The sequence below is a fragment of the Psychrobacillus sp. FSL K6-1415 genome (genome assembly GCF_038003185.1).
Classification (GTDB): domain Bacteria; phylum Bacillota; class Bacilli; order Bacillales_A; family Planococcaceae; genus Psychrobacillus; species Psychrobacillus psychrodurans.
This window is the reverse complement of record NZ_JBBOOQ010000001.1, coordinates 2,768,019-2,825,689: the sequence shown is the minus strand read 5'-3', so window position 1 is coordinate 2,825,689 and position 57,671 is coordinate 2,768,019. Positions and strand designations below refer to the sequence as shown.

The 57,671-nt window shown below is 35.5% G+C and carries 55 protein-coding genes and 1 other annotated feature (2 of these 56 cut by a window edge); of the genes, 38 read left to right on the top strand and 17 right to left on the bottom strand.

The window, feature by feature from the left end:
• From MKY60_RS13360 to MKY60_RS13315, 10 genes are all read left to right on the top strand, one after another.
• Positions 1-1,063: the 3' end of a DNA translocase FtsK gene (locus tag MKY60_RS13360; protein WP_445677990.1), read on the top strand. It extends 1,244 nt beyond the left edge of the window; 1,063 of the gene's 2,307 nt are visible here — the last part of the coding sequence; its start codon lies off the left edge, out of view; it ends in the stop codon at positions 1,061-1,063.
• 366 nt (positions 1,064-1,429) lie between these two features.
• A complete protein-coding gene (murC, locus tag MKY60_RS13355; protein WP_340930162.1) occupies positions 1,430-2,731 on the top strand; it encodes a UDP-N-acetylmuramate--L-alanine ligase in 1,302 nt (433 codons plus the stop codon).
• Positions 2,732-2,873: 142 nt separating this feature from the next.
• Positions 2,874-3,338, top strand: coding sequence for a DUF948 domain-containing protein (locus tag MKY60_RS13350; RefSeq protein ID WP_090564341.1), 465 nt, complete (start codon positions 2,874-2,876; stop codon positions 3,336-3,338).
• Between the two features lie 14 nt (positions 3,339-3,352).
• Complete coding sequence (locus MKY60_RS13345; RefSeq protein WP_241596983.1) at positions 3,353-3,925, top strand: YtxH domain-containing protein; 573 nt, start codon at positions 3,353-3,355, stop codon at positions 3,923-3,925.
• A gap of 120 nt (positions 3,926-4,045) precedes the next feature.
• Positions 4,046-4,492, top strand: coding sequence for an NUDIX hydrolase (locus MKY60_RS13340; RefSeq protein ID WP_340930161.1), 447 nt, complete (start codon positions 4,046-4,048; stop codon positions 4,490-4,492).
• A gap of 106 nt (positions 4,493-4,598) precedes the next feature.
• On the top strand, positions 4,599-4,868 hold the full coding sequence (locus tag MKY60_RS13335; protein ID WP_241596977.1) for a hypothetical protein: 270 nt from the start codon (positions 4,599-4,601) through the stop codon (positions 4,866-4,868).
• A 258-nt stretch (positions 4,869-5,126) separates the two neighbouring features.
• The gene (locus tag MKY60_RS13330; protein ID WP_418939827.1) at positions 5,127-5,777 is read left to right on the top strand and encodes an HAD family hydrolase; all 651 of its coding nucleotides are present in this window, start codon (positions 5,127-5,129) and stop codon (positions 5,775-5,777) included.
• The gene (locus tag MKY60_RS13325; RefSeq protein ID WP_090564330.1) at positions 5,770-6,387 is read left to right on the top strand and encodes an NUDIX hydrolase; all 618 of its coding nucleotides are present in this window, start codon (positions 5,770-5,772) and stop codon (positions 6,385-6,387) included. Before MKY60_RS13330 ends, MKY60_RS13325 begins: the two co-directional genes overlap by 8 nt.
• Positions 6,388-6,425: 38 nt before the next feature.
• Complete coding sequence (locus MKY60_RS13320) at positions 6,426-6,701, top strand: histidine kinase (RefSeq protein WP_093496215.1); 276 nt, start codon at positions 6,426-6,428, stop codon at positions 6,699-6,701.
• Positions 6,702-6,724: 23 nt separating this feature from the next.
• On the top strand, positions 6,725-7,366 hold the full coding sequence (locus MKY60_RS13315) for a uridine kinase family protein (RefSeq protein WP_340930160.1): 642 nt from the start codon (positions 6,725-6,727) through the stop codon (positions 7,364-7,366).
• 433 nt (positions 7,367-7,799) lie between these two features.
• Here the strand turns inward: MKY60_RS13315 and pilM are convergent, their stop codons facing one another.
• Positions 7,800-9,935 (bottom strand): pilus assembly protein PilM, encoded by a 2,136-nt coding sequence (pilM, locus tag MKY60_RS13310; RefSeq protein WP_340930159.1) that lies wholly within the window; start codon positions 9,933-9,935, stop codon positions 7,800-7,802.
• A 164-nt stretch (positions 9,936-10,099) separates the two neighbouring features.
• Here pilM and MKY60_RS13305 point away from each other — a divergent pair, with 164 nt between their 5' ends.
• Together MKY60_RS13305 and ccpA are read left to right on the top strand one after the other, a co-directional pair.
• Positions 10,100-11,185: a bifunctional 3-deoxy-7-phosphoheptulonate synthase/chorismate mutase gene (locus MKY60_RS13305; protein ID WP_093496219.1), complete on the top strand. Its 1,086-nt coding sequence runs from the start codon at positions 10,100-10,102 to the stop codon at positions 11,183-11,185.
• Between the two features lie 135 nt (positions 11,186-11,320).
• A complete protein-coding gene (ccpA, locus tag MKY60_RS13300) occupies positions 11,321-12,319 on the top strand; it encodes a catabolite control protein A (RefSeq protein WP_090564510.1) in 999 nt (332 codons plus the stop codon).
• A gap of 379 nt (positions 12,320-12,698) precedes the next feature.
• On the opposite strand, the gene MKY60_RS13295 is transcribed toward ccpA, so the two are convergent.
• The 7 genes from MKY60_RS13295 to MKY60_RS13265 form a co-directional block, all read right to left on the bottom strand.
• Positions 12,699-13,919, bottom strand: a complete 1,221-nt coding sequence (locus tag MKY60_RS13295; RefSeq protein ID WP_340930158.1) for a hypothetical protein — start codon at positions 13,917-13,919, stop codon at positions 12,699-12,701.
• 13 nt (positions 13,920-13,932) lie between these two features.
• Entirely contained in the window at positions 13,933-14,766 is an 834-nt protein-coding gene (locus MKY60_RS13290; RefSeq protein WP_241596959.1) for a hypothetical protein, read from the bottom strand.
• The gene (locus MKY60_RS13285; protein WP_241596957.1) at positions 14,763-15,452 is read right to left on the bottom strand and encodes an ATP-binding cassette domain-containing protein; all 690 of its coding nucleotides are present in this window, start codon (positions 15,450-15,452) and stop codon (positions 14,763-14,765) included. The genes MKY60_RS13290 and MKY60_RS13285 overlap by 4 nt, the downstream gene beginning before the upstream one ends.
• Before the next feature lie 2 nt (positions 15,453-15,454).
• Positions 15,455-15,838, bottom strand: a complete 384-nt coding sequence (locus MKY60_RS13280; RefSeq protein ID WP_241596954.1) for a GntR family transcriptional regulator — start codon at positions 15,836-15,838, stop codon at positions 15,455-15,457.
• A 731-nt stretch (positions 15,839-16,569) separates the two neighbouring features.
• Positions 16,570-17,742: an acetoin utilization protein AcuC gene (locus MKY60_RS13275; protein ID WP_241597171.1), complete on the bottom strand. Its 1,173-nt coding sequence runs from the start codon at positions 17,740-17,742 to the stop codon at positions 16,570-16,572.
• Positions 17,739-18,386: an acetoin utilization AcuB family protein gene (locus tag MKY60_RS13270; RefSeq protein WP_093496221.1), complete on the bottom strand. Its 648-nt coding sequence runs from the start codon at positions 18,384-18,386 to the stop codon at positions 17,739-17,741. Before MKY60_RS13270 ends, MKY60_RS13275 begins: the two co-directional genes overlap by 4 nt.
• Before the next feature lie 38 nt (positions 18,387-18,424).
• Positions 18,425-19,057 (bottom strand): GNAT family N-acetyltransferase, encoded by a 633-nt coding sequence (locus MKY60_RS13265; protein ID WP_340930157.1) that lies wholly within the window; start codon positions 19,055-19,057, stop codon positions 18,425-18,427.
• A 173-nt stretch (positions 19,058-19,230) separates the two neighbouring features.
• Here MKY60_RS13265 and acsA point away from each other — a divergent pair, with 173 nt between their 5' ends.
• On the top strand, positions 19,231-20,949 hold the full coding sequence (gene acsA / locus MKY60_RS13260) for an acetate--CoA ligase (RefSeq protein WP_340930156.1): 1,719 nt from the start codon (positions 19,231-19,233) through the stop codon (positions 20,947-20,949).
• Between the two features lie 336 nt (positions 20,950-21,285).
• Positions 21,286-21,438 (top strand): DUF4181 domain-containing protein, encoded by a 153-nt coding sequence (locus MKY60_RS21195; protein WP_445677989.1) that lies wholly within the window; start codon positions 21,286-21,288, stop codon positions 21,436-21,438.
• Between the two features lie 160 nt (positions 21,439-21,598).
• Here the strand turns inward: MKY60_RS21195 and MKY60_RS13255 are convergent, their stop codons facing one another.
• Positions 21,599-21,976: an SET domain-containing protein gene (locus MKY60_RS13255; protein ID WP_090564311.1), complete on the bottom strand. Its 378-nt coding sequence runs from the start codon at positions 21,974-21,976 to the stop codon at positions 21,599-21,601.
• 713 nt (positions 21,977-22,689) lie between these two features.
• Positions 22,690-25,617 (bottom strand): transglycosylase domain-containing protein, encoded by a 2,928-nt coding sequence (locus tag MKY60_RS13250; RefSeq protein ID WP_340930155.1) that lies wholly within the window; start codon positions 25,615-25,617, stop codon positions 22,690-22,692.
• Between the two features lie 99 nt (positions 25,618-25,716).
• Positions 25,717-25,912 (top strand) — a binding site (T-box leader).
• Positions 25,913-25,959: 47 nt separating this feature from the next.
• On the opposite strand from MKY60_RS13250, the gene tyrS reads away from it, so the two are divergent.
• Entirely contained in the window at positions 25,960-27,222 is a 1,263-nt protein-coding gene (gene tyrS / locus MKY60_RS13245; protein ID WP_340930154.1) for a tyrosine--tRNA ligase, read from the top strand.
• Positions 27,223-27,272: 50 nt separating this feature from the next.
• Here tyrS and MKY60_RS13240 read toward each other — a convergent pair whose 3' ends face one another.
• Positions 27,273-27,437 carry a hypothetical protein gene (locus tag MKY60_RS13240; protein ID WP_241596939.1) on the bottom strand — a complete coding sequence of 55 codons (165 nt, stop codon included), beginning with the start codon at positions 27,435-27,437 and terminating at the stop codon, positions 27,273-27,275.
• A 201-nt stretch (positions 27,438-27,638) separates the two neighbouring features.
• On the opposite strand from MKY60_RS13240, the gene MKY60_RS13235 reads away from it, so the two are divergent.
• Positions 27,639-27,887 (top strand): hypothetical protein, encoded by a 249-nt coding sequence (locus tag MKY60_RS13235; protein WP_241596937.1) that lies wholly within the window; start codon positions 27,639-27,641, stop codon positions 27,885-27,887.
• A gap of 503 nt (positions 27,888-28,390) precedes the next feature.
• Here the strand turns inward: MKY60_RS13235 and rpsD are convergent.
• Positions 28,391-28,993 (bottom strand): 30S ribosomal protein S4, encoded by a 603-nt coding sequence (rpsD, locus tag MKY60_RS13230; RefSeq protein WP_090564303.1) that lies wholly within the window; start codon positions 28,991-28,993, stop codon positions 28,391-28,393.
• Positions 28,994-29,355: 362 nt separating this feature from the next.
• Between rpsD and MKY60_RS13225 the strand changes: the two genes are divergently transcribed.
• The 4 genes from MKY60_RS13225 to MKY60_RS13210 all read left to right on the top strand — a co-directional run bounded on the left by MKY60_RS13225 (position 29,356) and on the right by MKY60_RS13210 (position 36,159).
• On the top strand, positions 29,356-31,221 hold the full coding sequence (locus tag MKY60_RS13225) for a sensor domain-containing diguanylate cyclase (protein ID WP_340930153.1): 1,866 nt from the start codon (positions 29,356-29,358) through the stop codon (positions 31,219-31,221).
• A 70-nt stretch (positions 31,222-31,291) separates the two neighbouring features.
• On the top strand, positions 31,292-32,479 hold the full coding sequence (gene megL, locus MKY60_RS13220) for a methionine gamma-lyase (protein ID WP_090564298.1): 1,188 nt from the start codon (positions 31,292-31,294) through the stop codon (positions 32,477-32,479).
• Positions 32,480-32,764: 285 nt separating this feature from the next.
• Positions 32,765-33,205 (top strand): GNAT family N-acetyltransferase, encoded by a 441-nt coding sequence (locus MKY60_RS13215; protein ID WP_340930152.1) that lies wholly within the window; start codon positions 32,765-32,767, stop codon positions 33,203-33,205.
• A gap of 932 nt (positions 33,206-34,137) precedes the next feature.
• Positions 34,138-36,159 (top strand): right-handed parallel beta-helix repeat-containing protein, encoded by a 2,022-nt coding sequence (locus MKY60_RS13210; protein ID WP_340930150.1) that lies wholly within the window; start codon positions 34,138-34,140, stop codon positions 36,157-36,159.
• A gap of 427 nt (positions 36,160-36,586) precedes the next feature.
• Here the strand turns inward: MKY60_RS13210 and MKY60_RS13205 are convergent, their stop codons facing one another.
• Together MKY60_RS13205 and hisJ are read right to left on the bottom strand one after the other, a co-directional pair.
• On the bottom strand, positions 36,587-37,066 hold the full coding sequence (locus tag MKY60_RS13205) for a GAF domain-containing protein (protein WP_093496084.1): 480 nt from the start codon (positions 37,064-37,066) through the stop codon (positions 36,587-36,589).
• A gap of 16 nt (positions 37,067-37,082) precedes the next feature.
• Positions 37,083-37,880: a histidinol-phosphatase HisJ gene (gene hisJ / locus MKY60_RS13200; protein ID WP_090564291.1), complete on the bottom strand. Its 798-nt coding sequence runs from the start codon at positions 37,878-37,880 to the stop codon at positions 37,083-37,085.
• A gap of 151 nt (positions 37,881-38,031) precedes the next feature.
• Here hisJ and ezrA point away from each other — a divergent pair, with 151 nt between their 5' ends.
• The 6 genes from ezrA to rarD all read left to right on the top strand — a co-directional run bounded on the left by ezrA (position 38,032) and on the right by rarD (position 45,336).
• Positions 38,032-39,732 (top strand): septation ring formation regulator EzrA, encoded by a 1,701-nt coding sequence (gene ezrA, locus MKY60_RS13195; protein ID WP_090564289.1) that lies wholly within the window; start codon positions 38,032-38,034, stop codon positions 39,730-39,732.
• A 118-nt stretch (positions 39,733-39,850) separates the two neighbouring features.
• Positions 39,851-40,984, top strand: coding sequence for a cysteine desulfurase family protein (locus tag MKY60_RS13190; RefSeq protein WP_340930148.1), 1,134 nt, complete (start codon positions 39,851-39,853; stop codon positions 40,982-40,984).
• A 5-nt stretch (positions 40,985-40,989) separates the two neighbouring features.
• Complete coding sequence (gene thiI / locus MKY60_RS13185) at positions 40,990-42,192, top strand: tRNA uracil 4-sulfurtransferase ThiI (RefSeq protein WP_340930146.1); 1,203 nt, start codon at positions 40,990-40,992, stop codon at positions 42,190-42,192.
• 82 nt (positions 42,193-42,274) lie between these two features.
• Positions 42,275-42,478, top strand: a complete 204-nt coding sequence (locus MKY60_RS13180) for an alpha/beta-type small acid-soluble spore protein (RefSeq protein ID WP_090564282.1) — start codon at positions 42,275-42,277, stop codon at positions 42,476-42,478.
• Positions 42,479-42,735: 257 nt separating this feature from the next.
• The gene (gene mbcS, locus MKY60_RS13175) at positions 42,736-44,313 is read left to right on the top strand and encodes an acyl-CoA synthetase MbcS (protein ID WP_340930145.1); all 1,578 of its coding nucleotides are present in this window, start codon (positions 42,736-42,738) and stop codon (positions 44,311-44,313) included.
• A gap of 114 nt (positions 44,314-44,427) precedes the next feature.
• A complete protein-coding gene (gene rarD / locus MKY60_RS13170; protein ID WP_340930144.1) occupies positions 44,428-45,336 on the top strand; it encodes an EamA family transporter RarD in 909 nt (302 codons plus the stop codon).
• 33 nt (positions 45,337-45,369) lie between these two features.
• Here rarD and MKY60_RS13165 read toward each other — a convergent pair whose 3' ends face one another.
• On the bottom strand, positions 45,370-46,170 hold the full coding sequence (locus tag MKY60_RS13165; protein ID WP_340930143.1) for an NAD kinase: 801 nt from the start codon (positions 46,168-46,170) through the stop codon (positions 45,370-45,372).
• Positions 46,171-46,274: 104 nt separating this feature from the next.
• Between MKY60_RS13165 and sppA the strand changes: the two genes are divergently transcribed.
• The 6 genes from sppA to MKY60_RS13135 all read left to right on the top strand — a co-directional run bounded on the left by sppA (position 46,275) and on the right by MKY60_RS13135 (position 51,612).
• Positions 46,275-47,288: a signal peptide peptidase SppA gene (sppA, locus tag MKY60_RS13160; protein ID WP_340930142.1), complete on the top strand. Its 1,014-nt coding sequence runs from the start codon at positions 46,275-46,277 to the stop codon at positions 47,286-47,288.
• 12 nt (positions 47,289-47,300) lie between these two features.
• Entirely contained in the window at positions 47,301-47,879 is a 579-nt protein-coding gene (locus MKY60_RS13155) for an RDD family protein (RefSeq protein ID WP_340930141.1), read from the top strand.
• A 34-nt stretch (positions 47,880-47,913) separates the two neighbouring features.
• A complete protein-coding gene (tpx, locus tag MKY60_RS13150; RefSeq protein WP_340930140.1) occupies positions 47,914-48,420 on the top strand; it encodes a thiol peroxidase in 507 nt (168 codons plus the stop codon).
• A gap of 49 nt (positions 48,421-48,469) precedes the next feature.
• The gene (locus tag MKY60_RS13145; protein WP_269921603.1) at positions 48,470-49,414 is read left to right on the top strand and encodes a class I SAM-dependent methyltransferase; all 945 of its coding nucleotides are present in this window, start codon (positions 48,470-48,472) and stop codon (positions 49,412-49,414) included.
• A gap of 62 nt (positions 49,415-49,476) precedes the next feature.
• Positions 49,477-50,667: an acetate kinase gene (locus tag MKY60_RS13140; protein WP_340930139.1), complete on the top strand. Its 1,191-nt coding sequence runs from the start codon at positions 49,477-49,479 to the stop codon at positions 50,665-50,667.
• A gap of 411 nt (positions 50,668-51,078) precedes the next feature.
• Positions 51,079-51,612, top strand: coding sequence for a hypothetical protein (locus tag MKY60_RS13135; protein ID WP_340930138.1), 534 nt, complete (start codon positions 51,079-51,081; stop codon positions 51,610-51,612).
• A 128-nt stretch (positions 51,613-51,740) separates the two neighbouring features.
• Here the strand turns inward: MKY60_RS13135 and MKY60_RS13130 are convergent, their stop codons facing one another.
• On the bottom strand, positions 51,741-52,196 hold the full coding sequence (locus MKY60_RS13130) for a universal stress protein (RefSeq protein ID WP_090564266.1): 456 nt from the start codon (positions 52,194-52,196) through the stop codon (positions 51,741-51,743).
• Between the two features lie 226 nt (positions 52,197-52,422).
• Between MKY60_RS13130 and ald the strand changes: the two genes are divergently transcribed.
• The 4 genes from ald (at position 52,423) to MKY60_RS13110 (ending at position 55,135) form a co-directional block, all read left to right on the top strand.
• On the top strand, positions 52,423-53,538 hold the full coding sequence (gene ald / locus MKY60_RS13125) for an alanine dehydrogenase (RefSeq protein ID WP_090564264.1): 1,116 nt from the start codon (positions 52,423-52,425) through the stop codon (positions 53,536-53,538).
• Positions 53,539-53,605: 67 nt separating this feature from the next.
• Positions 53,606-53,962 (top strand): fluoride efflux transporter CrcB, encoded by a 357-nt coding sequence (gene crcB, locus MKY60_RS13120; protein WP_090564262.1) that lies wholly within the window; start codon positions 53,606-53,608, stop codon positions 53,960-53,962.
• Positions 53,959-54,300, top strand: coding sequence for a fluoride efflux transporter FluC (locus MKY60_RS13115; protein WP_090564260.1), 342 nt, complete (start codon positions 53,959-53,961; stop codon positions 54,298-54,300). The genes crcB and MKY60_RS13115 overlap by 4 nt, the downstream gene beginning before the upstream one ends.
• A gap of 154 nt (positions 54,301-54,454) precedes the next feature.
• The gene (locus tag MKY60_RS13110; RefSeq protein WP_340931097.1) at positions 54,455-55,135 is read left to right on the top strand and encodes a YqjF family protein; all 681 of its coding nucleotides are present in this window, start codon (positions 54,455-54,457) and stop codon (positions 55,133-55,135) included.
• Positions 55,136-55,214: 79 nt separating this feature from the next.
• Here the strand turns inward: MKY60_RS13110 and MKY60_RS13105 are convergent, their stop codons facing one another.
• Complete coding sequence (locus tag MKY60_RS13105; RefSeq protein ID WP_340930136.1) at positions 55,215-56,306, bottom strand: M24 family metallopeptidase; 1,092 nt, start codon at positions 56,304-56,306, stop codon at positions 55,215-55,217.
• A gap of 125 nt (positions 56,307-56,431) precedes the next feature.
• Here MKY60_RS13105 and MKY60_RS13100 point away from each other — a divergent pair, with 125 nt between their 5' ends.
• Positions 56,432-57,121, top strand: coding sequence for a metal-dependent hydrolase (locus MKY60_RS13100; protein ID WP_340930135.1), 690 nt, complete (start codon positions 56,432-56,434; stop codon positions 57,119-57,121).
• Positions 57,122-57,176: 55 nt separating this feature from the next.
• Positions 57,177-57,671, top strand: partial view of a DRTGG domain-containing protein gene (locus MKY60_RS13095; RefSeq protein ID WP_241596902.1) — the beginning only. It continues 813 nt past the right edge of the window; the window shows 495 of its 1,308 coding nt (coding positions 1-495); its start codon is at positions 57,177-57,179; its stop codon lies beyond the right edge, outside the window.

The window sequence follows — 57,671 nt, the reverse complement described above, 5'->3', positions numbered from 1 at the left end:
TACAGATATATTTTTACATTCAGAGTCCCCGTTAGAAGCAGCCTTGGGATTGGATTTAACAGGTAAACCAGTAACTCTGGATTTACGTAAAATGCCTCATGGACTTATTGCAGGAGCAACAGGGTCTGGGAAATCTGTATTTATTAACTCATTATTAGTAAGTCTATTGTATAAAGCAACGCCAGATGAAGTAAAATTATTACTAATCGATCCTAAAATGGTGGAGCTCGCACCGTTCAATCACATTCCACATCTTGTCAGTCCAGTGATTACGGATGTAAAAGCCGCAACTGCTGCGTTAAAATGGGCAGTGGAAGAAATGGAACGACGCTATCAATTGTTTGCACATATTGGGGTACGCGACATTACTAGATATAATACACTTGCGACAGAAAAGCGACAGTTTGCACAAAAGCTCCCATATATCGTCATTGTTATAGATGAGCTCGCTGATTTAATGATGATGGCACCAACGGAAGTAGAAGATGCTATTTGCCGAATTGCACAAAAAGCAAGAGCATGTGGGATACATTTAGTATTAGCTACACAACGTCCTTCTGTAGACGTTATTACTGGGTTGATCAAAGCTAATATACCTACTCGAATTGCATTCTCTGTATCATCACAAATCGATTCGCGTACAATTTTAGACCAGCAAGGTGCGGAACGTTTACTTGGAAAAGGAGATATGCTTTATCAAGGGAATGGCATGTCTAGCCCAGTACGTATCCAGGGAACCTATGTCTCTGATGATGAAATTGAGAGTGTTATTGAATATGCTAGAAGTCAAGGCAATCCTGATTATATGTTTGAACAAGAGGAACTTCTACAAAAAGAAATCACTTCAGAGCAAGATGATTTATTCGAAGAGGCTTGTCGTTTTATCGTAGAACAAGGTACTGCTTCCACTTCGTTATTACAACGTAAGTTTCACCTTGGATATAACCGAGCAGCACGCTTGATAGATGCTATGTATGAGAATGGATATATTACAGAGCAAAAAGGAAGTAAAGCAAGAGATGTATTGTTAACGAGTGATACTTTAGATGAAATTTTTAGTTAATAATGTTATCTCGAATAATATTTCCACTTCAAGGTATGTCAATTTACAAAGTGAAAGTAAGAGTCCAACTGACTATAAAAGTCCGATATAGAGCATAAACAAAATGCACCACACCGTGTGGTTCCTTCAATGTTTATTGCATACAGCGTATAACGGGTCAACAGAATGTTGGTCACTTAGGGTATTGACAGGACGCGGCGTTTTTTGCTTAATTTCAATCAGTGGGGTTAAAGAACACCCCACTAACAGAAGTTTCACTTTTTTAAAGGTTTATACGAATAAGTGGTATAATAATGAATACGTCTAAATAGGCGCATGTAGTATTTAATGTATATAAGTGGGGCTAATCCCAGGAGGTTTCTACGTATGACAAAGTACCATTTTACAGGCATTAAGGGGTCTGGAATGAGTCCATTAGCGCAAATCTTACACGATACAGGCTATGAAGTTCAAGGTTCTGATATTGAAAAGTATTTTTTTACTGAAAAACCATTACATGATCGAAATATAGAAATATTATTATTCGATGAATCGAATATTAATGAGGGTATGACTATTATTGCTGGAAATGCGTTTCCCGATAGCCATCCCGAACTAGTCAAAGCTAGAGAGCTTGGCTTAGAGATAATTCGTTATCATGACTTCTTAGGGAATTATATGAGTCAGTTTACCTCTGTAGCAGTTACAGGAGCTCATGGAAAAACATCTACTACTGGTTTGTTATCTCATGTATTAAGTGGATACGAACCTACATCCTTTTTAATCGGGGATGGTACCGGAAAAGGTATGTTAAATGCCTCTAACTTTGTGTTCGAGGCTTGTGAATATCGCCGTCATTTTTTAGCGTACAATCCGGACTATGCAATAATGACCAATGTTGATTTTGATCATCCAGATTATTTCCATGATATTGATGACGTATTCCAGGCATTTCAGTCAATGGCGATGCAGGTGAAAAAAGGTATTTTTGCTTGTGGGGACGACAAATACTTACAACAGATAAAATCGGAAGTTCCTGTCGTTTATTATGGTTTTGGAGAACATAATGATTTTGCTGCACGCAATATCGAAATTACACCAAAAGGTACATCTTTTGATGTATTTGTACGCAACGAATTTTATGATCGTTTCTCCATTCCGTTGTTCGGTGACCACACTATATTAAATGCTCTAGCAGTTATCTCTCTTTGCCATTATGAAGGAGTTCCTGCAGATACTATCCAAAAAGGTTTAGAAACCTTTGAAGGGGTCAAAAGAAGGTTTACGGAGACGATAGTGGGTAATGATATTATCATTGATGATTATGCTCATCATCCTACAGAAATAAAAGCAACTATTCAATCTGCTAGACAAAAGTATCCAACTCATCAAATAATTGCGATTTTCCAACCACATACTTTTACAAGAACTCAAAAGTTTTTACAAGAATTCAGTGAGGCATTGAGTTTGGCGGATCGGGTCTATTTATGTGATATTTTTGGATCTGCGAGAGAGAATGTAGGGAATTTAACAATTTCAACCCTAGGAGATATTATCGAAGGAAGCCATATTCTAACAGAAGAAAATGTTGAGGATTTGCAGACAAAGGAGCATTCAGTTTTCTTATTTATGGGAGCTGGAGACGTTCAAAAATATCAACAAGCTTTTGAAGCAAAGTTAAATAAATAATAAAAAAGCTTAATCTATTTGGATTAAGCTTTTTTTTGAAGGATATTTAAAAGAAAAGTAGTATAGTATAGGTAGGAAGTTTAATTTGATTTGATTAGGGTAAAATTGTATTAAGACATATAAGTTTTTAGGAGGATGTACAATGGAAAATCTTTTATACATAGCCGCTATTATAGCCGCGGTTGCATTTCTAATACTTTGTATTAGTTTAGCAATGACATTATTTTCAGTTAAGAAAACACTTAATAATGTAGCGGGCACATTAGATGGTTTAGAAACAAATCTACAAAATATGACAAAGGAAACAGCTGAACTTCTTCATAAAACAAATGATTTAGCAGAAGATATACAAGCTAAATCAGAGAAGTTAAATACAGTAGTCGATGCAGTTAAAAATGTAGGAACTTCCGTAAATGGATTTAATCATTCTATTCAACGTTTAACAACTTCCGTAACCTCTGAAGTTGAGAAAAATGAAGAAAAAATTGCCCAGGTTGTCCAATGGAGTAACGTTCTATTAGGTGTTCGCGACAAATGGAGAGAACGTAAAGCGTTAGAACGTGCTGGATATTATACTTATGAAAACGACAACCATAAACCACTATAATCGGAGGGATTTACATGACAAATCAAAAACAAACTAAACCTAATTACAATGAAGCAACTTATAATCATGAATATTATGCAAACCAATCATCTTATAATCAGCAAGGTCAATCGCATTATCCACCGGTACCATATTACAACAGTGATTCACGAGAGAATATTTACCGTGAAGAAGAAGTAAATGGTAAAGATTTTATCATCGGTGTGTTAATAGGTGGGATTATTGGTGCAACCACTGCATTATTACTAGCACCAAAAACAGGAACAGAGCTTCGTGGAAACCTTTCTACACAGGCTAGTCAGCTTAAAGAGAAAACGATGGACTTTTCAACAACTGCAAAAGAAAAAACAACTCAACTTTCTAAGCAAATTCAAGAGCAATCTGGACAATTAGTTGATAAAGTAAAAGCCATTAAACCAACTGCCTCTTCACCACTAGATGACGGTACCGCTTCGTCTGAAGGAGAAGAACCAATGGAATTTATGGAAACAATTTCTCATACAACAGAGGAATTAACGGAACAAGAAGAAAATGCAACAGCAATTGCAGAGGCTATCAAAGAAGCGGTTGCTGAAGAAAAAAAGTAATTCAATAGAAAATAAAAAAGCATTGCGTAAGCAGTGCTTTTTTGTTTTCTAAAAATTAAAGAGGTAATTTCTTCATAAAATAGAATTTATGTATGAGACAATCATTATAGGGGGGAAGTTATGGGTTATATTGAGGATTTACGAAAAAGTGTCGGCAATCATCCTTTAATCTTAGTGGGAGTTGCAGTTGCAGTAATGAATGAAAGAGGAGAATTGCTGTTACAAAAGCGTAGTGATGGTATATGGGGTGTTCCCGGAGGATTTATGGAATTAGGAGAATCTACAGAAGAGACTGGTAGAAGAGAGGTTTTGGAAGAAACTGGAATAGAAATTGGTAAACTTGAATTTGTGGGTGTTTTTTCTGGGAAACAGTATTTTGTTAAATTACCAAATGGAGATGAATTCTACCCCATTACAATCGCTTACGTTACTAAAGAAATTAGTGGTGGTGTTCTTAAGGCTGATGGTCAAGAGACAATAGAGGCTAAGTTTTTTACCATAAATGAGTTACCAGAGGGACTTAATCCTCTTATTAAAAATCTTCTCAGGAAATACCTTTCTTTATAAAGTAGTCAGGCAGAAGGCAACGGCACAAGTAAAATACTTTCACGAAAAAATGCTTTTTGCATAAAATAAAGTGAAAATGATATTAATTTACTGGGGGGTTATTGAATTGAACAAAAACAATTTCAATTTTGAACAAGATAATTCGGACCTCCAATCAGACAGTCAAGCCGCTAAAATCGCTGTCATTGCAGGAGCGATAAGTACGTTTGGCGATGCACTTGCCACTTTGTCTGCGATTCTTGCTATAGAAGAAGAACGACAAGAAAAAAATGGTTCTAGTGATAATAGAAATATACAGAAACAGATTGATAATCTAACTTATGAAATCCAAAAAATAAAAAACCAGATAAGTAATCAGAATCGATACTATCTATAGTAGTAATCCAATTTGTTTTAACCTTTTGGTAGTACGCTGATTGGATATTATACAGTACTAGGGAATTTCACAGCGCTTACATACTTCAATTATTGCATGTATAAGTATGTAAGCACAAAATGTATTCTTACAAAGTAGACCAATCATCTGATTTTACATAGTATTCAAATAATAAAAGAAAGTTTATTGAAAGTATAGTAAAATTTGTTTATAAGGTTCAATCGAAATCACGAATCCTTTTACTAAGATAGGAGACTAATCATGAGAGCCATTATATTTGATTTTGATGGGACATTGGCTAATACTTTGCCCATTTGTTTTTGTGCTTTTAAAAATGTGTTTACAGAATATGATAATAAGGATCTTAGCTCTGAAGAAATAAAGGATATGTTTGGTCCATCCGAAACAGGTATTATTAGAAACAATTTATCGAATCCTAAAAAGGAAATGGCAATCGAATATTATTATGAAAAGTATTCTGAACATCATAAAAGTTTAGTAGAGGTTGATCCTGAAATTTTAGAGTTGTTAAGGTACTTGAAAGAGATGGATATAAAAATAGGGATTTTTACTGGCAAGGCAAAAAGAAGCTTAGATATCTCTTTAAAAGCATTAGAAATGGATGGTATGTTTGACGTTATAATAACAGGTGATGATGTTACAAATCCGAAGCCTGATTCAGAGGGATTACTAAAGGCTTTATCTCTATTAGAAGTTAATAATTCGGATGCAATATATATTGGAGATAGTGATGCAGATGTGATTGCGGGAGTACAAGCTAATGTATTTACAATTGGTGTGCAATGGTTACCAGAGTACCAAACAGCTACATTTAAGGAAACACCAAATTTACTTATAAAAAGTGTAAAGGAATTTAAAAGTTTCTTCAAGGTAGTGACCAATGAGTAAAAAGTGGTTAGAGTGGGCAAAAAGAATACAAGCTTTATCACAGTCTGGATTAGCCTTTTCTAAAGATGTTTACGATTTAGAACGGTATGAAGAATTACGTAATATTAGTATAGAGATAATGGCAGAACATACGGCACTAGAAATGGATAAAATTAGAGATATATTTGCTAATGAAACTGGTTATCAAACTCCAAAAGTCGATGTTCGTGGCGTGGTTTTTAAAAGTAATGAGATTTTAATGGTCAAAGAAAATATAGATGATAAATGGGCTTTGCCAGGTGGCTTTTGTGACATAGGACTGTCCCCCTCTGAGAATGTTGTAAAGGAAATAAAAGAGGAATCTGGCTTTGATGTTGTACCTATCAGGTTAATTGCTCTATTGGATAAAAATAAACATCCACATCCACCAGAAGCTTATCACTATTATAAGATATTTATATTGTGTGAAATTATTGGAGGAAAACCTACTATAGGTATTGAAACGAATAATATTAAGTTTTTTTCCGAAGATAATTTACCGCAGCTTTCTACAAATAGGAATACGGAGTCTCAAATAAAAACACTCTTTGAATTTTTGAGGAACCCTGAAAAAGAAACGATATTCGATTAGAGTAAGGAGCGAGTATATATGAAAGTGAGGTTGATTTAATGAAAAGATATTTAGGCTTAATTTCGTTGTTGTTGATCATTTCTTTTATCTTTTTAGGTTTTATTGTCCCTCAAGTATTGCATCCCTTACCTGAGTCATTGGATATTTGGCTGTTGTTACTATTATTATTTGGGTCATTTTTCGCTGCACTTTTTAGTGTGAAAGGGCGTTTAAAAACAATCACATTACTTATTTCTTCACTTGGTATGTTAGGTTTATTGGTCTTAACTATTTTCGCAATTGGTATGATATTGTTTGGTAATTTTGGTACATAGACAACAGAGTAAAAGGGGGAAATATGGATAAAATATTTCATGAAATAGCTAATTGGATTACAACAAAGGACAAAAGAGTCACGATTGGAATCTCTGGTCATGGTGCATCTGGAAAGTCAACGTTTTCTAATAATCTTATAAAGATTTTGGGGCAGGACTGTGTGAATTATATCAATACAGATCCTTATATTATCAGTTCTAATCTTAGAAAGTACGCTTTTATCGATTATGAATATAAGAGCCAACATTATCATGATAAAATTACAGCTTGTCATCCTGCCGCTCATAATATATTGGCTTTGGAGAGAGATATTCATATGATGAGGGATGGTTTAGACGTTTATACAATAGGTACGAGTTACTCAAAGAGCACATTACTTTCTTCGCAAAACAAGATTAATATTGTAGAAGGCATGAGCGTCGCATTTACTAATCCTGATCTGTATGATTTAAAAGTGTACTTATATACGGATGGGGAAACCGAATTAATGAGAAGGAGTATACGTGATGTTTCTGAAAGAGGAACAGATATAAATTATTTAAGAAAATCTCATGAGATGCGGAGAATTCAATATGAATTATTCATGCATCCTTATCATAATAACTTTGATATAGTTTTAAAAAATTCCAATGAAGAGTATATCCTTGAAGAAGGTAAATTTTAATGAACATGAAGAAAGATATATTAATGTTAAGAAATTGATGAATCAAATAGGAGCTAATATTTCCTTTTTCGTTAAATGTAATAAAAATCAATAAAAGGGTCCAATTCATGAATTAGGGGCTGTTTTGTGTGATTAATTTATAAATGGTATTTTATTGAATTTATTTTCTAATTACTTGATGCATTAAAAAATGAATGTCTACGTGATATCACGTAGACATTCATTTTTTTAAAAGGTCGATTTTGTTGATTGGAGCGGAAGGCGGCGACTCTAGCGGGAATAGCATGCGTTGAAAGCCCCGTAGGAACGCAGTGACTAGGAGATTGAAGCCATGCCCGCGGAAAGCGTCCGCCTGGAGCAGAAATCAACGTTTTTAAGATTTCACTAATGAATATGCTTTTATGAAAATAATTCTATTACTCTTTATATTAATTCATCCAAACACAATCTCCAATTGATCTCCGCCGAATATTTCTTCATCGAATCGTGAAGGCTGTCCGTTTTTTAATATTTGGAATGAACCAGCTTGTGTAGGCATATTCCATTCTGTAAAACGAAAAACGTCTTGAAAAATCCAAGGAGTACTATTTACTTCTTGCCATTGAATGTTTGATTCATTAGGAATAATATCATTGGAATTCAATTGTACGTTGTCCTTATGGACAATTGCACATTCTTTCGAAAGTTCCACCGGATTGTTTTGGAACACAACATTTATTTGATCAACTAATTTCCTATCAAGCTGATTTGTAAGTTGTTCTAACGTTGGAGAACCAGAAGTTTCCAGTTGTATAATATCATTCTCTTGAACAGGATAGGATAGTTTTGCCGGACTCCCATTTAGGAATAATCTTGCTGAAAGTGTCGGGATAAAATGGTTTTTATTATTTATCGTAACTGTATAAGGTTGAAGCTGAGTCAAGAAATTTTCTTTATGAATAGCATACATAACTTGTTCTATTGTTTGCGGAGTCTCTACGGTAATTTTGTCATTCTCTTGCAACACAGTGTCTAAAGATACCTTTTGGCCATTTAGTTTAACTGTCGGTTCTACTATATACATAACCCCTTGGAATGTAATAGATTTAATAGTCGCATCGTCCAATAGATCTCGCACTGTGGCAAATCCTTCTTTACCATCAATTCCCTCTAACAATTCAACTTTATCATTATTTTGAATTAATGATTTTGTATTAGCTTCAATACCATTTAGTTGGATAACAGCTGGTTTTCCATGCTCTCCTGGAATATGAATGATTTGACCATTCACTTGAACGGTTAAAGCTGCTCCAGGTTTTCCGTAGAGTTTACGAGCAGAAATATTAGCTGCTAAAAATGCATCGGCAATAGTCATTTCTTTTAGTTCAAATAAACGAACAATTTGATTGTTTACTTGCACGGACATGTATTGAATAGGTGCCCGTTTTGCAGCAATAGCAATACCGATAGGGGTTACCAACTCAGGAGTAATTGGGATATGCTCAGCCTTTGTTAAGTTTTGAATCGCATCTATACCACGGACCGCTACCCGATTGGCAGGTAAATTTAGCTTCTCAGCTAAAATACTTGGAAGGTTTGGTGTCAAGCTTCCTCCACCGACTAGCATGACTGCCTTCGTAGGTTTGCTATTATTCAGTCGAAGAATTTCACTTGAGATAGAACTAGCTAAAATATCTACTGCAGGCTTAAGCGCCTCAATAACTTCTTCTTTCGGGATATCCTGCTGGAAGCCTAAGATATCTTGAATTTGGATAGTATCCCCCGTATTAATCCTTCTTTTTGCTTCTTCGGCTAATGGGAAGTCTAATAAGTAATGATCACTCAAAGCTTCAGTAATTTCATCACCAGCTGTTGCTACCATTCCGTAGGCGACTACAGTTCCTAAATCTGTGATAGCAATATCGGAAGTTCCAGCTCCAATATCCACTAATGCTACGTTTAATCTTCGCATTGAAGGGGGAATCAACACATTAATCGCAGCAATTGGTTCAAGTGTTAATGCTTCCATCTCTAAGTTAGCACGTTTTAATGCCGAAAGAAGAGATTCTACTACAACACGTGGTAGAAAAGTAGCGATAACTTCTATAGAAGCTTCGTTTCCTTGTTGATCAACTAAACTACCTATTTCTTCCCCATCTAATCTATAATAGACAACACTGTATCCAACACAATAATAATGATTAGTATGCTTGTCTGTATCATTTTGAATTAAATTGCTTTGTGCTTTTTGCACTGCTGATAGCTCAAGCCGATTCATATCATCTTCTGAAAAAATAGGTCTATTTTTAATATCCATTATTACTTCTGCCTGCTCTGTTTTCAGTGCTCTTCCAGCAGCAGCCACACTAACTTTTTCAAGTTTTCCATGCTTTTGTTCTAGCTTTTCTTTAACGGATTGAATTATCTCAGCCACTTTTAGTACATTATGTATTTGACCGTCGACCATAGCGCGTTCTTTATGTTCTTCTACTAAAATATCAACTACATGAAAAGAATCCCCATGTTCTTCTAAAATGATGCCTACTACAGATCTTGTACCAATATCTAATGCAAATAATTTAGATGTCAATTTACCACGTCCTTTTTAGACAAATACTTTAGCGAGTTGAATCGCTAAAATAAAATGCGTGACATTTTCTCATGCATTGATTATAATATGTCTTATATCTAAAAATGTATCATAATTTTCTGTCGTTATAAAGTACCGATGGAAAGAAGAGAGGAGAATTATCTATGAGTCATGTAGATTTAGACGCTTTACGCGCACGTGTTGATGAGATTAACGTAGAAATTTTACAGTTAATCAACGAAAGAACTGGTGTTATTCAAGAGATTGGTAAAGTAAAAGAAAAACAAGGTGTTAATAGATATGATCCTCTTCGCGAAAGACATATGTTAGACCACTTGAAAGAAAATAACGCTGGACCACTTCCACAATCAACGGTTGAGCATATTTTTAAAGAAATTTTCAAAACTGCTTTGGAATTACAAGTGGATGACCAAAAGAAAGCCCTTCTTGTTTCTCGTAAAAGAAAACCAGAAGACACAATAGTTAATATTAATGGGGAACAAATTGGTACAGGAACACCTTCATTTGTATTTGGTCCTTGTTCAGTTGAATCCTATACTCAAGTAGCAGAGGTAGCAGCAGCTATCCAGTCTAAAGGGTTAAAACTAATTCGAGGTGGAGCATATAAGCCACGTACCTCTCCTTATGATTTCCAAGGACTAGGATTAGAAGGTCTAAAAATATTGAAGAAAATTTCAAAAGAATTTGGTTTGTCTACAGTTTCTGAGATTGTAACGCCAAGTCACTTAGATGAAGCACTAGATTATATTGATGTAGTACAAATAGGTGCTCGGAACATGCAAAACTTTGAATTACTAAAAGCAGTTGGATCTATCAATAAACCAGTCCTTTTAAAACGAGGAATGGCTGCTACATTAGATGAATTCATCCATGCGGCAGAGTACATTATGTCGCAGGGGAACGACCAAATTATCCTATGTGAACGTGGTATTCGTACGTATGAACGTGCAACTCGAAACACATTAGATATTTCAGCTGTCCCAATTCTAAAACAAGAAACACATTTACCGGTATTTGTAGATGTAACGCATTCAACTGGACGCCGTGATATTCTACTGCCCGCTGCAAAAGCTGCAATTGCAATTGGAGCAGACGGAGTGATGGCAGAAGTACATCCAGATCCAGCGGTAGCGCTATCGGATGCTGCACAACAAATGAACTTGCAGCAATTTGATGAGTTTTATGATTCTGTACAAAAATTCTTGAAAAATCATGAGATTCATGCCTAGTTAGTGAAAAAATTCACAAAACCGACTCTTATTTTAGGGTCGGTTTTACTATTTGATTGAAAGTTAGAAGGGTTATCAAGTATTATTGATATATATGTATTTTTAGTATGTAAAAAAGTGAAGGAGGGATATATGTTGACTATTACAATTTACGATGTTGCCAGAGAGGCAAACGTATCAATGGCAACTGTTTCACGTGTTGTGAATGGAAATCAGAATGTGAAGCCGGCTACACGTCAAAAAGTATTGGCGGTAATTGAACGATTGGATTATCGACCGAATGCTGTTGCACGGGGGTTAGCAAGTAAAAAAACAAAAACGGTCGGCGTTATCATTCCAGATATTTCGAATGTATTTTATGCAGAGCTTGTTCGTGGTATAGAAGATATTGCAACAATGTATCGTTACAACATCATATTAACCAATTCAGATCAACAAGAAGATAAAGAAGTCCAATTATTATCAACACTACTTAGTAAGCAAGTAGATGGGGTAGTTATGATGAGTGATGAAATATCCCCTGAAATGTTACATGAAATGAAAAGAGCAAGCGTTCCTATTGTATTAGCTGGAACAGTGGAAACATCTAATTCGTTCCCTTCTGTAAATATTGAATATCATGACGCAGCAGTGGATGCAGTTAATCGTTTGATTAAAAATGGTCATACTCGAATTGCATTTGTATCTGGATCCATTGATAGCACGATAACTAGGCTATACAACTTATCAGGTTATGAAAAAGCGTTAAACGATGCTGGTATCGAAGTTGACGCAGATCTAATTGTTGGAGTCAATAATACATACGACGATGGACTTGTTGCTTGGGAGCAGTTACGTGAGTTAAAGGAACCTCCGACAGCTTTTTTTGCTGGTAATGATGAAATTGCTATTGGCTTGATACATGGAGCTCAAGATAATGGTTTACGTGTACCAGAAGATATCGAAGTTATAAGCTTTGAAAACTCAAAATTAACAAGAATGGTTAGACCTCAACTAACGAGTGTCGTACTACCTTTATATGATATTGGAGCAGTTTCTATGAGATTGTTGACTAAACATATGAATAAAGAGAACATTGAAGAAGACACAGTAATTCTTCCATATTGGATTGAAGAAAGAAAATCAGTTAAGTAAAAGAGCGTAATATCAAAAAAAAATTATTTCATTTACAGCAAGCAGGGTCGTGACACTAGTCATGACCCTTTATTTTTTAGGCAATGTTAAAAGGAAATGTTGATTAATCGTAAAATGACATGGTGACAACCACACTACATCTTATTAAATTCTTCCACCTCAATTGGATATTTATGTTAAAATGAGAATAAGTTTGTGAAGGTTTCCATATAAACTAACGAATAAAATATGGAGGTTTAATATATAGAATAAATTTAAACTAGGCCTATCAAGAGAGATAGGGGACAGGATCAATCTAGATCACTGAGAAAGTCAATTTGTCCCTTTTAACGAGACAAAAGAGCTTGCTTTAAAAACTAAAGCAAGCCCAATACATTACTTATTTGATCATCATATCATATAAATATAACTCAAATTGTTCCGTACTATTAGGAGAACTTTTTCTAATTACCTCACCCTGGTAAATTGTATCCGATGTTTTCAAATCAATAACAGTGATACTAGCTTTTGTTTTTAAATTTGTTATATGGGTTGTCACATATAGCTTACCGTCCTCCATGATTATAATTGGTGGGTCCGCATCACTTGTTTCGTTTGATAGCTGAATAGTAAATTCATTATTAGCTTGATCGTTCTCTATACTATAAGGAGTTATAACCAAGTTTTCACCACTTAATTTCGAGAAATAAATCGTTGAACCATCAAAATAACTGATTTGATGCTCTTTCAAACTGTCTGGTAATTTAATTGTCTCTTTTTCATTCGTTCTTAAATTGTAAGAAATTAATTCCCGGGTTGTTTCTTCTAGCCTATCCGATTCCCCATCTTGTATCATTTTTTCCAGGGTTTTTATGAATATAAGATTTTCATTCGATTGTTTATGGCTTGTTTGAACTAGTTCTGCATGGATATATGCATTGCCTTGTTGTTCTGGGATGGAAAAAATCGTTTCACTACTAACTATCTTCCCAGTGGATATGTCGAAAGAATAGATATGTTTTTCATTATAGTACTTCCCATTCTCTCTAGTACTATTATGGGTAATCACTTTTAGTTCATTATCAACCACCTGGACATCTTCAACAAATATATTTTCAACTACTGAGCTGTCTGGAACTTTAATGGAGAAAGAAGATGTATTGCCATTGTCTTTATCTACTATAGATATAGCGAATTTGAAATCTCTTGTTGTAAATGAACCTATTTTATACTTCACTTCCGCATATGCTAGCAACTTATTGTCCTCAAAAAACGAATCAACACTTCGGCCTTTCCCTCGCATGAAATTACGATACTTTTCCTGTAACTTCTGAATCATTGGTGCGGGGTGTCCTATAATCGAGTCAATAATCGACCTACCATTTCTATAATCTGTATCATCAGAGGTAATTTGCAAGTTGGTGTTCACATAACTCATAGATCCCCCTTCATGATAGGAACCTTCCAACTCCAAAGATTTTATTTCTTCAGCGTCACCGCTCTTCTTATTTATCGCAAACTCAGGGTATTGTGTTTCCGACATAGCAGAATTAACATAAAACGTCCCAATGCTAAGCACAATAACTGCAATAATTGAAGTAAACTTCCAATACTTTTTCATTTCCACACACTCCTTATACAGTTATCTTGTTCTTTAATAAGAATCCACTCATCCAAATGGACCCTGCGAGTACGATTAAACCCATTACTATTTCAAGTACAAATAATTCTAGTGGATAGAAAAAACCATTTAGTACCAATTCTTGCAAAAGTAGAGGTGAAATAAATAGAGTAACAGCAACTAAGCTGTATAAAACCCCAACAAAAATACCCTTCCAGCTAAAGCTTCTTTCAAATAAAATTGCAGTAAATAGAATGGACACAACCATTAACCATGCTCCATAATACAATATAAATTCAAGAAAATTATTTGGAAAAAGTATGTGTATTTCAGGCATGCTGCTAACAATCTCTTTGACATTCATATCCACTCGGAATTCCTTTGGCAGCATCCATCTAAAAACCATTGTCTCTATTGGAATCAAAATAAGTTGAAATGCCACAAAGCCAAACGTCGCTAGTAGAATATTTGTTATCTTTGCGTAAAAAACATTCAATCTCGTTGTTGGTAGCATCAATAATCGGTAAATAAATGTATTTTTCCCAAACCAATCACGATACCAGATCAGGAAAATATAGAACCCAACACCTGCAAAAAATAAAGTGATTGGACCAAGGAACCATACGCTTCTGGTTACCGACAGAAAACTCATTTGGCCAAAGTTTGTTAAGAACTCTGCTTTGGGCATTAACTCTTCATAAATTTTTTCATTGGCCATGTTTAGGTACATTTTCGACAACACAATGACTCCGGCAATTTGTACAACTAGTGTAATGCCTAGTAGGACTGCAAATAATTTTGCAAAACGATTGAATTCAAAATTGACCAGCTTCAAGTAGCTTTTCATTTCTGATACACCTCTCTCATAACATCCACCACAGATTTCCCTTCGTTTTCACGAGCTTCTTCCGCGCTGAACTCCTTGATAACAATCCCTTCATCGAGCAGCACAACCTTATCGATTAAATGTTCGATATCACCTATTTCGTGTGTCGTTATGATAACGCCTCTATTTTCAATTAAATGACTCGTGAACACTTTAGCAATTTCTTCCCGACTAAACATGTCAATTCCAGAAAATGGTTCATCCATTAATACAAAATCAACATCCATTGCTAAACCCAGTAACAAATTGACCTTTGCCGTATTTCCTTTTGATAAGGAAGATATTCTATCCTGTTCATTTAAGTTTAAAAAACCAAGCAGTTCTGTTGCACGTTTCTGGTTCCAACATGTATAAAAATCATTCATGAACTCCATTGCCTCAGAGATTTTCATCTGTGGTAGCATCGTTATTGCATCAGGAATAAAGGCGATTTTTTCAAACATCTTTTTATTAATGGTTTCTCCGTTGATTAATATTTTCCCTTTGTTAATCGGGGTAAGTGCCATAATGGCATTTAAAATGGTTGTCTTGCCAACTCCGTTGATTCCAATTAAACAAGTTATTTCACCCTTTTTGGCTGTAAATGACACACCTTTTAATATCTTTTTCCGACCATAGTTCTTTGTAATCTCTTTTACTTCAATCATTTTTATACCCCCTTATCATCGTTATTATCTGTGTACTTTGTTCTTACCAAGTTCAATAATTCATCAACTGGAACTTTAATAGACCGAACGGATGTTACAAACGTTTCAACTGCCTCAACTAGCAACTCTTCTCTTACCTTACCTAGTATCTTTTCATCGGTTGTTATTTTGCTCGGATGATTCCGTTCGGTATGGATCAAACCCTGTTCCTCCATTTCCTTATACGCTCGTTGTGCGGTATTGGGGTTTATCTTCACCCTGTTTGCCAACTCCCGTCTCGATAGTATTTCTTCTCCAGGTACTAATTCGCCAATTGCAATTTTTTCTTTAAAATGCCGAACAACCTGCAAATAGACTGGATCGCGATTATTAAAATTTACATTCATCGAAACAACTCCTATACATTCTTGGATGTGTACACATGATTTTTCAGTGCATGTACTAAGTGGTTCATACGCATTAAGTGTATTATATGGGTAATACACAAGGTTGTCAATCCTGTTTGAGAAACGTGCTGCCCATCCATGTTTTGCTATATTTTCTGGGGAATTCTAGTGTAGGTAGGGCGCTCTCCTTATTACAGAAAAGATATCGCTTAGATAATAAGATTAGTCCAAGTTAATGTAGGGAAAAGTCATTTGTAAACACTGTTGAATTAGAAATGCTATTATTTCATGATGGATGAAGGAATCATACTTTCTTTTTACTAGTGGAAATAAAGAGAAGTAGTAAGTATTTGCCTCATAAAGAAGCGAAGTAGCTCACGAAATTGCATCTTCGTGAGCTTCCTCTATGGATAGGAAATCATCTTATCTCTAGTTACCCAAAAATGTACTAACCTGTTTTTTAGCGTTGTAGGAGAGCGACGGACAGGCAAACGTCATAAGATTACCGGAAAAAGTGATATTGGTTGTGACGGACGTCACAACCAATATCACTAAAAATTCACTCGGTAATCATATAGCAAAACGTCTGTCCAAAGCACTTCGAAAACGATAAAAACAGGTTTTGACCTAAAAGGGCCGGGCGTTTTTGCTCGATTTTTCTCAGGCTATTAGTTAATGGATAAGTTTTTTCGTAAAAGTACTAAATGCTAAAACACCAGTAGCTATTTTTGCTACTGGTGTTTTGTAAATGATTGCTGATTCCGCAACTGGTAAAGTGCTTTATCAAGCATCTGTTTATTCTTTTCTGTAATTTCTACTTTACGGGGAATAGGATCGTAAAGTGGCTCCGGGTCTAACCAAGTAGGGATGAGTGGGATAGGTGACTCCATAGACCATTTATCTAACCAGTTCTTTGGTAACTCACCTACTGGAAGTTGAATGTCATTCATCACCATCCATACATAGGACCATGCACGTGGTACTACTCTCCATATATCATAACCCCCACCACCAACTGCAATCCACTTACCATCGCAAAATTCATGGGCAAGCTCATGAGCTAGTTTCGGAATCTCTTGATAGATTTTCATCGTACCATATAGATGGGTAAGTGGATCAAAATAATGGGCATCAGCACCATTTTGGCTTAGAATAACATCAGGTTTAAAGGCTTCCACAATTTCTCGAAAGCTTGTCCGATAAATTTCTAAGAAGGAATCATCTTCCGTAAAAGCATCTATTGGAAAATTAAAGGAGGTACCATAACCTTCACCAGATCCTCTTTCGGTTATATTCCCAGTACCTGGGAATAAATATCTTCCTGTTTCATGAATAGAAATGGTACACACATTAGGATCATCGTAAAAACTCCATTGAACTCCATCGCCGTGGTGGGCATCTGTATCTATGTAAAGTACACGTGCATTATACTTTTCTTGCATATACTTAATAGCAACAGAGCTATCATTATATACACAAAAACCAGATGCACGTCCTCTGAAACCGTGATGAAGACCGCCACCTAAATTCACTGCATGAGAAGATTTCCCTTCCATCACATAGTCAACTGCGGTCAAAGTGCCTCCGACTAGAGTTGCACTTGCTTCATGCATATCTGGAAAGATAGGGGTATCCTCCGTGCCAATACCATAACTTTCATATTTAGTGCTATCTGCGTTTTCCTTGCTCGCTTCTTTTACTATCTTAATATAGTTTGCATCATGTACGAGAAGTAGTTCCTCGTCTGTAGCCATCCTAGGAGGGACTATTTCAGATAAAGATAAAGCATTAATTTCTTTTAGTAGATCAACAGTTAATGTTAATCTTTTTTGATTGAATGGATGAGTATCCGAAAACTTGTAGCCTAGCTGGTCCTCGGAAAAGACAAATACAGCATTTTTCATAGCCCTAGTCCCGGATGATTTGGCCATAGAACCTCGTATCCCTCGTCTCGAATAGCTTCAATAAGTACAAGAGGGTTTATAGTCTTTACACGGAGCACTAAGATTTTATAATCACTTTTATCTTTATCAGGATAAACTAACACACTTAACACATTAACTTTTTGATCGTGAAAAACTTTTGAAACGCCGAATAGAACTCCAGGCTTGTTAGGAACACGAATTTCAATTTGAGATCCTGGCTGATGAACACCTGTTAGTTCGATAAATTTGTAGAGCAAATCGGATTCGGTGATCATTCCTACAAGTTTTCCATGTGATACTATTGGTAAACAACCAATTCGATTATCATAAAAAATACTGGCTGTTTCCTCTACAAAATCTAGAGGATGACCCGTTATCGGATTTTTGGTCATAATTTCTTCTAATTTTCTATTATATATTTCTGGATCTGATACATTTTGTAGTGTAGAAGGAGTTGCTTCTTTTAAATCTCGATCTGTCACGACTCCAAGTACTTGTCGTTTGTCATTAATAATTGGTAAATGACGTATTTTTTTCTCTTTGAGTAATTGTAATGCATCATTTATCGTGTGTCCTGGTGTTAAACTGGGGACGGATGTATTCATAATTTGTTCAACTAGCATGTTAAATTAACTCCTTTTGTTAGAAAGTTAGTCATTGATTAATACATAAAGCGATTCATAAAACGTAATTGGTCAAATTGCTGGATGGATTCAGTGTCTACTCTGCTCCCAATCTTAGCCATTAAACAATTGGCAGGGTGGGAGCTAATCTCAGGATCGTCTGTTGCAAAATACTCAAGTCCACCTGCTTGCATCATCTTTTCCATGACTTTTCTGTATTCCCAAACGTTTAAACCGGTGCCTTTTAAATCCCAGTGCCAGTAATACTCTGTCGTAATCGTAATATAATCTTCCATTGCATTATCCATCATCGATACACGGAGGAGTGTTTTTCCAACTCCAGTGCCCCTGAATTTTGGTATTACCTCTATAGCGCCTAACTCTATCAAATTTTCCATATTCCCTTGCGACCATCTCTCTAAAGGGTCTGGGTGCAAGTATGTACAATACCCTACAATTGTCTCTTGATCTCGCACAATAATTATTCTGCCTTCAGGCAACTTAGCAATTTCAATAATTGCTTTATGCTGCTGTGAGGGTGCACGAAAAGCAACTAAATCCTCGTGGAATTGTAACCTGGCAATTTCCTCGGAAGGAATAGGACCTTCAATAACGACAGTGCCATGTGTTGTTTCTTTTTGCACTGCATTATACGTCTTAGAATGAATCACGGATGCACCACCTTATAACATAATTGTAATTGTATTTATTATACATGATTTTAATTAGAGAAAGCGATTAGCTCTATTATTTTAGTTAAACATTCTAAAAAGTAAAAAGATTAGCAAAAATGCGAAAAAGTATTGTAGAATGAAATAGTATAGTTATAGAAAGGGTGAATAGGATGAAGATTGAAACATTACAAGTTGTTCAAGGGGATTTCCAGTTAAGTAATTATGATGAAACTGCAAAAAACTTTAAATGGGATGATGCAGAAAAAGAATTCTCGTGGTATAAAACTGGAAAAGTGAATATGGCGTATGAAGCAATTGATCGTCATGCAGAAACTGATAAGAAGGATAAAGTAGCACTTCATTATCTAGATGCAGAGCGTAAAGAATCTTATACATTCGGTGATATGAAAAAATGGACGGATAAAGCTGCTAACGTATATGTAAACCATTCGAATTTGTCAAAAGGGGATCGTCTCTTTATTTTCATGCCAAGATCGCCTGAGCTATATTTTGCTCTTCTTGGTGCTACAAAATTAGGCTTAATAGTAGGTCCCCTTTTTGAAGCGTTCATGGAAGGTGCTGTTTACGATCGTTTATTGGATAGTGAAGCAAAAGCAATTGTCACAACACCAGAATTATTAAATAGAATTCCGTTGGATAAATTACCTAATCTAGAGACAGTGTTTATAGTAGGAGAAAATGTAGAGGAATCCGATAAGTTTATCGATTTCAAAACAGCATTACATAATGCCTCAGAATCCTTTGAAATCAGGTGGGTTGATAAAGAGGATGGTCTAATCTTACATTATACATCTGGTTCTACAGGCAAACCGAAAGGTATTTTACATGCTCACTATGCAATGGTGCAGCATTACCAATCGATGAAATGGGTTATGGATATTAGAGAAGATGATATCTATTGGTGTACAGCAGATCCAGGCTGGGTGACTGGAACATCTTATGGAATATTTGGTCCCTGGCTAACAGGGACTACATCACTTATTCTTGGGGGTAGATTCTCACCAGATGCTTGGTATAATGCCATAGACGAATACGGTGTTACTGTTTGGTACAGTGCCCCAACGGCATTCCGTATGCTGATGGGCGCAGGAGATGCCATTGTCCAACAACATAATCTATCGTCACTTCGTCATGTGTTATCGGTTGGGGAACCCTTAAACCCAGAGGTGATCAAATGGGGAATGCAAGTGTTTAATAAACGTATCCATGATACATGGTGGATGACCGAAACTGGTGCACAGATGATTTGTAACTATGGCTGCTTACCTATTAAGCCAGGGTCCATGGGTAAACCATTACCTGGAATTGAAGCAGCTATAATAGATAATCAAGGTGCTGTGGTACCGCCTTATACAATGGGAAATCTAGCACTTAAAAAGGGTTGGCCATCTATGATGCGCCAGGTGTGGAACAACAAAGAGAAATTCGAGTCTTATTTTATAAATGATGAATGGTACTTCTCGGGAGATTCAGCATACATGGATGAGGAAGGTTATTTTTGGTTCCAAGGTCGAGTGGATGACGTAATCATGACATCAGGCGAACGCGTTGGACCATTTGAAGTGGAAAGCAAATTACTAGAACATCCAGCTATTCTAGAAGCAGGAGTTATAGGAAAACCAGATCCTGTTCGAGGTGAAATCATTAAAGCATTTGTTGCATTAAACGAAGGATATGAACCATCTGACGAACTTATAACAGATATTCAACAATTTGTAAAAAAAGGTCTTGCAGCACATGCAGCACCTAGAGAAATCGAATTCAAAGATAAACTTCCAAAAACCAGAAGTGGTAAAATCATGCGCCGCGTATTAAAAGCTTGGGAGTTAAAGCTGCCAACAGGCGATTTATCTACCATGGAAGATTAATGGTCTAGGTGAATTAAAGTAATACGAAATATAAAAGTACAAAAAGCATTGCGTTTAGCAATGCTTTTTTGTACTTGATATAGGTAAGGAGGGGAAGTTGGTGTATGGATTTGACAGAATGTTTTGGCTTGATTTATTTATCTTGTTAGTTATCGTGATATCACTTTTAACTTTATTTAATACTGTTATGAGAAAATGGCTAAAGTTAGAGAAAAAGGATTTTTTTTATATAACCATATGAATGCAAAACATAAAATTGGACGATAATTTTTAGTGAGCATGATTCTTGGCTTATTTATTAATGCCATGAGAGATGCATTGTAAGGGTTTTGGTTTTTGGAAATCTGGTTTTTAATTGTTATTTTTATAGTTGTGTCTGAAACCGATAGGGCCATGATGGATTGGAAGCATGCAGTAAACAAAAAAAGAATATATATTTACAATCAGCCAGTTAGTATTTGGTGTTATTTTGTTACTAACAGTCTTTAAGACTAATTTTTTTGGATTGATGTAAAAAAGATAGGAGGGAAATCCAAGTAACATAAAAACCATCTATCAGACTGTTGATAGATGGTCATTAAAGAACTACAATTATAAAAATTATTGTGTTTAGGATGGAGAATCGTCACGATTTGACTCCATGTATTATTTAATCCTGATTAAACCACAGCTCATCTTTGTTATCAATCTCACCATTGTAATTAATGAGAATTTCATCTCCTGCTTTAATATTTGTGTAAGCATAGAAGTCAAATGTGTGATTTTCAAAATTAATCTCATACATTGCATTCGGTTCATAGGAATGGTTAAACAACATTCCGTAACCAAGGAGGATAGCAGAATGATTTATTCCATATTCAAAAGCGTAATCTCCAAGTATGGTTTGCTCAATGTATTGATGCTGGTCGTTTGGATATGCAATGACAGGTGCTTCATGGAAAAGCTCTCCTTTTTTTATATCACATGTAGCAAATACCCCTCTATTGAATTCTCCATCACTTAATGGAGATGTTTTTACCTCAATCATGTTTATTCGCCTACTCACTTTTAAAATATTCTTTCTAACTGTAACATTAATTTGAACATTATGCTCCTTTTATTTTGGTGTAATATCATTGCGTAAGAATAGTTGACCATTTAATGGAACAAGAAAGACCTGGTAAAAAGACGCCAGGTCCTCAAAGAACAGAAAATTAGATATGCCGTTGATTTACGCTCCGAGCGGCCGCTTACTGTGGGCACGGTTTCGGCCGCTTCCTTCGCTTCACTCAGTCCTGGGTCATCAGCTCGTGCTGTTCCCATTGAAGTTGCCGCCCTACGATCCTATCAACAATGGTCATTTAAAAAACAGATAATTGAAAACAGTATCGGCTAAATAAACGAGGATTACATTATAAAACGTCAAGATGAAGTTAACGCAATTATTTAGGAAATCTTATCGTATAAGCTATATGCTTTGCCCAATCACCTAGTGGGTAATACTCATTAAATTGATTGTAATGGAATGTGGCGACTCCAGCGGGATAAGCGAGAAAGTCGAGACCCCCAAGTAGCGTAGGGAACGAGGCTCGGCCGCGCATGCGGAAAGCGTCCACATGAAATGGCAATCAGTAGGATTATTCATCTTTTATTGTTCCATGATCCCAGTATTCCTGGAAATTTTTTATACTTTCTTATTCCTCAAAAAGAGCCCAATTCTCAATCGAATTAGGGCTCTTCTATGTTTCATTTATACTATTTTTACACGCCCTCATCAGGAGAAGTCGGTTCTTCCTCTACGGGAGGGGTAACAGGTTCTTCTTCAATAGGTGGTGTAACTGGATCTACAACAGGAGGTGTTACTGGATCCTCCTCATTGTCTTCAGGTGTTGTAGGAGGTATTGCTGGTTCAGGTGGTTCTGCAGCTTCTATGGAAACTATATTAGATGCTCCTGATTCTAATCCAGTAATATCGACAGCAACAGCAATAAATTGCCCAGCTCGATTAACAGAAAAACTATTTTCTGCTGCCTCTTTGGTAGAAGAAAGTAGTACTCTTTGTCCATTTACGACTTCATACACTCGATATCCCACAACATCCCCAGAAGTAGACTTAGACCATGTCATAGTACCACTAGTCATTGTAGCAGTGACAGCAGCTGGTGGGCTTCCGTCAGCATTAAATACTTCCTCCGAAACAACATTACCTCCAAAGGCCGATTTTGTAGGGAATAACTTAGAAGCGTTGCCTCCAAATTTGCCAAGCATACGCTTGATAAAGTCTTCGTTTACTCCGTAGCCACCACTTACAACAAATTCGCTTGGTGTGTTATCGAGCGCACGATATCTGTTTCCGTTAATCTCAACGTAGGATGAAGAGATTAAACTATCATCTTTTGCAGTTGGTAATAAGACAGCCGCGTTAAATAAATCAGACTTTACTAAACCTGCTTGAGAACATGCATCTGAGACCGCTAATCCCGAAATTCCACAGAATGATCTAGTAACGACTCCCTCCGGTGCCGTAAAGTTAGTAGAGGCATCTACTAATTCAGGATTCACATCATACATAGCATTCATCATATTAGACCAGAACATATTGATGCGTACACTAGGGTGATTGTAGCGATTATTCATATAATATAATGTCTGTGTATCATCTCCATAACCTAACCAAACTCCTAAAGAAATATTTGGGTTATAGCCTACTAGCCATGAATCATTATGATTTTGTGTTGTACCCGTTTTTGCTCCAAAATCAGATTGAAATTTCAATCTAGAGTTTGCTAATTTTGCAGTCCCCTCGGACAGTACATCTCTTAACATATCGGTAATAATATATGAAGTAGCGCTACTAAACACGGGTACAGCTTCCACCTCATGCTGATAAATTACATTGCCGTCTACATCTTCTATTTTTTCAATCATATATGCATCGATAAATTGACCATTGTTTCCAAACGTACCAAAGGCATTTGTATTTTCTTCGAGTGTTGCACCTTTTGTCATTCCACCAATAGAAAGGGCATGATTGGCATACTCTGTTTCTTCAATACTCTCAAAGCCCATTTTTGTTAAAAATTCAGTAGGTTTACGATCCATTATTAAATCGTATAAACGAATAGTTGATAAGTTTTGGGATGTTGTCAAAGCATCCCTAGCAGAAATAATACCTAGCTCCTGTGTAGTTGTATAGTTAGATGGTGATTTTGCCCAAGTGGTGCTACTTAAATTGTCCAACTTCACGTCTACTACTGGACTACCTGCACCTATTACCCCATATTCTATTGCTGGAGCATATACTAATAAGGGTTTAATCGTAGAACCAATTGGTCTGATTCCTTGTGTAGAGTAGTTTACTTTATCAAGTTTATGATCTCTTCCTCCTAAGAAGGAAAGAATCTTCCCTGTTCCATTTTCTATTAACATCCCGCCAACTTGAACAGGAAAGTCTTTTACAATGGTCTCACCGGAATCTGGATCTTTCACTTCTTTTTGGAAAGTATGTCCATAAAACTCGAATTCATCTCTAACTTTTAACATAGCCTCATACATGTCTTTATTAATAGTGGTGTGAATGCGATAACCATCTGTGCTAATAGAACGTTGTGCTAAAATATCGTATTTTTCATATAGTTTTTTCTCTTTATCTAATCTAGCAGGATCAATTGAGTCTGCCTCAGCAAACTTATCCCTTAATATATCTTTAACCCTATTTTCAATTTCGTATGTCAACCAAGGGTATTTATCCTCTGCAACAATTTCTGGCTGTCTAAAATCTTTTGTAATATCATAGCTTACCGCATTATTGTATTCTTCATCTGTAATATAACCAGTTTCATTCATACGGAATAACACAGTCTTCATTCGTTCAATACCAAGTTGTAGGGCTTCTCCTTCTTTTAGTTCGCCGCCTTGTCGAAATGGTGTATATGCAAATGGAGCTTGTGGAATACCCGCTATGTAGGCCGCTTGGGGTAAAGTAAGATCTTTTGCTTTTAAATTGAATATTCCATTTGCCGCTGTTTCTATCCCTGCAATGTTTCTCCCATTAGAGTTCCGTCCATAAGGGATAATATTTAAATATGATTCTAGTATTTCATCTTTGTTCATAAAGTGTTCTAAACGCATAGCTAATAGAATCTCTTTAGCTTTACGTTCGTAAGAAACTTCGTTTGTTAAAATTTGATTTTTGATCAATTGTTGGGTTAGTGTTGATCCACCAGTTTGTGTATCTGAGTTAGATACATCTTGAAGTAATCCGCGGAATATTGCTTTTGGTACAATGCCATTATGCACTTCAAAATACTCATCCTCAGTAGCAAGTACTGCATCAATTACATGAGGAGATACCTCTGATAACTTTGTTTCTGTTCGTTCCAAATCAGTACGTAATTTACCTAAATATACATCCCCGTCAAAATAGACTTCTGAAGTCTCATCATAATTAAATACAGCACTTCGCATTTCTTCCTTATCACGAAGAGGTTCTTCTTTTACTAATGATGCGAAATATCCAGCGCCGACGGATACGCCGAATACACCCATTGTCAGGATTCCGACCATGAGAAGTAAACATAGATTCCATAAAACACCGGAAGATATTCTTAATCCCTTAGCCCATTTCGTAGATTCCCATACATCAAATTTATCTTTATAATTCTGTATTTTTTCTAGCCATTTCTTCATTCAGTTCTCGCCCCCTAAATCTTGAATTATTATACCATACGCACATATTGTTAGACATAGTTATTGACATCCAATGTAAATTAGGTAAAATAGGTATATATTTTAACGAAGAAAAGTCCGAAGTAGTATTTATGCATACTGTGAAGAGAGCTAGCGGTTGGTGAGAGCTAGTCAGTGTATAAAAACGAATTACAGGCTTGGAGTTAAACGTACTCACAACGATACGGTGATTGAGGCGGAGGGAGTAATTCCTTCAAGCTGGGTGGTACCGCGCTAACGATTAAGCGTCCCTGCATGATTATATATCATGTAGGGACTTTTTTATTTTAAGGAGGAGATTATATGGTGAACTTATTAGATGATTTAGCTTGGAGAGGTCTTTTATATCAGCAAACAGATGCGGAAGGTATGGAACAGCTTCTAAATAAGGAGAAAATCTCATTGTACTGTGGGGTGGATCCGACTGCTGACAGTATGCATATTGGCCATATCGTACCATTATTAACGTTAAGACGGTTCCAAATGCACGGACATAAACCAATTCTTTTAGTTGGTGGAGCAACAGGGATGATTGGAGATCCTTCCGGTCGTTCAGAAGAGCGTCAATTACAAACGACAGAGCAGATTGATTTGAATGTCCAGGGGATAAAAAAACAAATGGAGCAAATTTTTGATTTTCAATCCGAAAACGGTGCACAAATGGTAAATAACCGTGATTGGATTGGCTCCATGAATGTAATTGAATTTCTAAGAGACTTTGGAAAATTAATTAACATCAATTATATGCTTGGAAAAGATTCTATTGCTTCTCGCTTAGATACAGGACTGTCTTTTACGGAATTTGCATATACGCTTATTCAGGGGATTGATTTTAATCATTTATATGACCATTTTGGATGTCGAGTTCAAGTGGGTGGATCCGACCAATGGGGGAATATTACTACTGGTTTAGAGGTGATTCGTAAAACACATGATGATAATACGAAGGCCTATGGTATTACTATTCCTTTAGTAACAAAAGCTGATGGAACAAAGTTTGGCAAATCTGCATCAGGTTCGATATGGTTAGATGCCAAAAAGACATCTCCATACGAATTTTATCAGTTCTGGATTAATACAGCAGATTCAGATGTTATTAAATATTTGAAAATCTTTACTTTCTTAGAGCGTGTAGAAATTGAGGCCTTAGAAGTAACGGTTGAAAATGAGCCGCACTTAAGAAAAGCACAAATAACGCTAGCTGAAGAAATGACTCGCTTAATCCATGGACAAGATGCATTGGACCAAGCCATTCGAATTTCCCAGGCATTATTTAGCGGTGATTTGAAGGCTTTGACTGCAGAAGAAATGAAAGATGCTTTTAAAGATGTACCTTCAGTTGAGATGTCTAAAGAGGACAAATCTATTGTAGACTTCATAGTGGAGGCCGCAGTCTCCCCATCTAAACGTCAGGCACGAGAAGATGTAACCAATGGTGCTATTTCTATTAATGGAGAAAAAATCACAGATGTTGCATACGTAGTAGGTGGAGAAGATCGATTAGAAGATGAGTTTATGATTATGCGCAGAGGTAAGAAAAACTATAAAATGATTAAGTTTGTATAAGATAAAAGCTACTTCCCAATACTCTAAAGGGGAGTAGCTTTTTAAACTGATTAAAAACCGCCACGCTCATCTATGTGGTGATTATTCTGGCCATCTTTTACTTGAAGCTGTTTCTTTTCATGCTCATTTAATTTTTGATATTCCAGATAATTTTCGCCTGTAACATTATCTTTTTTCTTCTTATTGGGTGAACTAAACGATTTAACTTTTTTCATACAAAGACCCTCCTATTTCTTAAAAGTTCCTCGTTAGTATTGACCAGTTTTGTTTAAATAGTCACAAATTTAGTAAGAAGATGAAAAAAGAAATCATTACTAGTTAAAAAAGAACTTAAAATAGTATAAAATAATAATAAGGACAAATATGTTTGCTTTTAAAACATAATTTTTTATTATTGGATTGAGGGGACGTTCGCAGTGAGTGCAAAGAGGTATATATTACATCATTTTGATGATTTTTTTGTTGTTCTATTTGAAAAGGACAATAAAGCAAATAAACTAGTCATCTTAAAAGATAAATTTACGGTAGATGCTAAAGAGGGAGATTTATTAGAGGTAGAAGTCAACCAAGATAAATCAGGTTACAATTTTAAGATGCTAGAAGAAGAAGCAGATAATACAAAACAAAGATTATTAGACTTAATAGAGAATATGAAAAAAAGTTAAGTATTAAAATAAATTCAGTTGTGGAAGCGCAAATATTTGGGGTAATAGTAAGTCGACCATAGCAGCCTTAAGTTGTAAAGAGAGAATAACCTCTAAAACAATTTAAAGCTGTTTTTCTATTGTTATAAACAAACTAACGTTATTGTGTCAAATGAGATCTTGGATTTGAAAATATTAGTTAAGGTAAAAGCATGTAATTGGAAAACTGGTAAATAATTTTAATGAAATGACAGATAATACTAAAGGGCTATTGATAAAATTGCTATACAATTTAGGTGATTAAAAGGCAATAGGCAAAATAGGTTCATTAATTTCGACATGGCCAGATGTGTATATTCAGATTTATTAGGGGCTTAATGAAGTTTTATATTGACTATCTTGAATATCATCCTGTTAATACGAAATTAGCTATTAACGTAAATGTTTAAAGGTCTCCAGTTTAAAAAAAAGCCCCGAAAACTTGTGTTACCAAGTTTTCGAAGGCTTTTAATAAAGCAATAATATTAACGAGAGTAGAACTCAACGATTAGAGCTTCATTGATTTCAGCAGATAGTTCTCCACGTTCTGGATTACGAACGAAAGTACCTACTTTGTTGTCAGCGTTAAAAGATAAGTATTCTGGTACGAAGTTATTAACTTCGATAGATTCGTTTACAACGTCTAGGTTTTGAGATTTTTCACGAAGAGAAATTTCTTGACCTGCTTTTAGACGGTATGAAGGAATATCAACGCGTTTACCATCAACCATAACGTGACCGTGGTTTACTAATTGACGTGCTCCACGACGTGTACGAGCAAGACCTAAACGGTATACAATGTTATCAAGGCGAGTTTCAAGAAGGATCATGAAGTTTTCACCATGTTTACCTTGCATTTTACCAGCTTTATCAAATAATGTACGGAATTGACGTTCGTTTACACCATAAGTGTGACGAAGTTTTTGTTTTTCTTGTAATTGAAGACCGTACTCAGTTAATTTTTTACGTTGGTTAGGACCGTGTTGTCCTGGTGCGTAAGGGCGTTTTTCTAATTCTTTACCAGTACCGCTTAGTGAAATACCAAGACGACGTGATAATTTCCATGATGGACCTGTATAACGAGACATGTATGTCTCCTCCTCTATGTTGGTTTTATTTTTGTTGTAAAATAAGACCAGATGTATTCAGACTAGCAGACATTTTGTTTTCATGTATCATCGCCCTAGCAGCCGAGGGTTACGGGATACACCATCTATAGAATAGAGGAACAAAATGAGCAATCTAGGCCATACAACTGCTGCATTTATTTTACACAAAGTCCATTGTATCTCTATATATAGTAAAAGTCAAACGATAATCTAAACCAAAATAGCAACAAAAATATAATAGACATAGAATGGATAAATAAGATAAAATATAGTTATATTGAATTATTCGGAACTGTGAAAAAAGTATCATAGTTGCTCTTGGAAAGCTGAGAGGTGAAGTAATGGAAAGTAAAGATAAGATTATCCATCTAAAAAGTGGTATTCTAGATATTTGGAATGAAAGTGTTTTTACACACCAATCTAGTATTAAATGGTTCGAAGATTTACAAGAAATTTTATTTAATTTTTTTGGTATACAAAAAGCAAAATACTTTATATATGACGCCGAGACGTTTTTGGAACTTTCATGGAATCATTCATTTTCGAAAAAGCTCAATGCTATAAAATGGGCAGAGATTGAAACGTTTTTCTATGATAAAGATTTTATCGATGTGCACACACTACAAATAAAACATTCCTCCGATAATGACGTAGCATTATTATTAAGAGATGTGGAGCGACAGCAACCATTAGGATTAATCATAATGGAAACCACGGAAAAATGGAAAGAATTTTCACAAACACCTCAATTAGATGAATTCATAGAAACGATTACTAAATTAGTTAAAACGATTAAAAAGTCAGTATTCTTAACACAACAGGAGAACCAGTATCGAAATTTGTTTAATGTAACGAAAATGTTTAATTCAACATTAGATATCGGTCAAATTTTAGAAGGAACATTACACTCCATTCAATTAGCTTTTCCTAAATTCGAGTCAATACTTATCCTATCAAATGATCAGGAGCGTAAAACGTCTGTTCCTTATAAGTTATTCGATTATACAACAGAAAGAAATACTACAGTTGAAGCATATGTATCAGGTGAAATAACGACAGAATTAGCACAGGACTTAGGTGTTCGATTACTAAATATTCCTATTGTAGGAAAACAAGGAATCTATGGTATTTTACAAATTTCTGCCCCGTTAGATTACTTATTTTCAATCAGACAAAAAGATTTTGCCATTTTGCTTGCTGAAGCAGCGGGTAATGCCTTGGAAAATGCTAAATTATATATCCAATCCCATCGATTGGTTTCCGATTTACAATTAATAAATGAAACGTCGCATAAGTTAAATATGAATTTATCCTTGGAAGAGATGCTTGTTTTCTTACGAGACCAATTAATTAAATTTTTCCATCCCGAGCACGTTGCCTTTGTATTTATAGAAAATGATGAATTTAAGATTTCTTCAGTAAGTACTGATTTATTTCATACGATTGATGGGCAGTTATATATTCAATATGTCACTAATCATTTTAAGAAACAGAAGGATTCTATATTTATTGCAGATTTCAATCGTTTAACAGATTTAAAATATGAATACCGTTCTTTAGTGGCCATACCATTAAAAGAACAAAGCAATATAACCGGATTTAGTATTATTATGCATAAGGAACCGTATTATTTTTCGTTTGACAATTACAAGTTAATGCAGTCCTTAATACAACATTCGTCTTTGGCTATTAGTAATTCGACTCTACGAAATAAGCTACAAAAAATGGTTGATCGTGATCATTTAACGAATCTTTTCGCTCGTAATTATTTGGATAGATATGTAGAAAAGGCGATGGATACTGATGACCAAGGTGTCTTTGTGCTTATTGATATTGATAATTTTAAACGGGTAAACGATACTCATGGTCATCAAATTGGTGATGAAATTTTAAAGCAAATAGCAAGAGTTATTCAAGGGATGATAAAAAATAAAGGAATAAGTGCAAGGTGGGGTGGAGAAGAGCTAGCCCTATACTTCTCTCATATGTCACTAGAACAAGGCATAGAAATGTGTGAACAGTTGTTAGTGACCATCCCACAACAGACTAGCCCTTCTGTTACAGTTTCTATTGGTATCTCAAACTGGCACCGAAGAGATGATTTGAGTTTCAATAATCTTTTCCACAACGCAGATACTGTATTGTATAAAGCAAAAAACAATGGTAAAAACCAATTACGTGTTTATAAGGCATCTCACTCTTCCTGAGGAGGTGCCTTTTCTTTTTTTAATATTCCATGTACACTATATGTAAGCGTTTACAAAAGGGGGTATTTATATGAGTAATTCAAGTTATTCTAAAGAGACATTGTATATTCATAAAGGATATAAAACTGGAAAGCATCAAGATAGCCTTTCAGTTCCACTTTACCAAACATCAACATTTGCATTTGACACAGCAGAGCAGGGAGAGAGAAGGTTTGCTGGAGAAGAGACTGGTGGGATATATTCCCGATTGGGAAACCCTACGGTACAAGTATTGGAGGAACGGATTGCCACAATGGAGTTAGGGGGAGGAGCACTAGCTTTTGGTTCTGGAATGGCTGCTGTGAGTACAATATTAGTTCACCTTACTAAATCAGGTGATCATGTTCTATGTACGAGAGGAATTTATGGTTGTACGTTCGGACTACTAAAAATTTTAAATGAAAAATACAATATTACGCATGACTTAAAAGCATTAATGACAGAAGAAGAGGTAGAAAATGCAATTAAACCAAATACTACTTGTATATATATAGAAACACCGATTAATCCGACGATGGAGATTGTAGATATAGAACTAATCACTAAAATTGCTAAGAAACATGGAATTCCGGTAGTAGTTGACAATACATTCTCCTCTCCATATTTACAAAACCCGATTGAGTTAGGGGCAGATTTCGTTCTTCACAGTGCCACAAAATATATTAATGGACACGGAGACGTTATCGCAGGGATTTTAGTAGGAAGAGATAAGGAGGAAATGGAGACAATCCGAGGTACTGTTCAAAAAGACTTTGGCGGTATCATTTCCCCATTCGATGCATGGCTATTAATACGAGGTTTAAAAACGTTGCATATCCGTATGGACAGACATTCGGAAAATGCCAGTACAGTATTCGACTTTTTAAAGGCACATCCATCTGTAGAAAATATTTATTATCCATTCGATAAGGATAATCCTCAATACGATGTAGCGAAGAAACAGATGAAAGCTGGTGGTGGTCTCATTTCCTTTACTATAAAAGGGGGAGTGAAACAAGCACAAAAGCTGATGAATGAACTTAAATTAATAAAAATTGCCGTGAGTTTAGGAGACGCTGAAACACTGATACAGCATCCTTACACGATGACTCATTCGGTTGTACCTGAAAAAGAAAGATTAGAGATGGGTATAACAGAAGGTTTATTAAGACTTTCTGTTGGGCTGGAGAACTCTAGTGATATCGTAGAAGATTTACAGCAGGCTTTATCTAATATGTAATAAATGGAAGGAGAAATCTCCTTCTGTTTTTTTATGTGCGCCTATGTGAGCATGACGTAATTTGTTGGATATAATTCAATCTGAAGGTAGAAGATGGGGGTGCTTAGGATAGTAATTCTTCGTTTTTATGAAATGAATAAGTTCCCCAAGTTAATCTTGTTGTTTCAGAAGTAGATGATTTTGTGTTAGACAGCGAATAACTACTTGTTGGATATAAAATGCAGAGTTTTAATAGCTAAATTGAAATCGATTTATTACGTAAGTGGAATGAAAGGAGAAATATAATTGAAGATTGATTATCTTATCTTTGACTCGTTACCTAATAGACTTTTATTAGATAGAATCGTTGAATTGCATACAGATATTTTTGGTACTTCTGATGATTTAACGAACAAAATGGCAAATAAGCCTGGATTATTAGTTATTGCTGCTATGAGTGGTGCAAAAGTTATAGGGTACAAGATTGGATATGCAATAGATGATGCTAAATTTTATAGTTGGTTAGGCGGGGTGGCTACTAATTTTCGTGAATTTGGGATTGGTTCTACCATAATGGAAAAACAACACAACTATTTAAGGGAAAAAGGTTATAGTCTTGTACAAACAAAAACAATGAACAGATGGCGCAGTATGTTAGTTTTGAATATAAAAAATGGATTTGATGTCATTGAGACATATACCGATGAAAAAGGATTGCATAAAATTATTCTTGAAAAAAGTTTATAAAATAAGCATTAGCATTAAAAATAAGAACAGCTTATGGAATATTTTCATTGAAGAAACTTAACTACATTAAAAATAATTTGAAAGAAAGAATTGGAACTTTTTATGCTACATAGAGTCATATTAAGAAAATGACCTTGGAGGTGTATTATGGTTCCGTTCAGCATGCGGTCAATTGCCTTTATTGTATTGGGGAGTTTATTTTTTGTATTAACCTGGATAATAGAGAGCTATTTTGAACCCCTCCTACTTATAGGTGCAATAGGTTTATTAATGGGAGGTATATTTAGTTTTATAGCTATCTTTAAAGAAGAAAAAGGAAGTATGAAATACATATCCGTTATTTCTTTTTTTATTATTCTCTTTTTATTTACTTGGTTTAAACCGTTCGAGATTATTCGGATAATAACCTGGCTTAAAATTATTACTTAATATAGATAGAAACGTTAATTCGAGAAGGATTAACGTTTTTTTATAGAACTTAGTGTACTAAACAAGGAAATTAGTCTAGTCTGAGTAAATTTTTAAGATTAATTAAAGAAAAATATTGAAAGGGGAGTGTATCTTAGAAGCGTTTCTGATGTTTGGAATATTACATTCACTAATAGCAGGATATTTTTTTAGAAAATAGTACTTAGAGATTCTCTTTTTTCACCCTATCAATTTAACCACTATTTTCCTTAGGTGGTAGTGTAAGTGTCATAGAATAACTTTTAAAAATTAATTCTTAAGATTTGTTTTGGAGGAAATTATAACTTCTCTCTTTACCTTTTTATTGGAAAATGGAATATTATAACTATTAATAGATTATTAGAGGAGGTTAGAAGATTGTTCCCATTGTTTAAATAGTAACCATTCATTCTTACAAAAAATTGAATAAAAAATCGTGAAAGCCTACAGTTCTTAGAAAAATAATTTAAGGGGAGATATAAAAAATGACAAATTATACACCCAAGAAAAAATATTATATTCCAACCAATATCGAGGACAAACTTTCAAAGGATTTCCTTCAGGGGATAACACGTAATTTTGAAATGTTAGATGAAATAGAAGGTGGAACGGCTAAGACTATAAAGGCAGACACAACTGGGCGGACTAAAATACAGGATTTAATACAGTTAGCTCTTAATCATGCAAATGATGGTGATACCCTGATTTTACCTCCAGGAAATTATTGGCTAGAGAAGAATACAAAGCTAAATGATTTTCCAAACAATGATCAGCCTTGTCTCCTGCTGAGAGGTAAGAAGCGAATTCACTTAATAGGTTATGGTGCTGTTTTATTCACAAGAACTCATGCACAGGGAATATTAGAGCTTCAGCTTTGTGAGGATTGTATTATTGAAGGTATCAAGTTTGAGGGATATGGTGAGTTCCCTGAAATAGATCCTGTAACTGGTTATGGGGAAAAAGGTACTTCTGCTGGGGGCTATCCAACATCTGGATTTTGGAATTATAGAAAAAATAATAGCTTCGATACGAGTGCACGTGCTAGAAATGATGGTCAACCATTCGGATTATTTGGCGGAGGATTTATAGGGAATGTAGGAAGTGGAGTTTTAGTACATCGTGGTTGTAATAATATTATCTTCAGAGCTTGTGAAAGTAGCGGATTTAATTACTCAGGATTTTCGGTAGGACATTTAGGGGACTATCTACCAACCGATTTAGAATACGGAGATAATGCAAACATAACTTTTATAGAATGTAATGCTCATGATAATTATTCTAGCAATTATGTATTCTCGGCAGTAGAAAGACCGCGGGTAATAAATAGTATAAGTGATAGGGCAGGGCATCCGCATGCCTCCAAACATCATACTTATGTAGACCCTGGCTACGGGATCAATTCACTGGGTACGTTGTTTTCAAAAGCCAACGATCTTTTAATAAGTGGGTGTACGCTTAGGGGAAATAAACGTAAAGCTATAGATGGCCATGCTGGCGGTGGTTTAATAGCAACAGATAATCTTATATCTGATTCCATGGTTGGAGGGGTCTATTATAAGTGGACTAATGTAGAGCAATATGCAAAGGACTGTATTATAGCTAACAATAAAATCGAAAATTGTGGTTATGCTAAAAATCCATTAGGAGCTATCTATATTGGAGGAGTACAGAGGCAAACGAAAGTCAATCAAGAGACGAATGCCATAGTGACCAATAATCATGTTGAAAATTGCTTTGGTACAGACGGAGTTATTTTTGTAGGTTCATTTGATCGATTGATTGTTGATGGGAATATCATTCACGGAGTTCCAGATGAGTTGGACATTGCAAACACCATCTTTGAGCCATATGTGATTTATGCTGGATATTCCATTCCTACTCAACCAAACTTTGGTGGGAATGTGACTAATAATATAGTAGATGTAGAACATCCAAGAATAGCAGGAGGAATATTAGTCCGAAATTTACAGGATGGATCGGTCCAAGGCAACACGATTAAAACACCTAATTCTTTAACTCAATATGGGTTAAGGATATGGAATTGTAAGGATGTAGGGGTAGTTGGAAATACGATCAAGATGGGGGATGAAGGAGTACCACTCACTGCAGAAACAACTGGGTCAGTTGGACATAATACACTAGTAGGCGGTAATGCAGTATTCCAGCCTCTTCAGAGTCAGCCGATTGTATTTAGCCTGGCAGCAAATAATGGAAATGGGAGCATTCAATTTAAGAGCGGGCAACCTTATGTTTCTTTAGTTGAGAGCAATCCTAAGGGGTTAGTGGTCAAGCTTCAACATGTCTCTCCCGGCATTGTACCATTGGTAAAATTCTCTCAAACAGGAGAGAATGGACTAACATCAAATAGTCATTCAATAGATTATATTTACAGTCATCATGTTTCGAATTCAACTGTTACGATAGGTATAAAACAAACAAAAGAATCAGATCATGTTCCTTTTGAGAATATGACTCACGGTGGTTTGGAAATAGAAATTATCATATAAATAATGTAAAAATTTTAGGATGAAGTAGCTAATGTAATTCTATTAGTGAAATAGGTTATTCAAGTGAACAATAATAGTATGTTATTTGACGAACAGTTGTTTTAATCAAAGAGGAAGAGCACCTAACATATAGTTAAGTGCTCTTTATTTTATATAATTCCTTTTAATCACCTTGGAGGACATTGCTGATAGTAAAGATCCGTAATTGAGTGAGAATGCAACTACATCACCTGATTTTAAAAAAGTTATAGCTTCCATTCATCCTTTAGCTTAGGTTTTCAAATATCTTGGCTTTCTACTTTATAGCGAGTAGCATAGTCCATCTTTAACTTCTAGAATATTTAGGCCAGTCTTGCATTGAAAAAAGTAGGACCTACTAAACGGTCCTAATTCCCCTCTAATGTCAATATATTGGCACAGCCTTTGTTTATATATGCTTAACCAATATTTTAATAAATTGTTCCAAGCCTTCTGCATCCTGCTCAGTGAATCGATCTTTAATAGGACTATCGATATCTAGGACCCCTACCAGTTCACCATTTTTAACTATAGGAACTACAATTTCAGATTGTGATGCTGCATCACATGCAATATGGCCTGGATAAGCGTGTACATCTGGGACAATAACTGTTTCTTGTTTTGAAGCTGCTGCTCCACAAACACCTCTACTAAGTGGAATTCTAACACATGCAGGTAACCCTTGGAATGGTCCCAGTACAAGTTCTCCATCTTCCATTAAATAAAACCCAACCCAATTAATCTGATCGAAAAATTGATTTAATAGTGCAGAAGCATTGCTTAAATTTGCAATTGCATTTGTCTCTCCAGTTAAAAGAGCATCTAATTGTTTGGAAAGCATAGTGTAATTAGCTGTTAAATCTTCAGAGTAGATTGATTTTGTGAACATATTTACATTCTCCATTCTATAGTAAGTTACTTATTTCATTATAAAACTGATGTAAATCTTTTGCTTGGTGTGCATCAGATCCAAATACAAGAGGAATCTCGAGTTCCTTCGCTAGTTTTATATAAGGCAGAGGTGGATATATTTCTAAACAATGAGGCTTGGCTAAACCAGCAGTATTTACATCAAGTTCTAGTCGCTGTTGTTTGATTTCATTCAAAATAGCTACTATATTTTCATGGTCCTGCACTCTTTCGGTAAGGGTATGTTGGAATTTGTGGACTAACGTGATATGTCCTATCCTCTTCGGTTTAAAATGACCTAGATTACTCGTTATTGAATCCATTAGTGTTTTATAATACAATTTATACACAGACATTGGGGTACCAAGTCGGTCAACGAATTTTAAAAATGTAGATTTAGAGAAATCAATGCAAGTATAATCATCTTCATATTTTAGGAAATGAACTGATAAAATAGAGTCATCCAAGTATTTCCCATATGTATTTAAGAAAGATGTAGTATTTTGCTCAAATCCAGCTATAAAATCGATTTCTAAACCCGTAGAAATAACAATATCCTGGTTATATTCTTTTTTCAACTTTTGTAACTCGGAAATATAAAATTCCAATTGGTTCAAGCTCATCCCGCTGTCCTTATTAGGTGTAGGATCGATAAAACCTAAAGGTAAGGGAGCATGTTCAGTAAAGGTAATTGCCTCAAAGCCACTTTGAATTGCTTGTTCAATATACAAATGAAAGGAATCTTCTGTCCCATGTGGACAATAAGGTGTGTGGATGTGTCCATTCCGTTTCAACAGAAATCAGCCTCCAAATTATAGAAATATAAGTTTTTTTAAGAATTAATTGCTTTTCTCTTCTTTTATGAAACAATAACATAAAAAGCATGGTAAGATATAGAGTAACATTGGAAATAGAACTTTTTGAATTTGGAACAGGGGGCTTACGATGAAGTATATCATCCCAGCAGTCATTATACTTTTAGTAATTGCAATTTTTGCATTTATCATAAGACGAAAACATAACGCAGAAATAGAGAGATTAGAGCATGAGAAACATCAAATTCAAAACAAACCGATCTTAGAAGAAATGACAAAAGTAAAACAACTGAATATGAATGGTCAAACAGAGGAAATGTTTGAACGGTGGAGAAATGCATGGACAGAGGTAATGGATGTGCATATGCCCAAAATCGATGTTCTATTATTTGACGCGGAAGAAAGTATAGATAGGTTTATATTCCCAAAGGCGACTAAAATTGAAAAAGAAATTCAAACGTTAATATCTCTTTGTGATAAAAAAATGTCTGAAATTTTAACCGAACTCGAGGAACTAATCGGTAGTGAAGAAAAAAACCGTATCGAGATGGAACAATTGAAGGAACAGCATCGTGCAGCTAGAAAAACACTTCTTGCACATCAGTATTCCTTTGGAGAAGCAGTGAAGGCTTTGGAACAAAAGTTAGAATCCTTCATTCCGCAGTTTGAGGAATTTGATAGACTAACGGATACAGGAAATTATTTGAGTGCACGAGAACTTGTTATAACTGTTCAAGATGATGGCCAAAAGTTCTTCCCAAAATTACATGATATTCCTACAGTGCTATCCGAAATTCAACATAAAATTCCAGCCATTATTCATGAATTACGTAATGGGCAAAAAGAAATGGAAGAAGGTTCTTATTACTTACAGCATCTTGAAATGAATAAAAAATTGGATTCTATAGAAACAGAACTTGTAGAGTTAAAACAAGCAATCATTGAACTGAACGTAGGTAAAACAATAAGTAGAGTAGAAGAGTTAAAAGACGAATTGGACACTTTCTATGATTTATTGGAAAAAGAAGTAATTGCAAAAAAATATGTTGATCAATACAAAGAACAAACTGGCACACGTTTACGTGAAGTTACATCTGTTACTCGTGCTGTTAGTGAAGAGGCTGCATATGTACAACAGAGCTATCGTCTACCAGAAAAAGAAGCGGAAATTCCACAAAGCTGTTTAAAAGAGCTGGAGGAATTAGAGAAGAAGTATGAATTGCTTTCTAGCCGGGTAGAAGAAGAACAATCTGCATACTCAAGCCTACAAGAAGAGTTAAATGAAATTGCTGAAGAAATTGATCGTCTATATGAAGAGCAGGACCGATTTGCAAATCGCTTGAAAAACCTTCGCATCGATGAAAATAGTGCGCGTGAAAAACTAGATGAACTTAAAGATATGTTACATGATACCGACCGCATGTTACAAAAAGCCAATATTCCTGGAATTCCAGAGGATATGGACGTTCGTTTAGAAGAAGCGGAAGAGCATATTTATGTAGCAATGCAAAGTCTCCAGGAAGTGCCTCTAAATATGTCTTTAGTAGATAATTATTTAGAAAAAGCAGAAGCATGTATGGAGGAAGTACATAACAGAGCGAAAGAAATGTTAGAAAATGTGTTACTGACAGAGAGAATCATTCAATACGGTAACCGCTATCGTGCAAGTCATCCGGAAATTCATGCGCGACTACTAGAAGCAGAGGAAGCGTTTAGACAATTACGTTATTCTAAGGCTTTAGAAGATGCAGCAACAGCAGTCGAAGAGGTAGAACCAGGAGCTTTAAAGAAAATTGATGCATTAGTGAAAGAAGACGCTTGGCGTACATAATCATACGATTTAAAAACAGTATGAAATTGTAGATGTTTGAAAATCACATTTTGTATACAAACGTGAACCACCTCACTATGTGACGGTGGTTTTTTTCCGAAAAGGAGAGGTATTGAAAATGATTTATTTTGATAATAGTGCAACGACTAAAGTACATCCAGAGGTATTAAATACATTCGTGACTGTCAACGAAAAATTTTGGGCAAATCCAGCATCCATTCATACGTTTGGACATCAGACAAATGAATTGTTACAATCTGCTAGAGAACAAATTGCAGCGATACTAAAAACCTCGAGTGAAAAAGTGTATTTTACATCTGGTGGTACAGAGTCTAATAACCTTGCGATATTTGGTTTAGCTCAAAAATATAAGCAACGAGGTAAGCATGTACTAATTTCTGAAATAGAGCATCCTTCTATTATAGAAGCAGCTAAAAAATTGAATGAACTAGGATTTGAAGTTGAGTGGATTCCCGTAGACTCGGAAGGAATCATTTTGTTGGAGTCAGTTAAAAAAAGTATACGAAATGACACCGTATTGGTGAGTGTTATGCATGTGAATAATGAAACAGGGGCCATACAACCAATAGAAGAACTTTCTAATATTGTAAGGAAAAAAAGCAGAGCCCTTATTCACATGGATGCAGTTCAAAGTTTCGGAAAAATTCCAGTTAATTTTATGGATCTAGATGTAGATTCTATAACCATCTCTTCTCATAAAATACACGGATTAAAAGGCTCGGGATTACTTGCATTAAAAAAAATCATTGAAATAGAACCGATATTGTATGGTGGTGGACAGGAATCAGGTATTCGCAGTGGTACAACTTCTGTACCTTTGGCGGTCTCTACAGCAAAAGCAATGAGACTTGCTATGGAGAATTTGGGGAGTAAAGCAGTGAAATTACAATCCCTGTCGGATGATTTAATAGAATTTTTACAGTCTTTTTCTTTTATAAAAGTAATATCTCCAACTAAGAAAGCCCCTCATATCATTTCATTTTCGGTGAAAAAAATGAAGGGAGAAGTACTAATTAATGCGTTACAGCAACAAGATGTTATTGTTTCCACTAGTAGTGCATGTTCATCTAGACAAACGAAAACAAGTCATGTATTAAAAGCTATGCACATTTCAGACGATTATATTAAAGGTGTATTAAGAATAAGTCTTAGCACCATTAGTACCCAGCAAGAAGTAGACCAATATAAAAATGTATTCAAGCATGTAATGAATGTAATTAAAGGAGATTAAAAAGCATGAAGTGGGAAAAAATATTAGTACGATACGGTGAATTATCTACCAAAGGTAAAAATAGAAAGCAATTTATATCACATTTACGCAATAATATAAGGTTTTCATTTGTAGATTTGCCTAATATTAAGATTCAAGCTGAAAGAGATCGCATGTTTTTAACATCATCAGATGATTCCGAAATTCATGCGTTAATCGAACGTTTGCCTAAAATATTTGGAATTCAATCATTTAGTCCAGTAGCTTCTTGTTCAAAAGACTTAGATGATATTCAAGCAACTGCACTCAAAATAATGGATAGCTTAGAAAGCCAAGATAAAACGTTTCGGGTTACTGTAAAACGCACTGATAAGTTTTTTCCATTAGACACTTATGAGCTGCAAAGTGTGGTAGCGAGTAATGTATTAAGACAAAACCCTACTTTAAAAGTTCAAATGAAAAAGCCAGAAATCGATTTACGAATTGAAGTGTTAAATGATGCTGTCTATATGATGGCACAGGTAATTCCTGGTGCGGGTGGAATGCCTCTAGGTTCGAACGGTCGTTCCTTATTAATGTTATCAGGTGGAATAGACAGCCCCGTTGCTGGATATATGCTTTTAAAACGTGGGGTTCGTCTCGATGCAATACATTTTCATAGTCCACCATTCACAAGTGAACGGTCGAAAGAGAAAGTAATGGACTTGGCCAATCAGTTAAGTCACTTTGGGGCAACTGTGAGACTTCATGTCATACCTTTTACAGATATCCAACAAAGTATACAAGCTCAAATCCCTGAAAATGTATCAATGACTACAACTAGACGGTTGATGATGAAAATTGCCGATCTAGTACGTGCAGAAATAGGAGCATTAGGAATTGTTACTGGCGAGAGCTTAGGCCAGGTTGCAAGCCAGACATTAGAAAGCTTAACTGCCATTAATGCTGTAACATCTACACCAATTTTCAGACCACTTATTTCTATGGATAAGTTAGATATTATTGATATTGCCCGGGAAATAGGGACGTATGAAACTTCCATCTTGCCTTATGAAGACTGTTGTACTATTTTTACACCATCCTGTCCCAAAACAAAACCAAAGCTTGAGAAGGTTGAGTATTACGAAAGCTTTAAGGATTTTGACGATTTAATAACAGAAGCAGTGCAAAATAGAGAAGTTCTTTCATTCCCAATGAGAAAGTCGAATGAATTTTCAAGTCTTCTTTAACAATTAGTAAAAAATACCTTTTCCTCCCTGTGTATGAATTAGACGAAAATGAACAATCTAATTTCACAAGGAGGTGAGGAACATGCCAAACAATAATAACTCAAATCAACTTCTAGTACCTGGTGTACAACAAGCATTAGATCAAATGAAATATGAGATCGCTCAAGAGTTTGGAGTACAACTTGGTGGTGAAGCATCATCGCGTGCCAACGGATCCGTAGGCGGAGAAATTACGAAGCGATTGGTTGCCCAAGCCCAACAACAAATGAATGGATTTCAAAAATAATTGAACAAAAAAACCGGTAGCTTATGCTACCGGTTTTTCGTTTAGATGGTACTCAGATTGGAAAGTTATTTAGAGTAAACAGTAAATTTGCTAAATAGTCTCCAAGGATGCGAAAATCCGCATTTGCACATTTAAGTTACATTCTAAAAAGTGAATGTCTAATTTTCAGTTTTATGAAATATCTGAAAATTTTATCTTTTGTTTACCAAAAGGGCTGATCTTCCTCTATAATTAAAATAGTAAAAGGAGGAGATCTAATGAACAAACAAGATTTAATTGCCCCTGAACATTATAACCTAGTGACAGAATTTGAAAAGTACGCAGTAGATGAAGAAAAATTAGCGTTAATATGGGAATCTGAAGATGGACAGCAGAAAAAAAGTACATACAAGAATTTAATACAGAAAGCCAATAAAATTGCCAATTTGTTTACCGATAAAGGTCTTCAAAAAGGAGACGTGGTATTAATAATGGTACCCCGTTTAATCGAAGCATATGAAATATATATAGCTGCATTAAAAGCTGGTCTTGTTGTTATCCCAAGTTCTGAAATGCTTCGTGCAAAGGATATTGAATACCGTTTGACACATAGTGAAGCAAAGGCAATTATTGCCTATGAGCCATTCCTTGATCAATTTAAGGAAGTTCGTAATTTAGATAAGCGACTATTATTTGCAATCGGTAATAAGAAAGACAATTGGATTTCGTTGACGGAAGAAATACAATCTGAATCAGATGAATTTCAAACTATTGATACGTTAAAGGATGACATGGCATTCCTTTCTTATACAAGTGGTACGACTGGAAATCCAAAAGGTGTTGTGCATACACATGGATGGGCTTTTGCGCATTTACGTACTTCAGGACCAAACTGGTTGGCGATTCAAGAAGGTGATGTGGTATGGGCAACAGCAAGCCCTGGTTGGCAAAAGTGGATTTGGAGTCCCTTCTTAGCGACACTAGGTAGTGGTGCAGTCGGCTATGTATATAACGGCAAGTTTGAACCCAATACCTACTTGAGGATTATTGAAAAGAAGGAAGTGAATGTTCTTTGTTGTACACCTACTGAGTACCGAATCATGGCGAAAGTTGATACGTTAAACAATTATAATCTGTCTTCTCTCCATAGTGCTGTTTCTGCTGGGGAACCATTAAATAGAGAGGTAATAGAAACTTTCGAAAAAGTATTTGGTTTAGAAGTGCGAGATGGCTATGGGCAAACTGAAAATACGTTACTTGTTGGAACGATGAAAGGTATGGAGGCAAGACCTGGATCAATGGGTAAACCAACACCAGGAAATACAGTTGACATTATCGATGACCTAGGCCAAATTTGTCCACCTGGAGAAGTTGGAGATATAGCTGTTCATCTAGAAACACCAGCATTATTTAAGGAATACCTAAAAGATCCTGAAAGAACCTCTATGCAATTCAGAGGGGACTACTATATTACAGGCGACCGGGCGAAAAAAGATAAGGATGGTTTCTTCTGGTTTGAAGGTCGTGGAGACGATATTATTATCAGCTCAGGCTACACGATTGGTCCATTTGAAGTAGAAGATGCATTGACGAAACATCCAGCAGTACAAGAGTGCGCTGTAGTCGGTAAACCACATCCTGAAAGAGGAAGCATTGTTAAAGCATTTGTTGTATTACGTGATACATCTAAAGTGGGTTCTGAAGATTTAATACAAGAACTACAAAATCATGTGAAACAAATAACTGCTCCATATAAATATCCAAGGGAAATTGAGTTTATCGAAGAATTACCGAAAACAACTTCTGGTAAAATTAGGAGATTGGAATTACGACAGAAAGAACAGAGTAAACAGTAAGTAATAAGAAAACACGGAGAGAAATTATCTCTCCGTGTTTTCTTATTTACTTTAGTAATTTAAAGCAATATAATGGTTTAATATTTCGAGTTACAAAGTAAAGAGGTGTCATAAATGGGTACAGAAGAAAAACAAGGAATTGTATTTGTAGTATTGGCATATGTTTTATGGGGGTTCATGCCAATCTACTGGAAGCTATTAGAGCATGTTTCAAGTGATGAAATACTTTCAGGTAGGGTGATTTGGTCATTTATATTTACACTAATGTTAGTAATTGTAGGTAGAAATTTTAAGCAGTTGAAAATAGATCTGAAAGACTTATGGGCAAACCAAAAATCTTTCTGGGGGCTATTTGTAGCTTCCTATCTAGTAACAGGAAATTGGTTTACATACATATATGCAGTGAATGCTGGTTTTATCGTACAGACAAGTTTAGGATATTATATAAATCCACTACTTTCCATTTTACTGGGGATAATATTTTTAAAAGAGAGATTATCAAGAGCTCAACAGTTTTCCGTACTGCTTGCTGCTATAGGTGTAATTATTTTAACTGTTTCTTATGGAGAAGTTCCATGGATAGCATTTACGCTTGCCATAACATTTGCCTTATACGGTCTAATAAAGAAAAGTATTAAAATTGATCCACTACGAGGATTAACGATTGAAACTTTTTTTGTTTTACCTGTTGCGTTAATCTATTTTGTCTATCTTGTGGTTTCAGATAAGGCAGTATTTTTTACATCAAATGCAAGTACTGTCATTCTACTCATATTCACTGGTGTTGCAACTGCTGTGCCATTAATATTATTTGCTAAGGGAACGAAAACAATGCCACTATATATGTCAGGATTTTTTCAATACATAGCACCGACAATAATGTTGCTAGTTGGGATATTATTATACGATGAAGCATTTAGCAAAATAGAATTTTTATCATTTTCTTGTATTTGGCTTGCACTAATATTGTTTACAATATCTAAGATAATGCAAGTAAGAAAAACAGATAGTTCCGTTGTATAACGGAACTATCTGTTTTTACACATCGGATTCAAATTATAAAAACGATCTTTTCACTTTTTCCCAATAACTATTATTCTTCAGTCTAACAGTTTTGATAACTTTATCACTCAAACAAATTGTTACACTTTCAACATGCTGAATACTAAGTGCCTCGTTGTCAGTGCTCATCGAAGGGTAATCATTCCAGTCCTTATGCAAGCGAAGCTCTAGTGTTCTTTCCCCACTTAATATAAAGGATGAGCCTAGAGTTCTATAATCGTTACTATTAACAGAAGCAATTTCTGCAACTTGAATACATGGAAGAAGCGGGTCAACTACCGCACCATTCAATGATTTATTATAACCTGAGCTACCTGTTGGAGTAGATATTACAATGCCATCGCCTCTAAAGGATTCAAAATGCTTGTGGTCAATAATTAAATCTAATACAAATGCTTTAATAATGTTTGAGCGAATCGTAAATTCATTTAGACATAAAAATTTCGGGTGATTATTTACCGAAACTTCTAGCAATGGATATTTCCGAACTTGAATATTCTTAGTAAGAACTGCTTCAGCCATAGCATCTATATCATCTGCTAAAAAATCACAGTACATACTGAGTGTATCCGTTGTGGAAATACCAGCATACAAACAATCCTGTCTAAATCCAGTTTTACGAACTGCTTGTAGGAAGGAGCCATCCGTACCAATGCTGACGATTATGGAAGCAAGCCCGGAGTCTTCAACAACCTTAAAACCATGACTATGTATTGCTTCGGCGATTCTTTCTTTTCTTTGTAAAGATTTTGTGTCATTCTTAGTATATAAATATATTGCGTTTTTGGAGGCCATAAACATTCTCCTTTACTATTGTATATATTTATTTTACCATTTCGTGAAACATTTAGATATTCTTTACGTATGTAAAGAGAAGTATTAAAGGAGGAATTGTACATATGAATATGAAACGCTGGTTTGCTATATTGGGAGCATCATTATTATTACTTATTTCGATATTCGTCAATACCGTTTCAACAGCATTTTCAACAGATTGGACATCGTATTTAGATGAATTTGCATCTGCTTCTAGCTCAGAAATCTTTGAAACCGTTGTAGAAGAAGGCAGTATGAACGAACGAATTGCACTACTTACAGTAGATGGGACAATACAAGATACAGGGAGTGCAAGTTCACTTTTTGCAGCAGAAGGATATAATCATCAATTTTTCTTACAACAATTAGAGCAAGCAAAAGTTGATGAAACGGTAAAAGCAATTGTATTACAAGTAAATTCACCAGGTGGTGGAGTTGTCGAATCTGCACAAATTTATAAAGAAATTATTGAAATTCAAGAAGAAACTGAAAAACCAATATATGTTTCAATGGGGAGTATGGCTGCCTCGGGAGGTTATTACATTTCGGCTCCTGCAGATAAAATATTTGTAAATAAAGAAACGATGACAGGGTCAATTGGTGTAATCATGCAAAGTGTTAACTATGGTAAGTTAGCAGAAAAATATGGTGTGGAATTTGTAACTATTAAATCAGGACCATACAAAGATATTATGAGTCCTACTAGAGAAATGACAGAAGAAGAAAGAACGATGCTTCAAGAAATGTTAAACGACTCGTATGAGGACTTCGTTGATATTATCGAAAAAGGTAGAAATATGACGGAAGCAGATGTTAAGAAAGTTGCTGATGGAAGAATTTTAAATGGCCGTCAAGCAATCGAATCTGGATTAGCTGATGATTATGGATTTTTAGAGGACGTTGTTCAAGCTATAAAAACGGACCATGGCTTAGAGAAAGCAGAAGTATTTGAATATGGATACTCACAAAATTTCGCTTCGTTGTTTGCAGTGAAAGCACAATCTTTCTTAGGTTTAGACATGGAATCTAAGCTCATTGCACAGTTAATCACAGAAAATAGCTCCCCAAAAATGATGTATTTATACGGGAATGAATAAGGAGGGTTTTAGATGAGTGAATTTGTACAAACAGAAGAGCAGCATGTGCAAGCGAACACCTCTGCAACCCAGCAAGTAATTGTTCATCGAACTGCACAATATGAACAGAAGGCTGCAGGCTTTTGGATTCGTTTTTGGGCATATACTGTAGATATTCTCGTTTTAGCTTCAATAGGAATGTTATTGATCAAACCTATTTTTCGTTTGTTTTCATTAGAGTTAAATAATTCTGAGTGGTATGCACCCTTTACGGTCATCACAGCAGTTATCTTCTACGCGTATTTTGTGTTGATGACGAAGCTCTGTAGTCAGACTGTTGGAAAAATGGTATTTGGCATTCGTGTTATATCTAAAGATGGTGGAAAACTAAAATGGGGTACTGTATTATTTAGGGAGTGGGTTGGTCGTTTAATTTCTATAATCCCGTTGAATATCCCTTATTTAGTTGTAGCTTTCACACCTAAAAAACAAGGTGTACATGATTTTATCGCTGATACATTAGTTGTACATGAATCTGTATATGATTTAAAAGAGAAAGTAGCATATGAAAATGCTGTTGCAAAAGAGTTGCATGAGCCGAACGTATTCTAGTAAGATGAAGGTATGAAAAAGGAGGCTACATATTATGGCAGAAGTAACATTCAAAAATAATCCTGTAACATTAGTTGGTAAAGAAGTGGTAGTTGGAGAAAAGGCACCTAACTTTTCAGTGCTAGCAAATGATTTATCACCCGTGACTTTACAAGATTCAACTGGTAAAATTCGTTTAATCAGTGTAGTACCTTCCCTTGATACTGGAGTTTGTTCTACACAAACTAACAAATTTAACTCAGAGGCTGCTAGTTTAGGTGACGATGTTGTAATTTTAACTGTTTCAATGGACTTACCTTTCGCTCAAAAACGTTGGTGTGGTGCTAATGCTGCTGAAGCAATCCAAACTTTATCTGACCACCGTGATGCATCATTTGGGGAATCATACGGAGTACTAATGCAAGAATTACGCTTATTAGCTCGTTCTGTATTTGTAGTAGATAAAAACGATGTTGTAACTTATGCTGAATATGTTGGAGAAGGAACAGATCATCCAAACTATGAAAAAGCATTAGAAGCAGTAAAAGCCTTAACGAATTAATTAACTAAAATAATGCAAGCCCACTCTGAAGTAAGGAGTGGGTTTTACTATGAGGGATAATACTATGCACACACATGTTGAACAAATTTTTACGTATATTGATCAAGAGAGCAGTTACATCGAGAACGAAGCTTCTGCAACGTATTTAGAAGGTGTCGTATATGCACTCGAACTTTGGTTATCTGATAAAAAAAGGCCATCTATAATAGACGCAGGCAAAGAAGAAATTCGAAAAGCTATACAATTAGCTATATTAAAAGGCATGAAGAAGTCGGCTCAGGTTAATCATCAGATGACACCAGATGCAATCGGATTATTAGTAAGTTATTTTGTAAAAGAGATGACGAAAGATAGAAAGGAATTGTCAATTCTAGACCCTGCATTAGGAACTGGCAATTTGTTATATACTATTATGAATGCATTGCCGACAGAAAACCATGCATTTGGTGTAGAAATTGATGAATTACTAATTCAATTAGCAGCGCAGACAGGTGAACTCCTTACGCATGACATACGATTATTTAGGCAAGATGCTTTAAAGCCTCTTTTAATTGACCCTGTGGATATTGTCGTAAGCGATCTACCTGTTGGATATTATCCGGATACGGAAACTTCACAGGACTACTTCCTCCACAGTACAGAAGAAATGTCGTATGCTCATCATTTATTTATGGAGCAGTCGATGAAGCATGTAAAACCGGGTGGCTATCTATTCTTTTTAGTGCCAGATACTATATTTGAATCTAAACAAGCACCGAAACTTCATGAATTCATCAAAGAGAATGGTTGGATTCAAGCTGTTATTCAATTCCCAAATTCCATTTTCAAAACAAAGGGACAAGAGAAAAGTCTTTTGATATTACAAAAGAAGAGCAGTGATTTGAAAGCTCCGAGAGAGGTACTATTAGCGAAGGTTCCGAATATGATGAACAAAGAAGCTATGGAATTATTTTTGAAAAAGATCGAAATTTGGCAAGAACAGAATACCAAGTGAGTTGCTAGCTCCTTCTTTGAACGGTACAATTAAAGTACTAGTTCAACGAAGGAGCGTTTTTTATGCCAATAATTCTAGCAATAAATGCAGGAAGCTCTTCATTAAAGTTCCAAGTTTTTGAAATGTTAGACGAACAGGTAATTGCTAAAGGACTAATAGAAAGAATTGGTCTAGGAAATCCTATTTTTACAATGTCGACAAATGATGAACGTATTAATATTATTGAACAGGTGGACAATCATGAACAAGCGGTAAAATTATTGATGAATATGCTGATAGAAAAGAATGTGATTCATTCGTTAAATGATATTCAAGGAATTGGGCACCGAGTAGTACATGGTGGTGAGGTTTATAGTGATTCTGTTTTAATAACTACAGAGGTTCTAGATACGCTTGAAGAATTATCAGAATTAGCACCACTTCATAATCCAGCGAATATTACTGGAATAAGAGTATTTAAAAAGGAGCTTCCAAATGTTCCAGCAGTAGCAGTTTTTGATACTGCTTTTCATCAAACGATGCCAGAAAGCTCTTATCTGTACTCAATTCCTTATGACTATTACGAAAAATACGGTATAAGAAAATATGGTTTCCACGGGACTTCACATAAGTACGTATCGCAAAGAGCTGCAGTCCTCTTAAATAGACCGTTGGAAACAACTCGATTTATATCCTGTCACCTTGGAAATGGGGCAAGTATTGCAGCTATTCAACATGGTAAATCAATCGATACATCCATGGGTTTTACGCCGCTTGCGGGTGTAACAATGGGAACAAGATCTGGTAATATTGATCCTGCTTTAATCCCTTATTTGATGGAGAAAACAGGCAAAGATGCAGAGGGTATACTAGATATTCTTAATAAAAAATCTGGAATGCTAGGTGTTTCAGGATTCTCTAGTGATTTACGAGATATTGTTGGAGAAGCTTCTAAAGGAAATGATCGTGCGCAGCTGGCACTTGACGTTTTTGCCGATCGAATTCATAAATACATGGGATCCTATGCTGCTCGTATGAATGGCGTAGATGCCATTATTTTTACAGCTGGTATCGGAGAGAATAGTGAAGTAATAAGGGAAAAAGTATTAAAAGGTCTCCAGTTTATGGGTGTTTATATGGATCCAGATTTAAATAAAATAAACGGGAAAGAAACTTTCATCAATTATCCCCACTCCCCCGTGAAAGTGATCGTCATTCCAACAAATGAAGAAATTATGATAGCTAGAGATACGGTGAGGATTGCAAAGCTGTAAGAGGTATCAGGTGACATAAAGAAGTTTTAGGGACCACTGACCAAACGAAAAACTATTGAGAATAATGCAATTCTTGTTTACATTAGATGTAAAAAACAAATATGTAAAATGTACTATTAAGTAGGACGTAGAGAATACTCTATGTCCTTTTTTTTAATAAGAAATGCAGGAGCTATGGAAGATTTTATAGAATACCAGAAGAGAGGATGGGAGTAGAAGAAGTATAACACCCACACCCTACAGATACTTAAATAGCATTAAGTATGTTCTATTTGGTAATGGAAATATAAATATCAGAAAGAATAATACTACTAAAATAGATTAACAAAAGGAGGGAACAACTTAAACTTTCTGTCGTTCCACTTGGAAAAGGAAGAACTGAGATCTTTGAATTTTTATAGGGGGGATAATATGCGACCATTTGTCATTTCGATAGCTGCCGTGTCTGGAGGTGGGAAAACAACTATAGTAAGACAGCTAAGCGAAAAATTACATAAATCTAAATCACTCTTCTTTGATAACTATGATTTTGAAGGAACGGACGACATTATAAATTGGGTAGATAGCGGTGCTATTTATGACGAGTGGAATTTATCTCCTCTCTTAAAGGACTTAGAAATACTACTTTCTGAACAACTGAACTTTATAATATTAGATTATCCATTTGCATATAAGCATTCCATGATACGTGGATTCATAGATTTTACTGTATTTATTGATACCCCTTTAGATGTTGCTCTTGCGCGTAGGTTAACTCGCGATTTTCAAAATGATACCAATCGAATTATTCTGCAGGATATGGATAACTATATTTCGCGAGGAAGAAGGGGCTATCTTGATATGTTAAAGACGATTAAACCCGATTCTGACATAATTGTGGATGGGAATTTGCCAGTATTTGAGATTGTAAATATTATATATGATAGGATTAAAAGGTGTAAGTAAGAGAAGATTAAATCAACAGTTATAATAATACTTGAATAGAATATGAGCAGCGAGGCAATTCTATCTTAAACAAAAAAATGGTTAGTAGTGAATAGTTTCACGACCAACCATTTTTATTGATTTATATACTATGCTTCTAGTGGTTCATCAGTACGAACTACTAGTACATCGCAAGTAGCGGAACGTACAATATATTCGGATACACTACCAATTAAAAATCTTTCCATTGCATTTAGACCAGTTGCACCACAGATAATTAAATCTGCTTCTACTTTTTTAGCAATATCCTTAGAGATCATTGTTTTTGGCGAGCCGTAATCAACTACGACATTCACATTTTGTACTCCAGCGGCAAGCGCTTCTTTTTTATAACCACCTAGTAAATCCTCTGCAAACGTTTGAGCTCTTTCAGCGATAGAACGGTCATAAGCCTCAATTGCTGCAAATGAACGAGTATCAATAATATTGATAAGATTTAATGTTGCATTGTTACGTGCAGCAATAGAAACAGATTTTTTAAATGCATATTCTGCTTCTTTGGATCCATCGACAGCGACTAAAATTTGATTATATTTTAATGTCATTTTAAAAACCTCCTTGTTGGTTATATATATATTATTCGAGATTGTTAGACATATTCCTCCTTATTATTCATTTTTATTAAGTCGTATTTGTGAATACTTGTAACAGAAAATTAAATTGTTGCGGTATTTTAAATATATAAATGATAGAATGGATTTGTATGAAATGATGCAAGAAAAGTATGTGTCATTTTCACAACAACATGGTTTACATAGGAGGATGCGAAATATGCGTATTGGGATTCCAAAGGAAACAAAAAACAATGAAAATCGCGTTGCAATGACACCGGCTGGTGTAGTAAGTTTAACGCATTTTAAACATGAAGTTTTTATTGAAACTGGTGCTGGTCTAGGGTCAAGCTTTACCGATGAAGACTATATAGCTGCAGGAGCAAAAATTGTATCTACGGCTAAAGAAGCATGGAATCAAGAAATGGTTATGAAAGTAAAAGAACCTACTCGTGCTGAATTTGACTTAATACGTGAAGAGTCGATTCTTTTCACATATTTACATTTAGCACCTGAAGCAGATTTAACAAAAGTATTATTAGATAAAAAAGTTACTGCAATTGCATATGAAACAGTTCAACTGCCTAATAATACATTGCCTTTATTGTCTCCGATGAGTGAGGTTGCAGGTCGTATGGCAACCCAAATTGGTGCACAGTATTTAGAGCAAATTAACGGAGGAAAAGGTATATTACTTGGAGGAGTTCCTGGAGTCCCACGTGCAAAAGTAGCAATAATAGGGGGAGGAATTGCTGGTGCAAATGCCGCTCGCGTTGCAATTGGAATGGGAGCACAGGTTACGATCATCGACCTAAACCCGGATCGTCTTCGCCAATTAGAGGATATCTTTGGATCAACCATTCAAACATTAATTTCTAGCCCGTATAATATTGCAGAAGCAGTTAAAGAAGCGGATTTAGTTATTGGTTGTGTATTAATACCTGGTGCAAAAGCTCCGAAACTGGTAACGGAAGAAATGATTAAAACGATGTCTCCAGGCTCTGTTGTTATTGATATTGCAATCGACCAAGGTGGGATCTTTGAAACTTCTGATCGCATTACAACACATGATAACCCAACATATGAAAAGCATGGGGTTGTACATTACGCTGTTGCTAATATGCCAGGTGCAGTACCAAGAACTTCTACTATGGCGCTTATAAATGCGACAATACCGTATGCATTACAAATTGCCAATAAAGGCTATAAACAAGCTTGTTTAGATAACCTTTCTTTACAAAAAGGGCTTAATACATTAGATGGTCATGTTACTTTTAAAGCAGTTGCAGAGGCGCAAGACCTACCATATGTAGACGTAGCAACACTTTTAAACTAATATTTTAAAATTAGTCACTCAAGGCAATAATGCTTTGAGTGATTTCTAGTTAATGAGGTGATCTATTATGGTGTATATGTACATAGGAATAGCAGGTGCTTTAGGCGCAATTACAAGGTATTTGGTTAATATTTTTATGGTATATGACTCAGGATTTCCATTCTCTACTTTACTAGTTAACTTGATTGGATGTTATGCATTGGCATATATAACGTCCAGAGCACTACCGATTTCTAGTAAACTAAAGATTGCTATTGGGACAGGTTTCCTTGGATCTTTTACTACCTTTTCTACATTTAGTGTGGAAACGATAACGATGATAGAGGATGGACAAGTTTATCTAGCGGTACTTTATATAATACTTAGTATTCTAGGTGGAATTTTAATGAGTAATTTTGGATGGAAAAACGAGGTGAGTAAATGAGTTTCATCTTAGTAGGTATTGCAGGATTTATAGGAGCAAATATTCGATTTATCATTTCTGAAAAGCTGAATAAAAGCACAAGTGGTGCTTTTCCATATGGAACCCTTTCAGTTAATCTTGTTGGCGGTCTTTTACTTGGTTTATTGGTAGGTGCACAAGCAGGAGAAATTTATCTGCTACTAATTGGTATAGGATTACTAGGCTCCCTGACCACTTTCTCTACATTAAACAAAGAACTATATTCCTTGCAAAAGCATCCTAAATTATGGCTGATATATTTCCTATCTACTTATGCGGGAGGATTTGCTGTTGCTTATGTTGGATACTTGGTATTCTAGAGTTAGAAACAATTTTGAAAAAGGTATCTTGAGTGCGTATTATTTGATTTATGTGAGAAGGAGCTAAGAAATTTTGAAAGACTATCAAAAACCTAATAAAGCGAATTGGGATGCTGGCCACAGATTATGGCCACTACCTAACTTGCCATGGGTAATGAAGCAAACGTGGAATGATTTACTTTTTGCTCATTTTCCGGTTAAATATGAAGTTTTACGTAAACTTGTACCTGAAGTACTACCTTTAGATACATATGATGGTATGTGTTGGGTTGGAGTAGTACCATTTCATATGACTGATATTCGATTGCGTGGTTTACCTCCTGTACCAGGAACTGATAAATTTCCCGAGCTGAATGTTCGGACATACGTAATGATTGATGGAAAACCAGGAGTTTACTTTTTTAGTCTAGATGCAACGAATCTTCTTGCAGTAAAAGTTGCTAGAACGTTCTATCACTTACCATATGTGCATGCACATATAAAAGTACAAAAGCATGCGGATCTGATTAAATATGAGAGTAAAAGAGTGAAGGGGGATGCACGATTCGTAGCAGATTATCGTCCAGTTTCAAAGCCTTATTTTGCGGAGAAAGGCTCTTTTGAAGAGTGGTTAGTGGAACGTTATTGTCTGTTTACACTAAATTCAAAAGGTGTTCCATTACGATGTGACATATTACATCATCCTTGGCTGTTACAACAGGCAGAATCCGAAATAAAAGAAAATACAATGCTTAGTAGTCAAGGAATTGTGGTAGAGAATGACAGTGCAATTTTTCATTATTCCAAAATAATCGAGGTAAGAATGTGGCCGCTTGTTAAAGCGTTTGAAGACTAAAAACACCCCGAAAGTTAGATTAATAACTCTAACATTTGGGGTGCAGTTCCAGACCATCCACAGTGCTTTATAAAATCTATTATAAAACTTGTAATTCTTTTGGGAACTTCGTTAACACTTCTACACCATTATCTGTCACCACTACATCATCCTCAATACGAACGCCTGTAATTTCAGGGTGATAGATACCTGGTTCAATTGTAAATACCATTCCTGTTTCAAGTTTCATATCGTTAACACCAGTAATTGATGGGAATTCGTGAACTGATATTCCTAGTCCATGGCCTAAACGATGTGTAAAATAATCTCCGTAACCAGCGGCTGTAATAATATCTCTTGCAATTTTATCAAGAGCCATAGCAGTAATACCTGGTTTCACTGCATCAACCGCTGCTTCTTCAGCTTTACGAACAGTTTCATAAATTTCACGTTTGTCTGGAGAAGGTTCTCCGAATGCAACTGTACGAGTGATGTCTGAGCAATAGCCGTTATAAACTACCCCTAAGTCAAATAGGACAAAGTCTCCTTTTTGAATTTTACGATCTCCAGGAGTTCCGTGAGGAGAAGCTGTTTTAGGTCCGCTAAGTACCATTGTGTCAAATGACATTTGTGCAGCTCCTTTTTCTTTTACAGCCAGTTCAATAGCATTTAAAATCTCAAGCTCCGTTTTACCTTCTGCAATTTCCTTGCAACCTACTTCAATTGCATAGTCTGCAAGCTCAGCTGCCTTGCGCATATTCACTAGTTCTGCTTCCGATTTAATAACACGAAGGTCATTGATTTTTTCATCGATTCTAGATACTTGAAGGTCAGTTATTCTTTCATCGAGAGCTTCTAATCTTTCCACTGTCATATGTGATTTCTCAACGGCAAGCCTTTGGATATTACCAGCTATACTTTGGATTTTTTGTGCGAGGATGTCCCATGCATTATCGGTATCCTCATGTCCGATTATTTCTCCATCCCATCCTGCTGCTTTAGCATCTGGAATTTCCATTTTAGGACAAATTATAAATGGTGCTGAGTCTTTGAAAATTGCTACACCTAGCAGACGCTCATGTGGATTGCTTCTGAATCCAGTAAAGTAAAAAACGTTATCTGGAGTAGTGATAAATGCAGCATCGATTTGATGTTCTTGTAGATATGATTGTATTTTTTCTGTTTGTTTCATAAGGGCACCTCTTTTTAAATTTAATACTTTAAGCATAACAGAATAGAGGATTTCTGACATCTACGTTGAATGAATTATAATGAGTAATACTTTTAAAATAACTATCAAAAAGGAGAGAATACATCATGCAAATCAGCTATCACGGTCATTCAGTTGTGAAAATACAAACAAACGCGCACACGATCTTAATTGATCCTTTTATTACAGGAAATGGACAAACTGATTTAGTTGCATCCGAAGAGAAAGTAGATATTATTTTATTGACGCATGGTCATAATGATCACTTAGGGGATACAGTAGACCTTGCAAAAAGAAATGGCGCCACGGTGATCGCAACTTTCGAACTTGCCAATTATATCGAATCATTTGGCATTAATGTGCATGCAATGGGTATAGGGGGAGCATATGATTTTGAGTTTGGAAGAGTGAAGTTCACACAAGCATTCCATAGCAATTCCTATACAACAGAGAGTGGAGAAATTATTTACGGTGGAATGCCAGCGGGAGTATTGCTAACATTACAAGACAAAACAATCTATCACGCGGGGGATACAGGCTTATTTGGAGATATGAAACTAATAGGGGACCGAAATGATATTGATATTGCATTTCTCCCAATCGGAGATAATTTCACAATGGGACCGGAGGATGCAGCTTATGCTGTACAGCTATTAAAACCGCAAATTGTAGTGCCTGTACATTACAATACATTTCCTCCGATAAAACAGGATCCTCAAATATTTAAGAATCTTGTTGACACTGCAGAAGTTCAAGTGTTGAGAGCCGGAGACTCTGTTCAGTGGAATCGTGACTAGGAAATGATGCTTATGTGGTACAATAAACGTATAATAATCGTTTGGATGTGACTACATGACAACAAAACATGAACAGATTTTAGCTTACATTGAAAAACTTCCAGTTGGCGATAAAATATCTGTTAGACAAATTGCCAAGGATTTGACTGTCAGTGAGGGGACAGCCTATCGTGCGATTAAAGAAGCAGAAACAAGAAGATTAGTTAGTACAATTGAACGGGTAGGAACTATTCGCATCGAGTTAAAGAAAAAAGAGCATTTCGAGCGTTTAACCTATGCAGAAGTAGTAAATATAGTGGATGGACAAGTTTTAGGTGGTAAAACTGGATTGCATAAAACTTTAAATAAATTTGTAATTGGTGCAATGCAACTAGAAGACATGATGCGATATGTAGAACCGAGCAATCTTTTAATAGCAGGAAATCGATTGAAAGTTCATGAAACTGCTTTACAAGCCGGTGCAGCAGTATTAGTTACTGGGGGGTTTGATGTTACAGAGAGTACAAAAAGGCTAGCGGATGAACTAGAACTTCCTGTTATATCCACTAGT

Excerpts from the sequence above, each read along its gene's own strand:
- murC (WP_340930162.1), top strand. The coding sequence starts at position 1,430 with ATGACAAAGTACCATTTTACAGGCATTAAGGGGTCTGGAATGAGTCCA.
- MKY60_RS13350 (WP_090564341.1), top strand. The coding sequence starts at position 2,874 with ATGGAAAATCTTTTATACATAGCCGCTATTATAGCCGCGGTTGCATTT.
- MKY60_RS13345 (WP_241596983.1), top strand. The coding sequence starts at position 3,353 with ATGACAAATCAAAAACAAACTAAACCTAATTACAATGAAGCAACTTAT.
- MKY60_RS13340 (WP_340930161.1), top strand. The coding sequence starts at position 4,046 with ATGGGTTATATTGAGGATTTACGAAAAAGTGTCGGCAATCATCCTTTA.
- MKY60_RS13325 (WP_090564330.1), top strand. The coding sequence starts at position 5,770 with ATGAGTAAAAAGTGGTTAGAGTGGGCAAAAAGAATACAAGCTTTATCA.
- MKY60_RS13320 (WP_093496215.1), top strand. The coding sequence starts at position 6,426 with ATGAAAAGATATTTAGGCTTAATTTCGTTGTTGTTGATCATTTCTTTT.
- MKY60_RS13315 (WP_340930160.1), top strand. The coding sequence starts at position 6,725 with ATGGATAAAATATTTCATGAAATAGCTAATTGGATTACAACAAAGGAC.
- MKY60_RS13305 (WP_093496219.1), top strand. The coding sequence starts at position 10,100 with ATGAGTCATGTAGATTTAGACGCTTTACGCGCACGTGTTGATGAGATT.
- MKY60_RS13295 (WP_340930158.1), bottom strand. The coding sequence starts at position 13,919 with ATGAAAAAGTATTGGAAGTTTACTTCAATTATTGCAGTTATTGTGCTT.
- MKY60_RS13290 (WP_241596959.1), bottom strand. The coding sequence starts at position 14,766 with ATGAAAAGCTACTTGAAGCTGGTCAATTTTGAATTCAATCGTTTTGCA.
- MKY60_RS13285 (WP_241596957.1), bottom strand. The coding sequence starts at position 15,452 with ATGATTGAAGTAAAAGAGATTACAAAGAACTATGGTCGGAAAAAGATA.
- MKY60_RS13280 (WP_241596954.1), bottom strand. The coding sequence starts at position 15,838 with ATGAATGTAAATTTTAATAATCGCGATCCAGTCTATTTGCAGGTTGTT.
- MKY60_RS13275 (WP_241597171.1), bottom strand. The coding sequence starts at position 17,742 with ATGAAAAATGCTGTATTTGTCTTTTCCGAGGACCAGCTAGGCTACAAG.
- MKY60_RS13270 (WP_093496221.1), bottom strand. The coding sequence starts at position 18,386 with ATGCTAGTTGAACAAATTATGAATACATCCGTCCCCAGTTTAACACCA.
- acsA (WP_340930156.1), top strand. The coding sequence starts at position 19,231 with ATGAAGATTGAAACATTACAAGTTGTTCAAGGGGATTTCCAGTTAAGT.
- MKY60_RS13255 (WP_090564311.1), bottom strand. The coding sequence starts at position 21,976 with ATGATTGAGGTAAAAACATCTCCATTAAGTGATGGAGAATTCAATAGA.
- MKY60_RS13250 (WP_340930155.1), bottom strand. The coding sequence starts at position 25,617 with ATGAAGAAATGGCTAGAAAAAATACAGAATTATAAAGATAAATTTGAT.
- tyrS (WP_340930154.1), top strand. The coding sequence starts at position 25,960 with ATGGTGAACTTATTAGATGATTTAGCTTGGAGAGGTCTTTTATATCAG.
- MKY60_RS13240 (WP_241596939.1), bottom strand. The coding sequence starts at position 27,437 with ATGAAAAAAGTTAAATCGTTTAGTTCACCCAATAAGAAGAAAAAAGAT.
- rpsD (WP_090564303.1), bottom strand. The coding sequence starts at position 28,993 with ATGTCTCGTTATACAGGTCCATCATGGAAATTATCACGTCGTCTTGGT.
- MKY60_RS13225 (WP_340930153.1), top strand. The coding sequence starts at position 29,356 with ATGGAAAGTAAAGATAAGATTATCCATCTAAAAAGTGGTATTCTAGAT.
- megL (WP_090564298.1), top strand. The coding sequence starts at position 31,292 with ATGAGTAATTCAAGTTATTCTAAAGAGACATTGTATATTCATAAAGGA.
- MKY60_RS13210 (WP_340930150.1), top strand. The coding sequence starts at position 34,138 with ATGACAAATTATACACCCAAGAAAAAATATTATATTCCAACCAATATC.
- MKY60_RS13205 (WP_093496084.1), bottom strand. The coding sequence starts at position 37,066 with ATGTTCACAAAATCAATCTACTCTGAAGATTTAACAGCTAATTACACT.
- ezrA (WP_090564289.1), top strand. The coding sequence starts at position 38,032 with ATGAAGTATATCATCCCAGCAGTCATTATACTTTTAGTAATTGCAATT.
- MKY60_RS13190 (WP_340930148.1), top strand. The coding sequence starts at position 39,851 with ATGATTTATTTTGATAATAGTGCAACGACTAAAGTACATCCAGAGGTA.
- thiI (WP_340930146.1), top strand. The coding sequence starts at position 40,990 with ATGAAGTGGGAAAAAATATTAGTACGATACGGTGAATTATCTACCAAA.
- MKY60_RS13180 (WP_090564282.1), top strand. The coding sequence starts at position 42,275 with ATGCCAAACAATAATAACTCAAATCAACTTCTAGTACCTGGTGTACAA.
- mbcS (WP_340930145.1), top strand. The coding sequence starts at position 42,736 with ATGAACAAACAAGATTTAATTGCCCCTGAACATTATAACCTAGTGACA.
- rarD (WP_340930144.1), top strand. The coding sequence starts at position 44,428 with ATGGGTACAGAAGAAAAACAAGGAATTGTATTTGTAGTATTGGCATAT.
- MKY60_RS13165 (WP_340930143.1), bottom strand. The coding sequence starts at position 46,170 with ATGGCCTCCAAAAACGCAATATATTTATATACTAAGAATGACACAAAA.
- sppA (WP_340930142.1), top strand. The coding sequence starts at position 46,275 with ATGAATATGAAACGCTGGTTTGCTATATTGGGAGCATCATTATTATTA.
- MKY60_RS13155 (WP_340930141.1), top strand. The coding sequence starts at position 47,301 with ATGAGTGAATTTGTACAAACAGAAGAGCAGCATGTGCAAGCGAACACC.
- tpx (WP_340930140.1), top strand. The coding sequence starts at position 47,914 with ATGGCAGAAGTAACATTCAAAAATAATCCTGTAACATTAGTTGGTAAA.
- MKY60_RS13145 (WP_269921603.1), top strand. The coding sequence starts at position 48,470 with ATGAGGGATAATACTATGCACACACATGTTGAACAAATTTTTACGTAT.
- MKY60_RS13140 (WP_340930139.1), top strand. The coding sequence starts at position 49,477 with ATGCCAATAATTCTAGCAATAAATGCAGGAAGCTCTTCATTAAAGTTC.
- MKY60_RS13135 (WP_340930138.1), top strand. The coding sequence starts at position 51,079 with ATGCGACCATTTGTCATTTCGATAGCTGCCGTGTCTGGAGGTGGGAAA.
- MKY60_RS13130 (WP_090564266.1), bottom strand. The coding sequence starts at position 52,196 with ATGACATTAAAATATAATCAAATTTTAGTCGCTGTCGATGGATCCAAA.
- ald (WP_090564264.1), top strand. The coding sequence starts at position 52,423 with ATGCGTATTGGGATTCCAAAGGAAACAAAAAACAATGAAAATCGCGTT.
- crcB (WP_090564262.1), top strand. The coding sequence starts at position 53,606 with ATGGTGTATATGTACATAGGAATAGCAGGTGCTTTAGGCGCAATTACA.
- MKY60_RS13115 (WP_090564260.1), top strand. The coding sequence starts at position 53,959 with ATGAGTTTCATCTTAGTAGGTATTGCAGGATTTATAGGAGCAAATATT.
- MKY60_RS13110 (WP_340931097.1), top strand. The coding sequence starts at position 54,455 with ATGAAGCAAACGTGGAATGATTTACTTTTTGCTCATTTTCCGGTTAAA.
- MKY60_RS13105 (WP_340930136.1), bottom strand. The coding sequence starts at position 56,306 with ATGAAACAAACAGAAAAAATACAATCATATCTACAAGAACATCAAATC.
- MKY60_RS13100 (WP_340930135.1), top strand. The coding sequence starts at position 56,432 with ATGCAAATCAGCTATCACGGTCATTCAGTTGTGAAAATACAAACAAAC.